The following is a 57,671-nucleotide window of genomic DNA, read 5'->3' on the forward strand; positions in this document are numbered from 1 at the left end:
TGTGCTTACTAACCCCAGCGCACTAAAGTCTGCACTTTGGGTTTTTCTGAATAGCCTTGTTTTTACCTTTGAAAAAGACTGGTTGTTTACATAGTTTTCTCCAATAAGTTGTAGAAAACTATGGCGGGCAAACAAAGGTAAATGTTTGATGCTTTTTCTGCTGTTTAAGCCACTCCATTTTGAATGCTACCATCTTGTTCAAATTGGCTGATATTCGAAAGGGTAGTTTGTGCGATATTGAGCATCGCTTCTTGGGTAAAAAAACCTTGGTGACTGGTAATAATCACATTCGGGAAAGTCGTTAATCTAGCCAGTACATCGTCTTGTATACCTTTTGCAGAAAAGTCTTCAAAAAACAATGCTTCTTCCTCTTCGTAAACATCAAGTCCTAACAAACCTACTTTACCTATTTTAAGGGCATTGATAATAGCTTTAGTATCCACCAATTTACCTCTGCTAGTATTAATAATCGTGACCCCATCGCGCATTGTCGTTAATGCTTTTTGGTTGATTAAGTGATGGGTCTCGGGCGTGAGAGGACAATGCAGAGAAATGACATCTGCTTGACTGAATAGTTGCTCTAAGGTGACATAGTTGACCCCAGACGTAACACAACTTTCGTTTTGGACCACATCATAAGCAATAACCTTGCAGCCAAAACCTAACATAATATTGGCAAAAGCTTGGCCAATTTTCCCCGTTCCTACCACCCCAACTGTTTTGCCGTGTAAGTCAAAGCCCATTAAGTTACGCAGTGAAAAATCGCCTTCGCGAATGCGATTATGGGCGCGGTGTATACCTCGATTTAAACATAACAACAATCCTACTGCATGTTCGGCCACTGCATAAGGGGAGTAGGCGGGAACCCGCACCACAGGCAATGAAAGTTGTTTTGCACAGGCTATGTCCACATGGTTAAAACCGGCGCTGCGCAGGGCAATGAGTTTGATCCCTTGGGTTTTTAGTTTTTGCAACACTTCGGCGTTTAAATTATCGTTAATAAAAGCACAGACCACTTTTTCATCGCTTATTAGTGATGTGGATTCTACATTTAGGTGCGACGAAAAATACCTAATCTGGTGAGCATTATTTTGATTAGCACGATCAAAATATTCTTGATCATATTGTTTACTGTTATAGAACGCTATTTTCATCCTTAGGCCTCATATTAGGTTGGGTGCAGGCAGTATAAAACGTACTCGAACTAGCAAGTTGACCTTGATCAATTAAGTAATTGGGAACAATGATATCCTACACTTGTTACAACCAAGATATCAAAAAAGACCGTTAATGAGACTAAAATATGCATGTTAGACAAGTTCTTCTTATTGAAGGTGGGGTAAATGCCCTGATTACAGTATGCAAAATGACTGTTGGGCTAATGACAGGTTCTGCAGCTGTGATAGCCGATGCGGTGCACTCGCTAACGGATTTGGCAAACAACCTTTTTGCTTGGTTAGCGATAAAAGTGGCAGAATCACCTGCCGATGACTCTCATCCTTACGGCCATCAAAAGTTTGAGCAATTAGCTGTATTTGCTCTGGCGTCAATATTGACCATAGTAGCATTTGAAGTGATAGTGCATGCAGTTGAACGTTATGGAGAGCCTGTTGAACAAAATCTACTGGGCTTGGTCATTTTGAGTTTTTCGCTGCTTATAAATGTTAGCTTGACGCTCTGGGAAGGGTATTGGGCTAAGCGCTTAGACTCAGAAATATTACATGCAGACGCCACACACACCTTAAGTGATGTGTTGACCAGTGTAGTGGTGATTATTGGCTGGCAACTAGCAGCTCTTGGATACTATTGGGTAGACACTATTTTTGCATTGGTTGTATCGAGTATTATCTTTTATCTAGCGTTTAAGCTTTTTCAAAGAGCCATTCCAGTGTTAGTCGATCAGAGTCGCTACCCGCCAGAGCAGTTAAAGGCCGCCGTAGACAGTATTCCTGCTGTAATTACTGTGGGGAATATTCGTTCCAGAGATACAGGGAAAGGGCAGGTAGCTGACGTTTCAGTTACTGTGAGTGCTAACCTTAGTACCGTAGAATCCCATCATATAGCTGACCAAATTGAACGTGTACTAGCAGAAAAATTCGATATTCAAGATGTTGTTGTACATGTTGAGCCTGATGTAGATAAAGAACCAATTGCTAGTGATAGTTAAAATCCCATTTTGCATTTAACAGGACAGTACTATGTTTACCACAGAGATGATGAATTTTTTAGCTTGGTGCACACTGATTAACTATTCGGTGTTAATAATATGGTTTCTAGTCTTTAAATTAGGACATGACTGGCTGCACTTGCTGCATGGAAAATGGTTTGCTCTAAACGAACAACAGTTTGATCTGATCAATTATTGTGGCATGGGACTGTTTAAGTTATTTATCCTTATATTTAATTTGGCGCCCTATTTAGCATTACATATAATCTCATAAATTTATTGGCTGGTTTTGCACTTAAATTGGTCTGTACTTAAGCATTACCACAACAGCAAAATTTCGATAATTTTGCTGTTGGAGTTTCTTAGTTAGAGTGTTGCTATGAGTTCATTAGCAAGATCAATTTTAATGCCTTCTTCTATGGAGTCGACCAGTTGATCGAGTACCTCAATACTGATGGAACGATCTAAAAAGTACTTTTTAGCTTGCAGTAAATCTTTCTTGCAGGCTAAAGGGGCAAAATCCATGGCATCACGTAAATTGGATTTTTTCAAAATTAACTTACCTTTCTCAAAAACGCACTTTTCATAGTTTTTTTTGATTTTAACTAACTCTGCACTATTTAGTGAGCCAGAGGGATTAGCATTTTGATTTGCAGCGCTGCTAAATATCATCAGCGCTGCAATCACTCCTACTATCAGTTTCATTTAGAATTCCTATCCTTTACTAAACCAATGCAATGTAAAACATGCATGAGCGGCATTTAATTAACATTAAATCTATAACGCGCCAATATGTTATCTATGCGTTTTTGAGCTTCAATTGATGTAGGGGATGACGAGATACCTTTGACTTTTTCGTTGAACATCGAATAGGTATATGACTCCACTGCCGCTTCATATTGCATGCGTCGTTCGCTTTCCTTGCCATCATTAAACATAGAGACTTCTAAATTTTCTAGAGGCTGGAGTACCGCCGCCCCCATATGTGCAACAATTTTTTCAGTTAAAGACTGCAAAATTTCAGTATCTGTGGATATTTCCATGGGATCAAATTCAATACCGGCGTCACTTACTCCAGCATTAGCAATGTCACTTTCTTCCAGCTTACGCTCAATGGTGTCCACTAGGGTGTTTTCTCCAGTCTGTGCATCAACCACTCTGAATGTTAATTGTAAGAAGCCTACCTTTTTAGTATCAGTGACATTGTATTCACGTACACCGTACTCTGGCACCATGATCTTTGCTTTAGGAGCGGCTTTTAATTCAGCTGGAGTGGGTTGTGGGTTGACTGCCTTCCAGTTTAAGTAATCGATGTTATCTTCAATTTTCTCACCTACTTGGTAGCGCACGGTTTTGGTACTTGATTCAGTTTTACCATCCACTTTGTATAATAAAACAGATCCCATTATGGCGTAATCGATTCCGTGTACTCGGCCCATTTCTTTAGCAGAGCTTTCGGAAATGACTCCCATTTGCCCCAACTTCATTTCTTCTACAATAGTTTTCAGATTCGCTCGTTCCATTATGCTGATATCATTACTGGCATTGTTGAACATATGAGAAATCAGGTTTTGAGTGATGATGACACCTGAATCACTGCTATCAACAGGACTGGTAAAGTCAAAAATTGCAATTTTTCGTTTTGCGCGGGTGAAAATTGAATCCTCAACTTGTTTTATCTCATTAAACAATTCTGGATAGTTTGCATTGATTGAACCTATTGCCTTAAGCAAATGCCATGCAACTGCATAATTACCCGCTTGTTTATAGGTGCCTGCGCTGAAAAAAGCTTGTTGCGATAAACTGTCTCGAAGTTGGTCTAATCTATTGTCTTTTGTGACGTTATGAGATTGCAACTTTTTGTAAATGTTGACCGCTTCAATAAAACGACCTTCACTCATGGTGTCAATTAGATTTGATGAAAGTTGTTCCGACTCTTTGGTTTTAGCCTCCACTAGCATATCGCTGCAGTTTTGGTTGGGTTGTTGATATTCTGTGAGTCGCTGACATTTGGAAATAACTGTGCCCCATTCCTGCCTATCAAACGCACTTTGTGCTTTATTTAAAAAATACTCAGCATTATCGTTTTTAACCACAGTTTGAAGCAGGTTATTTGCAACGGCGTGATTTGGAGCGATTTTCAGTAAATCCTGTAAATACGCTTTAGCTGACCCAAAATTTTCTTGGGCTATGGCATCGTTTGCTTGTTTTAAAAAGCTGTTACTGGCCTGCGTTTCAACTGTTGTTAATCGGGTCTTGACGTCTTCATAATTACTGGATAATTGAGAGATTTGTGATAATAGTCCATGAGCTTTAACCCAGTTGCTCTGTTGCATTTGGTATTGAGCGTCTTTATATAAAGAAACCACTCGTAAATTTAATGCATCACTGCTCATACTTACCTGTTGTTTTAACGTATTGAGTTCATTAGAGGCTATTTTGCTTTTTTCCAAACTGACTAAAATTTGCTGGGCTTGATCAATATTATTTTGGCTTGAATCACCACTTAGTAACTCACTAATTTTTGCCTTTGAGCTTTGCAAGTATTGGGTGCGTAATTCTGCTAGTTTAGCGGTAAATGTTTTATTTTTAGGATTTTTGGCGATTGCCTGATTAAGATATGAAATTGCTTCTTCATATTGCTGTGTCCCCGCTAATTGATTAGCAGTGTTAAACTCCTGAGTACCATTTGACGTCGTTGAGCCACAACCTGACAGACCAATCACCACTGCCGATGCGAGTAATGCTTTTCTCATGATAAATCCTCTTATTATAATGTGGTTTATTTTGCAGATAAAATAATGCTGTCACCGTGAATTTTTTCAATTGAAAACGGCACTGTGTTCTGCTTTGACATAATGGTTAATTGTTCGAAAAGCTGTTCTGGCCAGCCTTGATATTCAATCACTAATTTGGTTTGTTTTTGATCTTGTAACTCAACAGATGAATCTTCAATGCCTACCAACCAATTGGACATATAAGCAATAATACTATCGCTTTGCGTTTTGTTGCCGGAAATACCAACAATAACAGGTTGTTGGTGGTTACCAGACCAAGCATCATTTGTGTCAATACTAATGCGTTTAGCAATACGTTGAGCCAATTTAGTGGCTAATCCTTTCATGGCATTAATGCTATAGGCCCCAGCCTTTTGGGCTGACTCAACAGAAGTTGAAACCACTATAGCTGTTTGATTTCTCACCAATTCTACATTGGCGAGTAGTTGGTTGTTCTTTATTTTTATGCCTTGATATTCATCACTGATGACACTGCTTTCAAGGTTTGAGGTGAGTATAAAACTTGCGTAAATAGGTGTTTCTACATCACTACTAAGCAAGGTAAAGCCAGATTGTACAAGTTCTTTTTTTAGGGCGGTATCAAAGGCATTTTGTAGATTGGAACGATCACGGCCACTGACTTGTGAGGTACTGAATATGATTCGGGGTTTCTTTAACCAGTTGTATCTTTTTAGTTGAGTGTCCACATGGGAGCGAACTGCCTTTTGATCTATAGTGGCGGCAATATTGACTTTAAAGGTATTATCATCGTATTTGCTTTCATCTATAATAATATATGAGTCTAATTTGCCTTTGGCCGTAGAATAGATTTTTTCAGAGGCAATCTTAAAATTGTTGGTTTCAGTTCTGGCACTGATATAAGTACCAAATAACTGTTCTATCGCCACCCGCTTGGCATCTTCAATGGCAACATTACGGGCATCCGCAATATTATTATTTTCAATGAAACCATAACCAGTAACTTCTACAGATTTCGCCCAAGCAAAAGAAAAATAAATACTGATTAGCAGAACACTCAATAATCGTAAAATCATTTTCAATACTTCCCTTTAAAGTGCACTATAAAACTGAAATGTAGTATTGCTAAAATAACCAAATGTTGCAATGAACATCATTTAATAAAGAGTACTGTTTATTTTTATTTTGAATTAGTGGGGGAGGAATACTTCACCGTCCATAAAATAAAAACACTTAGGTTAAATAGCAAGGGGAATTCAAACACACAATTTTACTTTTGTGGCACTGTTGTAAAACGCAGTTTCAGTTGTTAAAAAGTAAGATTAATTGTGACAGTCCGGTACTTTAACTATAGGTCAAGTAGTACCCACTGTGCCTATTATTAAAGGATGTTGTATGAACAAAAACGCGCCATTTTATGGTGATCAAATCCAAGGTGATCGAAATTATCAGGAGGATTCTTTTAAAATAGAAGTGTTTGGAGAGGAAACATTATTTTTGCTCTGTGATGGTATGGGAGGACATGTAGGAGGAAAACAAGCAAGTTCTTTAGCTGTTGAGGAATTTGTAAAAGGGTTTGGTCATCACAATAACTCTTCAATATATCAACGACTCGAGGCAGGGTTAACAGCCGCTAATGTGGCCATAAAACACAGAGTTTCCCAGTCTAGTGAACTTAGAGGTATGGGGACGACACTGGTGGCAGTGTATATGTGCAAAGAGACAATTCAATGGGTAAGTGTAGGGGATTCACCTCTATGGCTGATTCGAGACAATCAAATACAGCGATTGAATGCCGATCATTCATTGGCTGCAGTGCTCAACAAGTTGGTTAAACTTGGGGAAATTACGGCACAGGATGCTGCGAACGACCCTAAGCGCCACGCATTGCTTTCTTCTGTAAGTGGGGAAGAAATCAAACACATCGATTTACGTGAGTCACCTTTTGAGCTGCAAAACGGTGATTGTTTAATTTTGGCAAGTGATGGCCTTGAAACCTTATCGGAGCAACAGATTATTCGACTCGTCAGTGGCAATGGCAAACCAGAAGAATGTGCTGCGCAATTACTCGGTGCCATCAAAACTTTTCAGAAACCACAACAAGACAACGCAACGGTTATTGTTTATCGACATGGAGAAGCCTCGAAAGAAGAACAGGGTGTGACTTTTTCAAGATCAATGATGTTGTCGCTAGTTTTAATGTCGGTGTTTTTAATGGTGGTGAGCTTAGCTGTGATAATGTTTTGAGCTATGTGGCGGATAGTGATAATGGTATTGGGCAAACTGACTTATCTTACATTTTTTAAGTAGTAGCGGGTTCAGGAAAAATCGCTGTTGAGAGCATTACAACGCCAGTGGCAATTAGCCGAAACTGAAAAGATAAAAGAAATAACCATTGGGAAATAGTGCAACCTTAGGTCTGAGTCACAGCTCAAGATAAATTTCTTTACATTAGATAGGGGGAGCGGCTTAATATAGATGCATAGTTGAAGGGCGTTTTAGCAGAGAGTGGGGAGTCTTTATTCTCATTGAAACATAGCGTGTTTTTATGTGTTTTACGTCTCTTATATTGCCTGAATGGTAATCATTGTATGCTGATAAATGTATTTACAGTATAGGACACGGGCTTAGTGCTCGATAATGACTAGAGTTATAGTTTTAATGGGAATTGTTTAATGGAACTGCACGCACTTCAACCTGGGTACATGTTATATGAATACCAGATTGAAAAAAAACTGGGCGAAGGTGGGTTTGGCATAACCTATTTGGCCATAGATACACACCTCGATATGCGGGTGGCGATTAAAGAGTATCTGCCCAGTGATTTTGCGATGCGCCAAAGTGATGTCACTATCGCACCTAAAAGTACCGCTCTTAAGGAAAGTTTTGATTGGGGATTGAACGCCTTTATCGATGAAGCTAAAACTATTGCCCAATTTGATGCACTTAACATTGTTAAGATCCACCGCTTTTTTAAGGCAAACGGCACCGCATATATTGTTATGGAATATTGTGATGGTGGGAGCCTAAATTTACGAATAATGGCTAAGCCCTATAATGAACGGGAAACCCGGGCGCTGCTTGAAGATTTAGTCAAAGGTTTGATGGTGGTACATAAAAATCACATCTTTCACCGTGATATTAAACCAGATAATATTATGTTTCGTAAAAACGGCACGCCTGTTCTTATCGACTTTGGGGCGGCCAGACAAGCGGTAGAAGGGCAAACCCGAACTGTTACTTCTATGGTTACGCCTGGTTTTGCGCCTCCAGAGCAATACAGTCAAAATACTAAGTTTGGTCCATGGACAGATATTTATGCGCTAGCAGCAGTGGCTTATACTTGCTTAAAAGGGCATAAACCCAGCGATTCAGTACAACGTATGGTTGAGGATGACTATCAACCACTTTGCCATGGGTCACAGGCATCAGGTTTTTTGCGAGGGATTGACTGGGGACTCAAGCTCTCTGCTAATCAACGACCTCAGGATTTAAGGTCATGGCTTGCTAGCTGGGATAGCGGTATTGTTGCTGATTCTATCTCCACTGAGAACACTGTTTTAATAGCCTCTGATGATAATACAGTGCTGCAAACTCAAGGTGTTAACCACTCACCAACTCCCAAGAGTAATACTTCCACATCAGCGGCTTCTAATGGGAGGGGGGGAAAATTCACCTTCATATTAATAATTGTTTTGGTTTTACTGGGGGCAGGGTTTTATGGGTATCAGCATTTTCAACAAGAAAAAGCCGATTTAGAGCCTTCACCAAGTCCAGTGGCAACCGTTTTAGACTCTCCCAGTAAAACCTCAATTCAACAGGTCCCAGAAACAACAGGGCAAATTTGGGTAACGACTTTTCCTAACAATGCGCGAGTAGAGATATTAGATATTGAAACAAAATACTCAGCGGGTATGTCTCTCAAATTGGGGCGTTACGGCTTAAAGGTTAATGCAGAGGGGTATCAAGACAAAATCGAGTTTGTTGATATCCTGAGTGGAAATAATAATGTGACAGTCAATTTAGACCCACAAGAGCAGAAAATACCAGAGGTGACAATACCCCAGCCTGCTGCGTTAGGGCAGCTTTGGATAACCACTCGTCCTAGTAATGCTCAAATAGTGTTATTGGATATTGAGCCAAGCTATTCGGCGGGAATGCAAATCAAGCCTGGACGGTATCGGATTAAATTGGTGGCAGCCGGATATCAGGATAAAATTGAGACTATAGATGTGGTGAGTGGCAATAATAACCTGACTATTTCTTTGGCCCGAGTAGTGGCGAATATTCCCCTACCTAAAATGGTTAGCATTGCCGGCGGTAGCTTCGAAATGGGAACAAATAATGGTGAAAATAATGAAAAACCTGTTCACGCTGTTACGGTAAAAAACTTCAGTTTGAGCCAAACTGAAGTCACTTTTACGCTATGGGATGCCTGTGTCAATGCAGGAGGTTGTAGTTATACGCCTCATGATGAAGGTTGGGGTAGAGATAACCGCCCGGTCATAAATGTGAGTTATCAGGATATAACCGGTGATTTTATTCCTTGGTTGAACAAGTCTACAGGGGATGACTATCGTTTGCCTACTGAAGCAGAATGGGAATATGCAGCAAGGTCAGGCAGAACCTCTAGGTACAGTTGGGGTTACACTATTAACTGTTCACAGGCTCGTTATGGGTATCTCTCCGGTGAATGTAAAAAACGCCAAAATACAGACAGAGTTAAGTCCTTCTTAGCCAATAGTTTTGGTTTACATGACATGCACGGCAATGTTTGGGAATGGACCCAAGATTGTTGGAATGATAACTATAGTTCTGCTCCAACTAACGGAGAAGCTTGGGATAAAGGGGATTGTTCTCAACGGGTATTACGTGGCGGCTCTTGGCTCTCGAGACCTGACGCGTTACGTTCAGCCTACCGTTTCAGAAATTCCATAAACGTGCGCAATAACGATCTAGGGTTTCGCCTCGCCCAAGATCGCTAAGTAAGTGCTTCGAGTTAACTAGATTGCGGCTTTAAGCATAATTATCTAAGTTTAATGAAACGGCGCGTCGAACCCTTTGGGTTTCACAGCCAACAAATCACAGTCAACTGTTTCGATGAGTTTTTGTGCTGTACTGCCCAGTAAACCGGTGCGATAAGTCGTGCCCAGCACCAGAATGCCAGCCTGAAGTTGCTGCAAAGTTGTTGGTAATACTTCATCAATATCACCAGAGATAATGTGCTGATTCGCGCTATTTGGTACATATTCAGTACATTCTTTAGCGAATTTAACGTTATGTTGATAGCGTAATTTTTCAAGCACCATAGATTCATTTTGATGAGGATCATAAGAGAATACATCTGCCCACATGCCACTTTTATCAACTGCTTCGAGCAAAATATCCCAATAGCTAGGGTCAAAGCAATGTATGGCCTGAAGCTCCATATCTAAGGCTGAAGATATACTATAGCCAGTTTTAAGAATGTTTTTGTCCAACTCACTTTTAGCACTTAAATTGTGTTCAGGATCTATGGCTGCAACAACTGTTGAATGTTTAGACCATTTGTGCGTTTTAACCAATAATATTGGCATTGGACATGCTTTTAATAAATACCAATCGGTTGGCGTAAAAAAGGTTTTAGTTAGGGTTTTATGTGGATGCGTTGCCTTTACGACTAAATCAGGTTGAAAGTTATCTACCACCTTTAATACACCTTGATAGACAGGCCAATGCCAAATCACTTCAGTCTCAAAGGTGACATTTTTTTGGGTGTTTTGAGTTATCAAGTCACTCAGTTTAGCTTGGTTGGATTTAATAATTTCAGCCTGCATTTTCTCTTGTTGTTTGCTGCTCAGGAAATTGCTGGCCATCACCGAGGGATAATACAGGCAGCTTAATAGCTTTAAGGTAATTGGTTGTTGTTTAGCAAACAACAATGCTTTATTGAGTGCGGGTTGCACCTGTTTATCAGGATCAATAACGACCAGTATTTTTTTAATCGTTTGCATTATTTTATTCCTTATTTGTGGTTATAAGGTGGGTTTTAGAGTCAAGATGTCGCAGCTCATATTTGCTAAGATATGTTCAGCGGTATTACCTATAAAAGCGCCCAACAATCCTGTTCTACCCACTGTTCCTAATATCAGTAATTGCGCATCAATTTCTTTGGCTTTTTGGGGGATGGCAATGTCAGCACGGCCTTCCATTACGTGATAGGGATGAATAAACAAGTCATGTTCTTTGAGTAAGGTTTCCATTTTGTTTTTATGGATATTACTGGCATCTACTTTGATGCTATCAAAATCGATATTTGCCCAACCCACATCCATGCTTGGTCCCATACTGGGGGTCTCAAATGTATTCACACTGTGTAATGTTGTTTTAGTCACATGGGCAATCATTTTTGAATACTCGAGTATATTGTGATTGAGCTCGATATGTTTGTTATCGTTAGTAGTAGGATCAATGGCCGCCAATATTGGGGTGTCTAGCCAATGTGAGTCTCTAACCAACAAAAGCGGGGCTTTGCAATAACGTAATAAATGCCTATCCACTGGCATCGCAAATGGGTTGATATTTGATGAGTCGGCCGTTATCCGCTTGACTACTAAATCAGGGGTAATTGCATCTACTATTTCTTCTATCGCCTCATGCAACTCTCTATGCCAAGCTACATTTACGCTGCAACTGATCCCTTTTTTTTCTAACGCGTCAGCTAGGGTATTCATATATAAATACCTGTCTGCCATATATTGTTTTTTTAATTCTTTGCGATGGTCACTAGACAACACATCTGTTAATTCCATTACTGGCTCATAAATTGAGTTAAATAAATAGATATGCACTTTAGTAAACTCGGCGAACTTTAACGCCCTTTCTAATGCTGGGTGTTCAGCATGCCTACCACTTATAACCACTAATATTCGTTTAGGTGTGTTCATTAATACCGTCCTAAGTATGTCTTCTAGCCCATCACATAAAAAGCCTGTTGCAAGGGATTGTTATTTGATTCTAATAATTACAACTCTCACTTGCTTGATACAAATCAGCTTCCCTGATTACAGCATTCGATATTGGCCATAATGTGTATAAGTGATAGGTTTCACATCGTACTTAGGTTGTAAAAACGCAACCAAATCAATGAGTTCTTGTACCGTCATTAGATCGTTAAATATTCGCATTTTTGAACTGCCATCTTGGTTGGTCACTTTTTCTTCATTAAAATGGCTTCTAGGTGCTAATTTATGGGAAGGGTTGATGACGGATGTGACTAATTGCGCATAAGTTTTGACAACGGCAGAAGTACCGCCAAGGGGAACAGGGGTGTCAAATTCTTTAATTAAAGAGGAGTCTTCATAACCCTTCATTGCATGACAAGCCAAACACTGATATTTCATAAAAACCTTCTCACCTTTTGCCACATTGCCTTCAGGCAAACTAAACCCTTTGGGGGAGTCAGGGCCATAGCTGCAAGCTGCCAAAACAGAAAATAGTAATATCGAGGTCACCCAAATAAATGTTTTCATATTGTTGCCTTATCATTTGTTATGAGATTAAGCATTAACATAATGGAAAATCAGCTTAAATGGCTAATTGGGAGTCGTGTTTATTGATAGGGATCAAATTAGTGAAGATAAAGTATTAAAATAAGACGTTTTTTTATCAATCAAGATTTACATAAACTAGCCAATCATAATTCATCCCAATTTACATGAAATTGCAAAATCCGTGAAAATAACCAAGGGTATCAGTCATAATCACAAGGCCAAAAGTGAATCTGCGTTTCGGTAAATAATCGACCCAGAGTTGGCGGCACTTAAATAAAAATCAGTGACAATTTGTTTTGACCGATAAGACTCTATTTAAAAAAGGGTGGTCGGCCATAAGGTATTCACTTTGACTGATAAATACATGATTTGAAATGTGGCTAGCCATCGCAATAATCACTAAAACGCCATATAGCTAGCAGCCACAAGAAGTATTTTTCAGCATGTTATGGGGGATTGTCTACTAATCGGCTTTTGGTTTTGTTTGAGGTTCAGTTTTATTTTCAGCATATTTAACTCTGATTTTATTCGCTCCTAACATACTGTCATTTAATGATTTCACAGCAACTTTTGCTTCACCAGGTTTAGGCATTTCAACAAAACCAAAACCTTTAGATAAGCCGTTTGTTTTTTCTTTCACTACATCACAAGACTGTACTTTTCCGTGCGCCTCAAAAGCCGCTTTTAGCTCTTCTTCTGTGGTTTCTCTATGTAGGTTTCTGATTAATATTTTCATTTCGTTTGTCGCTTCTAGGTAATACGCTTTATTAATAACTCATGATAACAGCATACGCTTAGAAAGAGGATCCGATTTTAGTCGCGAGGAGTCTTCTGTAGACTGTGAATACGTATGTAACAGACTGTTAGAAAGTGACATCGAAAGGTATGATTTAGCATGCGTTGTCGATGGAACCTTGTATATGTTTGAAACAAAATTAGCTAAGTGGAATCACACTATTTTGTCTATTGTTATTTTTGCAGCTGCAACTGGCTGTTCACCCCCACCAAAAGAAGCGCTTTCCACCTCAAAATCTCACGCAGGTCACAGCGTTGAGCATTTATTGACTGCCAAGCCACAAGGTAAGCCAGTTGTTTACCAAGTCTTTACTCGGCTTTTTGGAAATACCAATACCAATAATACACCTTGGGGCACGATTGAAGAAAATGGAGTGGGTAAGTTTAGTGATTTTACCGACACTGCATTGCAAGGCATTAAAGAACTGGGTACCACGCATATTTGGTATACAGGTGTGCCTCACCACGATCTGATCACCGATTATTCAGCCTATGGTATTTCTCATGATGACCCTGATGTGGTGAAAGGTCGTGCTGGCTCCCCTTACGCGGTTAAAGACTATTATTCAGTTAATCCGGACTTGGCAGACGATCCTGCAAAGCGTTTACAAGAATTTGAGGCATTAATTGCCAGAACCCATAAAAATGACATGCAGGTCATTATAGATATAGTGCCAAACCATGTGGCGCGAAATTATAAATCATTGGCTAAACCTGAGGGGCAGAGTGATTTTGGCGAACACGACGATACGAGTGTGGAATACGCCAAAGATAACAATTTTTATTACGTTGTGGGGCAGGATTTTCAAGTACCTTTACCTCTTGATGGGTATCAACCTTTAGGGGGAGACGAGCACCCATTGGCCGATGCTAAGTTTATTGAGTCGCCTGCCAAGTGGACGGGAAACGGCTCGCGTAAAGCACAGCCACATTTTCATGACTGGTACGAAACCGTCAAGGTCAATTATGGCGTGAAACCTGATGGCAGTTACGACTTCCCGCGGCTACCCGAGCAATACTTGCAGCTTGGTTTTGAGCAACATGCACAATTTTGGCAAGATAAAGTGGTGCCCGATTCATGGCGTAAGTTTCGTGATATTACTCACTATTGGTTAGATAAAGGAGTCGATGGGTTTCGCTACGATATGGCAGAAATGGTGCCAGTAGAATTTTGGAGTTATTTAAATTCATCTATCAAAATGAAAAACCCCCAGAGCTTTTTATTAGCGGAAGTATACAACCCTGAGTTATACCGCCAGTACATTCAGTTTGGAAAAATGGACTACTTGTACGATAAAGTTGAATTTTACGATAGCTTAAAAGCCATAATGCAAGGCAAAGAAAAAGGCGAAGTGTTACATCAAATTCAATCAGGCCATCAAGATATCGAACGGCATATGCTGCACTTTTTAGAAAATCACGATGAACAACGTATCGCCAGCGACGACTTTGCTGGCAAAGTGGGAGGGGCCGAGATGGGCATGCCTGCTTTAGTGGTGTCTGCATTGATCAGTAAATCACCTACTTTATTGTATTTTGGCCAAGAAGTAGGTGAAGACGGTAGCGAAGACTTAGGGTTTGGCGATCCATCGCGTACAAGCATTTTTGATTATGGTGCTGTGCCAGCTCACCAACGTTGGATGAATAACGGCAAATTCGATGGCGGGCAGTTGACTGGGTCTGAAAAAGCGTTACGCAATTTTTATGCTGATGTGATGAAAATTTCTGCCTTTCACCCAGCCATGTTGGGGGAATATATGGCTGTAGAGATTAAAGCAGATCAAGTGGCTGATATCGGCACAGGTGAAATCCTTAGCAGCCCAGCGAAAGACAAGTTAGTTGCCTTTGTTCGTTATACCGATAAACAGCAGGTGTTAGTGATCAGTCATTTTGAGCAACAGCGCAGTATCAAGTTAGCGGTCGTTTTAGATAATCAACAACTTGAAACATTAGGGCTTAAAACAGACGCCTATGTTGCTGTGGATTTATTAACTGGAGCTGAGCATAGGCTTATTGTTGAAGATCAATTAGGCCTGTTAGAATTGACCTTAGCCCCCATGCAATCTGTAGTGATCCAATTATGAATGACAAATTAACTATTCGAGGAGTATTGTTAATACTCGTGTTGTTATTATCTGCTTGTAGTGAGCCAATAAAAAAACCTAGTGCGACTACCAATGTAGAGGTATTGCCCTATCAATTTGCGATGCCCGAACTCGATAGACAGCGCAGGGTTCGTGTATATTTACCACCCAGTTATCACACTTCTGAAAAATCTTTCCCGGTTATTTATATGCACGATGGGCAAAATCTGTTTGATGACAAAACTGCCTTTGCAGGTGAGTGGGGCGTCGATGAAACTCTCAACGAGCTTGCCGAAAAACAAGGCTTAGAGGTGATAGTTGTAGGCATTGATAACGATGCTGATTTTAGAATGAATGAGTTGTCACCATGGGAAAATAAACGTTTTGGTGCAGCCCAAGGTAAACAATATATGGATTTTATTGTCGAGGTTGTGAAACCCTATATCGACACTAATTTCCGCACTCAATCTGACCGGTTACACACTGCTATTATGGGTAGCTCAATGGGAGCCTTGATTTCCCATTATGCCATACATGCTTATCCTCAGGTGTTCAGTAAAGCCGGTATTTTTTCACCCTCTTATTGGTATTCACAAGATGTGTTTTCTTTTAGCAAACTTAAGAAAGCCCAGTTGGATGCCCGTTTGTACGTAATGTATGGCGACAAAGAAGGGGATGGCATGATAGCCGATACTGATAAAATGCAGCGACAACTTAGGCAACAAGGTCATCCACGCAAAAATACTGTGTTTAAGCGGGTGCCTAATGGCGAACATAATGAGCAATTGTGGCGAACAGAGTTTTCTGACGCCATTCAATGGTTATTTCAACAACAGCCTACTTTCTAAGTACATCCGGTACACATACTTTCACCTAGAAGATAATTCCTATGTTTTTTATTAAAAACTCGATGTTTAACTTTCACCTACTTAAGTCAATCACTGTGTTGGTTTTTGTACTTTCTAGTTCACTTATTCAGGCGGCAGAATACCAAAGTCATAGGCTTGAAGGTAATGCACTGGTTGTTTTAACAGACGAAGGCCAAGTATCTTTGACTGCCTTTTCTGCTAACGCCTTTGAAGTGTTTTATCAACCTACTAATACCAAACAATTACCTTCTTTCGCGCTGGTAGATAATCAAGACACAGTGGACCTCACGCTTAAGAATAACCTCAATACACTAGTAGTAAACACTGGAAAACTTAAGGCCATTATTGATAAGTCACCTTTAAAAATACGTTATTACCAAGGTGATGCGTTATTAGTCGAAGAGGAAATGGGGCTGTTTTTACAGGATACCCAGCGGGGTTTTCGATTTAAGCTACAACAGCATGAAAAGTTAATGGGTGGTGGACAGCGCGTGTTAGGAATGGACAGGCGAGGGCAGCGTTTCCCCCTGTATAACAAAGCCGATTATGGCTACACCACACACTCTACACAAATGTACTTTGGTTTGTCAGCGGTATTGTCGAGTCGTAACTATGCACTAATATTTGATAATTCTGCCTCTGGGTATATGGATTTAGGCCATACCGAGGCAGACATTATGCAATTTGAAGCCGTAGGTGGGCGTACGGCTTATGTAGTCGTCGCTGGCACAGATTACCCAGATATAATTAATAATTTTGTTGCGGTAACAGGTAAACAACCCTTACCACCTCGCTGGGCGCTAGGCAATTTTTCCTCTCGCTTTGGTTACAAAAGTGAGCAGCAAACACGAGAGACAGTACAAAACTTTATCGACCAAGACTTCCCACTCGATGCAGTGGTATTGGATTTATATTGGTTTGGCAATGACATTAAAGGGTTTATGGGGAATTTAGACTGGGACAAAGAGACCTTTCCTACACCAGTAAAAATGATGGCTGACTTTAAAGCTAAGGGCGTAAAAACAATATTGATCACCGAGCCATTTATTTTATCTAGCTCAGACAAGTGGCAAGAGGCAGTCGACAATCAGGTGTTAGCCAAAAACCATGTTGGTGCGCCGCGACGCTTTGATTTTTATTTTGGAAATACCGGGCTGATAGACGTCTTTGATACCCAAGCCAGTGACTGGTTTAACGATATTTATACTGACTTGTTTAAACAAGGCGCCGCAGGCTGGTGGGGAGACTTAGGCGAGCCTGAAGTGCATCCTGCTGACAGTATTCACCATTTTAATGGCTTACAAGTGACAGGAGACGAAATTCACAATGCTTACGGCCATATGTGGGCCAAAAGGGTGTATGACAATCAGTTGGCTATTGCACCTAAGCAACGCCCTTTTATAATGATGCGGTCAGGGTTTGTAGGCTCTCAGCGTTATGGGATGATCCCTTGGACAGGTGATGTCAGCCGCTCTTGGGATGGTTTAAAACCACAAGTTGAGCTGTCATTACAAATGGGCTTATTAGGATTAGGCTATACCCATTCCGATTTGGGTGGTTTTGCAGGTGGTGAAACATTCGATCAAGAACTGTATATTCGCTGGTTACAATACGGGGTCTTTCAGCCGGTATTTCGGCCACACGCCCAAGATAATATTGCACCAGAGCCTATTTTTCATGATAAGCAAACCAAAGATATTTTGCGAAAATATGTAAAACTGCGCTACGCCATGTTGCCCTATAACTATTCTTTGGTATACGAAAACAGCCTCACGGGTATGCCATTAATGCGTCCGGTGTTTTTTGAAGACTCAACTAACCCAGACTTAATAGACGTGAAAGACAGCTATTTCTGGGGCGATGCGTTTTTGGTCAAACCTATTACTGAACCCAATCTCACATCACTATCTATGGACTTACCAAAGGGCGTCTGGTTTGACTATTGGACGGATGAAAAATACCAAGGTAATCAGACTATTGAGTTAGCAACTCAGTTAGATAGATTACCAGTGATGGTGCGTGGTGGGGCGTTTATCCCTATGGTAGAGCCACTGCAATCCACAGATAACTACAGCACTCAAAAATTGAAGTTACATTATTATGCTGACCCGTCCATTAAGTCTACATCAGGCATTATGTATGATGATGACGGGGTGGATCCTAATGCCATTAAAAACAAAACCTTTGAAACACTTATTTTTAATGGGCAGCATACAAGTCAGCAACTCACAATTAGCTTACAGCGCCAAGGTCACTATCAATCCATGCCAGAAACACGGGCAGTAACCTTGTTGGTTCACAATTGGTCAACCGCCGCCAAAGTGGTCTCTATTAATCAAAAATTGCTTGATATAGTGAAAAATAAACAAACCTATGAACATGCATCTGAAGCTGCGTTTTGGGATAAAGAGCGCAAGGTATTGCAGCTTAAATTTGCTTGGTCTGAAAATCTGGAGTTAGTAATAAAATAGGCGCAGTTCATGGTGATATGAATGCGCCTATTTCTTAATGCTTAAGGTTAAGGTGTTTTCTTAGTCTTGAGCACTTTGTTGGATCATATGAATATCCCGTTGTGGGAATGGGATAGTTAAACCTGCTTCTTCAACCGCAGCTTTAAGTGCTGGACGAATGTCAAAGTATAGAGCCCAATAATCATCGGTTTTTGCAAAAGCTCTGACTAAAAAGTCAACTGAGCTGCTGCCTAAATCGACGACTGCCACTACATTGCCTTCATCTTGCAATACTCTTGGATCCGCTTTTAATACGGCTTCCATCGCTGCTTTGCCTTTAGCAATGTCATCTGAGTATGAAATACCTATGGATATTTCCACTGCTCTAACGTCACTCGCAGTGTAATTAATGATGTTGCCGTTTGCTAAAGGTCCATTAGGCACAATAATGATGCGTTTATCGAAGGTCATAAAGGTAGTAACAAAAATACCAATATCCGTCACTACGCCTTCTAAACCTTGTGCGCCTACGTAATCACCTACTTTGAATGGTCGGAATATTAACACCATCACGCCACCAGCAAAATTAGACAGGCTGCCTTGCAGTGCTAAACCTACCGCTAAACCAGCGGCACCTAAAATAGCAATAAATGAAGTGGTTTGAATACCTATCATCGATGCTACGCTTATCACCAATAATACTTTTAGTATGACTTCAAAAATATTGGTTAGAAATTTTGCTAAGGTTTCGTCTGGTAAACCTTTCACTGCGCTACGTCTAACGCCATTACTCAATTTACCAATTACCCACAAGCCCACTACCAGTACAATTAAAGCGAGAATAAATTGGCTGCCGTATTCGGTGCCTAAGGTAATGACTTTGTCATAGAAGGTTTGTAATTGTGTTTCAACTGATTCCATTTTGTTTCCTTATATGTGAAATGAAAATTCCTAGCTACTAGGGTTGGTATAGTAGATTTCAACAAATGTTTTTAAGTTAGATCGTTTTTCTGAAGAATATCCGTCTAATGACTTAGTCATTAGACGGAATAATAAAGCTGAAACTAGTTAATATTATATGGCTAGTTTACTTAAACCCTGCATGAGTTGCTCTTTGATTTTTTTGCCTTCATCCGTGTCCAAATAAGCCTTAGCACTACTGATGACTTGGGTGATCATTTCAGGACTTAAGCCCAATGCTTCGAATTGTTTCTTTAATTCGTTCATTGCCTTTAACGACTCATTGTAGCTCGCGGCTTTGTCCATTAATCCACCTAAATCAGTTCCAGAGGCCATTTCACTGATGTCTGGTACTGAACCCAATAATGAATCAAGACCTGGAAGAGAGTCACTTAAACCGCTGAATTGTTCGGCTGAGATGTTACCTTTGGCATAATTAAAAATTGATGCCAAACTTCCTGTGGCTTGAGATTCATCAATCCCAACTGATTCGCTCACAGAGCTAATCATATCAGCAACATTAGGCATGGCCGCTGTTTCAGCTTCCATTCCAAACATGCTCTTAATAGAATCAAGCCAGCCTTCGGCATGACTCTGTGGTGAAAAGGCAAGGGCGGATACAACAATAAATAAATAAGATACTTTCATAAATAATTTCAACTTGGTTTGTTAATAACAGCGTCAATAGTAAACTTTTTTACACAATCAACCAAGGATTTTGATCTTGTCTCCCACTCTGATTCGTCCATCTGCAATGACTCTACAACACACACCTCCACGCCAATTTGGCTTAAGTGCTTGGGTCAGCCCTTGATGTTGGGCATCCATTCTTGGGCACGGGTCTGTCTCCCGAGTTATGAGTAAAATTAGCTGGCCAATTTTGATTTGTTTTCCTACCATGCTTGCATCAAAACTCACTCCTTCCACCAATAAGTTAGCTCGCCTCATTGTCCATGGAAGTTGGCTACCTACTTCATTGCAGGCAAGTTGCCATTGCTCAAAACTGAGTACTGTCACCTGACGTTTACCTGGTTTACCTCTAAAATCATCTTCAACGCCCGCTACCTTGCTTACCATTGTCTCAACCTTAGTTTGCATGGGGGTTTTTGATTGAGTGCGAAAAGCGATATCCAATAATTGCATGCTGGCTTCCTTTTAGACGCTGACCGTATCGGGCTGTACAATTTTGTTTTGAATATATTTAACTCGCAGTCCTAAAGTAACGGCTGCAGTGCTGAGGCCACAGATAAATCCTGTCCAAAAACCTGCAGCGGCCATTTGCGGCACTATCCAGTCGGTCAATCCTAAAATACAACCTATAGTCATGCCCACCCCCCAATAAGACACAAAACTTAAATAGAACATAGCGGTAGTATCTTTGTAACCGCGTAGGGCGGTGCCTGAGATGACTTGTATGGCGTCTGAAAATTGGAACATTGCGGCCAATAATAAAAGGCTTGAAGCCAACTCAATAACGGGAGGGTCGATGCTATATAACTTAGCAATAAATTCACGGCCCACTATAGTTAAAGTCGCAGTAAAAAAAGCGATGCTGATACCCAAAAAGTAAGCGCATTTTGTGGCGACTCTTGCCTGTTGCGGATCTTGTTCACCAAGCAAATGTCCAATACGAATACTGGTTGCCATACCAATACTTAATGGGATCATAAACATCAAGGCTGAAAAATTCAGTGCCACTTGATGGGATGCCACTACTATAGAGCCAAATGGTGCCAGTAAAATGGCCACAGCAGCAAACAATGTCACCTCAAATAAGATTGTCATTGCGATAGGCAAACCTAACTTCAGACATTCCAGCATATCTTGATAATGGGGGCGATAGAGTTTGCTATACAACTCATACTTAGCCAGCTTTTCGGATTTGAGGGTATACAACCAAGTCGCAATAAACATGGCAACAAACACTAATGCAGTGGCCACACCACAGCCTGCGCCACCCATTTCAGGCAAGCCAAACTTACCGTAAATAAGCACATAGTTTGCTGGAATATTCACCAATAGGCCGATACCCATAATCAACATACTAGGTTTAGTAATAGATAAACCTTCGCAGTAATTTCTGAGTGCTTGATATATAGCGAAAGCGGGCATCGAGTACAAAATATAGCGAATGTAATCGATAGTAATACGCCGCAGCTCTTGTTCCATTTGGATATACTGCATTAAAGGTTCAAATACTAAACCAAGTAACACCGCAAGGAATGAAAATGCCAAAGCTAGCCACACCATTTGCTGTGTATAGTTGGCGACTTTATCAATTTGTTTGGCGCCATTGAAGCGGGAAATGATGGCGGGTAACGCTAAGGTGATCCCTTGCAAAAATACAATAATGGGTATGGTAAAACCAAACCCTATAGCGACAGCTGCCATATCGGTTGCCGAATAGCGACCGGCCATAATAGTATCTGATACCCCCATCAAGGTTTGGGTAATCTGGGCCACCAGTAATGGCCAAGCCAAATGACAAATTGTTTTTAATTCTTTTTTAAAGGCCACAAAAATCTCTTTTTTTAAAAGAAGCTGGGAGTTGCTAGCTTCGAGCTGCGAGCTTCGAGCTGCGAGTTTAAAGATAAGCGCTAAAACTTTATCCAAATCGGCACTCGCACTTTACTTAGGTTTTTTAGTCTTTTATCAGTTGCTAGTTTCTCTTAACTTAAAACGGTTGTATGTTCACACTTTCACCCTCTTGAACATCGGCAGCGTCTTGCTCTAGCACCATATAACAATTCGCATTGGCGATAGAGCTCATAATGCCCGATCCTTGTTTGCCATTGGGTTTTACCCACAGCTCAGCATTTTCATCACGATAATATATGCCTCTTTGATAATCGGCACGTCCAGGTCGTTTACGGATCAGGCAAGCGGCTTTAGCGACAAAGTGTGGAGCAGGCAAATAGGTTTGGCCACTTAATTTTTGCAATACAGGTGTAACAAGTTGTTGAAATGTTACGTAAGACGAAACCGGATTACCGGGTAATCCACAAAACCAAGCATTACTCAGTTTACCAAAAGCAAAAGGTTTACCGGGCTTAATGGCGACTTTCCAAAAATTGATCGTGCCAAGTTCTGACAAAATATCTTTGACGTAGTCAGCTTCGCCCACCGACACTCCACCACAAGAAATCACTAAGTCACAGTTTTTGTCTGCTTGTCTAAAAGCGTCACGTAAACTGGGCTTGTCGTCTTTGACTATGCCTAAGTCAACGACGTCTACAGGGAAATCAGCCAACAAGGCATTTAAGGCAACGCGGTTACTTTCATAAATTGCACCTGATACTAATTTTTGTCCCGGTGGCGTGAGCTCATCCCCCGTGGCAATTAAGCCAACTTTTAACTTAGGTGTAACCCTAATCTGAGCCACACCTACAGATGCAATCAAGGCTAAATGCGCTGCTTTAAGCTGGGTGCCTTTTGTCACGACTATTTGAGAGCGCTGAATATCTTCCCCGGCTTGGCGTACACTGTTGCCTTTTGAAGGGAGTTGTTTGAATTCAATATTATTGCCATCGGCTAGGGTGTTTTCTTGCATGACGACGGCATTTGCACCTTTAGGAATAAGTGCACCCGTCATGATCCTGACACATTGCCCAGGCAAAAGAGTTTGCAAATAAGGTTGGCCAGCCAGAGCAGTACCGACCATTTTAAGACTGCGTTGTTTACTTAACTCTTGGTAATCCAAGGCATAGCCATCCATAGCAGAATTGTCTGCTGGCGGCACATCTATAGGTGAAATTATATCGTCGGCCAATACTCTACCTAGCCCTTCACTCAGGGCTAAGTTGTCTTTACCTTTTACTTGAGTAATTTGAGCCAACATTTTGGCAACGGCTTCTTTTATACTAATAAATGGAGAACCATTTGAGTTTGGACTGTCGCAGGTTTGGATCATTAACTTCAATACTGCCTTTAAAAAATGCGGATAATACTAAGGTGAATTTGATTCACTTACTATCGCAAAAAAGAATTAAAACCGATACCAATAGCTGATAAGTTTTCGCTGTTTTTATCAAATATTAGGTTGTAACTAAGATGTGTATTTTAGTGTGACGATGATCCTAGCTCTGGTACATTTGAATCCAAGTACTCAAGTGATGAATACTTTAAGAAAATAAAGAGCATGGGACAGTCAATTATTACGCTTAACTATCCCAATAGCATCATAATTTTTCGATTTTGTAGCCTTTTTCTTTGAGTTTGGCTAAGACACTATCTGGCCCAGAAAGGTGTAAAGCGCCAACTAAAATGAATTCAATAGGTTGGTCCTGCAACATTTTTACAATTTGTGGTATCCAATTGTTATTGCGTGTTACCAATAAATCTTGATAAATATCGGCATACTCTGCTTTAAAAGGCGTGATGCCTACATCGGCCATGCCTTGCATATCCCCAGACAACCAAGATTTATGTAACTTTCCTAACATCTCGGGCATTTTTTTAATATCTTTTAGGGTGTATTCGATCATCACATTAGGATCGTCACCGCCTAAATTAGCCATAAAAGACAGCTGTTGGTCAGGGGTTTCTAACCAGCCTTGTTGTTTGTTTTCGAGTTTCGCTTTATTCGCAAAAAACATGTCTACACCTTCACTGGTGTATCCCATAGCTTGTAGTTCAATAACCGACAGCGAAATTGCCAGAAAGCTAGGTTTGTGTGAGGCAAAAGCTTGCATAGGAAGATTTCTTGAAGACAAATGTATTGCTAGCGCTTTATAAGTATCGGGCTTTAAGACTTTATTGATAGTAGTGCCGTCACTGTACATCAATTTATTCATCATTTTTTGACCGAACTCTGGCGAACGAACTGTTTGCATATCAGTTTCAAAAATTATCTTATCCGATCCATCAAATGCCAAGTCATACTCTTTTGCCAATGGGTAGTCACTAGGCGTAAGAAAGTGAATAGTGCCACCAATATAAAGACTGTGCTGCTCGTTTGAGACTTTCCACACCGAAGCTGCTTGAAGTCCTAACGTAAATAATAGGCTGGTGCTCAATGAGAGCGCTTTTAGTAAAGTCATTTTGTTACTACTTCCTTTTAAAATATGGCATAGCGATTCTGGAGAATAGCCTTGCACTATCTATGAACGCAACAACATAAGGTTGTTTTTTAATGCCCTAACTTGGTGCTGCTGCATTGAATGGGAGCAATGTTTTTAGAATAGCCCAATTGCTCTATATCTAACTTGTTGAATTATAAGTAATTAATTATTGGCATTATTTATGTATAAGAGTGTGCACTAAGCAATCTTAATGGTTGTTAAATTTATTTCTCACCTTGTATGCAAAAAAGTATACAAGGTGACATGGCAAAGAAGCCCACGTATTCCTGTTTTGGAGTCGTGGGCTTTTTTTTGTGCTCAAGAAAATGCAGAGGTGACACATGTCGAACTTAATTAATGTACACAACGGGAATAACATGCGAATAGTAGTAGTAGGCAATGGCATGGTAGGCCATCATTTTGTTGACCAACTGATACAAGAAAACAATGCAGACAATGACACACAGTTAGATGTTGTGGTGTTGTCAGCAGAGCCAAGGCTGGCCTACGACCGTGTACATTTATCTGAGTACTTTTCTGGCAAAACAGCTGACGAGTTGGCGTTAACTACCCCAGAATATTATCAAGAGCACAATATTAAGTTCGCTTTAAATGCCAAGGTTGTTCATATCAACAAGATGGCCAAAACAGTCACAACCGAAGCAGGTGAAGTCTTTGAATATGACAAACTGGTGTTATCTACCGGTTCTTTTCCTTTTGTACCGCCTATTCCTGGGAACGATCAACCTCATTGTTTGGTATACCGTACCATTGAAGATCTAGAAAATATCAGCGCGTCATCCGCAGTCAGTAAAGTGGGCGTGGTGGTTGGTGGTGGCCTGTTAGGGTTAGAAGCCGCAAATGCGCTTAAAGAAGCTGGCTTACAAACTCATGTAGTTGAGTTTGCCCCGCAGTTAATGGCGGTGCAAGTAGATACCGGTGGTGGCCGGGTATTGCGCAGTAAAATTGAATCTCTTGGTGTACAAGTACATACCCAAAAAGCGACCCAAAGCATTGAGGCCGGTGAAACCTGTCGCTACAAAATGTGCTTTGCCGATGGTGAAGTATTAGAAACCGATATGATTTTGTTCTCGGCCGGCATTCGCCCTCAGGATGCCTTAGCCCGTGAATTTGACCTTGCCATAGGTGAACGTGGCGGCATAGTGGTGAACGATCACTGTTTGACCAGTGATGCTGATATCTACGCTATTGGTGAGTGTGCATTATGGAATAACTTTATTTTTGGTTTAGTAGCGCCTGGTTACACTATGGCCAGAGCCGCCGCCAGTCATATTCTTGGTGGTGATGTGACATTCCAAGGTGCGGATATGAGCACTAAATTAAAACTCATGGGTGTGGAAGTTGGTTCAATTGGTGATGCTCATGCACGAACCACGGGCGCACTATGTTACACCTATGAAAACCAACCACTAGAAGTGTACAAAAAGTTAGTGGTCGACGCAGAGCAGAAAAAATTATTGGGGGCTGTACTCATTGGGGATACCAGTGAGTACGATACTTTATTGCAATACGCACTAAATGATATTGAACTACCAGAACAGCCAGAAAGTTTAATTTTGCCAGCAGGTGCTGACGCAGCCCCTGCACTTGGCGCGGATGCATTGCCTGACACAGCTACCATTTGTTCATGCCATAACGTGTCCAAAGGCGACATCATTACAGCCTTCGACACCGGCAGTTGTAACTTAGCAGATATTAAATCTTGCACTAAAGCCAGCACAGGTTGTGGCGGTTGTACGGCATTGTTAAAAACAGTTGTAGATAGCGAACTAACTAAACGTGGTGTGGAAGTCAAAAAAGATATTTGCGAGCACTTTGCGTATTCACGGCAAGAAATGTTTCATCTTGTCAAAGTAGGCGGCATTAAAACTTTTGATGAATTATTAGAAAAGCATGGTAAAGGATTGGGATGTGAAATATGTAAACCTGTTTCGGCATCCATTTTGGCGTCTGTCTGGAATGACTTTGTACTCAAACCAGATCATGTGAGTTTGCAGGACACCAACGACACTTACCTAGGCAATATGCAAAAAGATGGCACTTATTCAGTCGTTCCTCGTATTGCTGGTGGCGAAATTACCCCAGATAAACTCATAGTCTTAGGGCAAGTAGCTAAAGATTATAAGCTGTATACCAAAATTACCGGTGGCCAGCGTATCGATTTATTTGGTGCTCGTGTTGAACAACTCCCCGCTATTTGGCAAACCCTCATCGAAGCGGGTTTTGAAACTGGACATGCCTATGCCAAGTCACTTAGAACCGTAAAGTCCTGTGTCGGCAGCACTTGGTGCCGTTACGGTGTACAAGATTCAGTCGGTCAGGCCATCGATTTAGAAAACCGCTACAAAGGTTTACGAGCACCACACAAAATCAAATTTGGTGTGTCGGGATGTACCCGTGAATGTGCCGAAGCACAAAGTAAAGACATAGGAATCATAGCAACAGAAAACGGCTGGAACTTATATGTGTGCGGTAATGGCGGCATGAAACCGCGCCACGGTGATTTGTTTGCCACCGACTTAGATACCGAAACTTTAGTTAAATACATTGACCGGGTGTTGATGTTTTATGTGAGAACAGGCGATCGCTTACAACGTACTTCGGTGTGGTTGGAAAATTTAGAAGGTGGCTTAGCCTATTTACAACAAGTCGTTATTGAAGACTCTCTCGGATTGTGTGAGGAGCTCGAAGCGCAAATGCAACATGTAGTAGATACCTATCAGTGCGAATGGAAAACCGCCATTGAAAACGAGCAGTCTCTGAAACGTTTCCGCCAGTTTGTTAATAGTGACAAATCTGATGTGAACATCGTCTTTGTAGAAGAGCGCGAACAAATTCGCCCCGCAACAGAAGTAGAAAGACAGCAATTTAGCCAAATACAAAGCACAGATTCGCAAGAAACTGAACTTGCCATAGAACTTGTTTAAGGAGACATATAATGAGTACTTCAAATAACTGGATAACAGTATGTAACGACACTGATTTAGTCGCCAACTCTGGGGTTTGCGCCCTGTTAAACGAGCGACAAATTGCATTGTTTAAGGTTAAGAGTGTTAATGGTGAACAGATTTTTGCTGTCAGTAACTGGGATCCGATTGGTAAAGCCAATGTGTTGTATCGAGGCTTATTGGGCTCTGTAGAAAATGTGAAAGTGATTATTTCTCCTCTATACAAGCAGCGCTATTGTTTAGATTCAGGCCAGTGTTTAGATGACGATGCCATTAAGTTAGTTGTTTACCCGGTGCGTATCGAGCAAAACCAAGTGCAGTTGCAGTTGGTTGACTAATTGATGCCTTCTAGTCGTCCCATGCATAAAAGTAACACAGGTCTTGCACCTTCTTTGCTTAACACCACTTGTCCATATTGCGGTGTGGGTTGTGGAGTAGAAGTGCAAATTTCTGAGGATAACAAGTTATCGGATTTAAAGGGGTGTAGTGATCATCCTGCTAATTTTGGACGTTTATGTGTAAAAGGTAATAAATTACTAGAGACTAACTCAGCCTCAGGTCGTTTACTTAGTCCCATGATTGCCGGTAAAAAAGCCAGCTGGGATGATGCCATTACTCAAGTGGCCAGTAAATTTAAGCAGCTAATAGCAGATCACGGACCTGATTCAGTGGCGTTTTATGTGTCTGGGCAATTGTTGACCGAAGACTACTACGTCGCCAATAAATTAATGAAGGGATACATAGGCAGTGCCAATATCGATACCAATTCGAGATTGTGCATGTCCTCTGCGGTGGCTGCTTATAAACGAGCCTTTGGAGCCGATGCAGTGCCCTGTTGTTATGAAGATTTAGAACAAACTGAGCTACTGATTTTAGTGGGTTCCAATGCTGCTTGGACACATCCCGTATTGTTTCAAAGAATCGAAAGGGCCAAAAAACTCAACCCCGATATGCAAGTGGTAACCATTGATCCTCGCAGAACCGCTACATCTGAACTTGCAGACATACACCTGGCGATCAAACCGGGTACTGATGTTGTTTTATTTAATGGATTATTGGCTTACCTAGCCAAACACCAGGCTTTAAACTCTGCATATATCACAGCCAATACCCAAGGTTTTGAACAAGTGATTGAGCATTGTGAGTCTTGGACTATAAGTCGCGTGGCTAAACAATGTGACATTAACGAATTAGAGTTACTGAGTTTTTATCGTTTATTTGCTCAAACCGATAAGGTAGTGACTGCTTATTGTATGGGCGTAAATCAGTCTAGTTCTGGTACAGATAAAGCCAATAGTATTATCAACAGTCACCTAGCTACGGGAAAAATAGGCCGTGAAGGGTGTGGGCCATTTTCATTAACGGGACAACCCAATGCTATGGGGGGCCGTGAAGTAGGTGGTTTAGCAAATATTTTGGCTTGCCATATGGATATTGAAAACCCAGAGCATAGGCAAACAGTGCAAACTTATTGGCAATCACCCACTATCGCTGATAAACCAGGCTTTAAAGCTGTGGATTTGTTTGAAAATATCAATTCAGGCAAGGTGAAAGCCGTTTGGGTCATGGCTACTAACCCTATGGTCAGTATGCCCAACAGACAAAAAATTGCTGATGCCCTCAAAAAATGTGAGTTGTTAGTGGTATCTGATTGTGTCGCTAAAAACGATACCCTCGACTATGCACACGTTGCATTACCTGCTACTGGTTGGTCAGAAAAAGATGGCACAGTCACCAATTCTGAGCGGCGCATTTCTCGTCAACGTGGTTTGTTAGCCGCCACGGGTGAAGCTAGACATGATTGGAAAATCATTTGTGACCTTGCCAAAGCGATGGGGTTTACTAGTGGTTTTAACTTTAATTCTCCCAGCGAGATATTTGCCGAGTATGCAGGTTTAACTCAATTTGATAATCATGGTAATCGCGACCTAGATTTGTCAGCACTGAGTGAACTCACAGAAACCCAATACAACCGTTTAAAACCTGTGCAGTGGCCGGTGAACAAATCAGCACCTTATGGTACAAAACGCTTATTTACAGACGGAAAGTTCTATACCCAAAACGGTAAAGCGCAGTTTGTAGTAACTGAGTTTAAAGCGCCACAGCAACTGACTAGCAAGGCATTTCCTTTTGTATTAAACAGTGGTCGAGTTCGCGACCAATGGCATACTATGACCCGCACGGGTAAAACATCTGAGTTAACATCACACGTTAGCCGTCCGTATTTAGCAATACACCCAAAAGACGCTGAATGTTTAAGTTTGCAAGATGAAGATTTAGTGAGTCTTAACGCTGCACATAGTGCTGATACGTCAAAGGTTTGTTTACCTGTTGTCATTGATGATAATCAACGCCAAGGTGAAGTCTTTGCGCCTATTCATTGGAGTGCTAGCAATGCTTCCAGTGCTAATATTACTAGTCTTTATACTGACGCTAACGACCAAATATCGGGCCAGCCTGAATTAAAACATGCAGCAGTTAAGCTTGATAAGATCACTTATCAACATTACGGGCAAATGTTTATCCAGCAAGATCTTAGTGTCGAACTATTAAGACAATATTTTGATTATTTTGTTACCAGCCCAGTAGAAAAAGGCCATTTAGTGTTTTTTGCTACGGATCAAGAACCAGCCAGCATTAAACAAAACCTGCAATTGCAATTACCTTTGTATGAAGAGTGGATTAGTGCTTCAAGTAGCGAGTTAAATAGCATCTGCGCCATGCGCCAAGGTGTGATGTCTTTGATACTGTTTATTTCACCTAGCAAGATCAAGGTTGATCCTAATTGGGTCAATAGTTTGCTTAACAGTGAAAATGTTACTCCTGAACAGCTCCATGGGTTACTCAATATGCAGCCTGATGAGCAGTTCAAACAAGGTAAATTAGTGTGTAGCTGCTTTAAGGTGGGTGAAAATACCATCATTGATGCCATAAAAGCGGGCTGCGATTCAGTAGACGGTTTAGGTCGTGAACTGCAGTGCGGCACTAATTGTGGCTCGTGTAAATCAGAGTTAAGCCAAATGGTTAAGGAATACAAACCGAAAAAACTCAATATTAAACAAGACCAATTAATTGCCTTGGAGGCAGTGTCATGAGTATTGATAAAATGTTCCCATTGGGATTTTCGAGACTACAGCAGTTTTTCTCGAGCCAAAAAAACCATTCAAATCAGCCATTTACGTTTTGGCTAAAGCAGTCTTTCAATGGCAGTTCTAATGCACAGCAGCCGAAGCGTTCTGACAAAGGCCAGGTGTATTTAATTGGCGCTGGGCCTGGTGATGCAGAGCTATTGACCTTAAAAGCACATCGTTTAATTCAACAAGCCGATGTGGTGATGTACGACTGGCTAGTGAATCCAGATATTATCGCTATGATCCCTCGTCATGTGGAACGGGTCTTTGTGGGTAAAAAATGTGGTCAGCACAGTATGCAACAAGCTGATATTTGTGAATTGATGGTAGAAGTGGCATCAAGCGGTAAAAATATCGTGCGTTTAAAAGGTGGTGATCCGGCTATTTTTGCACGAGCTGCTGAAGAATGTGACATTCTAGCCAAGCACCAAATCGACTTCGCCATAGTGCCGGGTATTACTGCTGCTTCTGGTGCGTCAGCTTATGCAGGGATCCCCCTTACGCATCGAGAGTGCGCTCAATCAGTACGATTTATCACTGCACACTTAAAATCAGCCACAGACGAACCTAATTGGCAAGCACTGGTGGCAGGCGCCAGTGCATCCCAGGGTGAAACTTTAGTGTTTTATATGGGATTAAAACGCATTGATACTATTATGCAGCGCCTTAAAACCCATGGTTTGCCTGCAAGTACAGCCGTTGCTGTGATTGACCAAGCGTCAACCACCCAACAACAAGTTTGTATAGGCACCCTAGATACTATTGCGCAACGGGTGACCGAGCAAAACTTCCAAGGCCCAGCAGTGACTATAGTGGGTGAGGTCGTCAATAAGCGCCACAGCGTTAACTTATCGCTGTTATCTCAATCAGTAAATGAATTAAGGGTTATCCCTTAATAGCACTTTACGCTCTTTGTTTTTGTTGGTGGTTTTATTACTCGCTAAAAGTGGTAAACGAATACTTTTACATGGTACTCACGTGCCTGACTCAAAACCCCTGTATTTATAATAAGGTTTATCACAATTAGGTTTTGCTATGGCCGAAAATGCTGAGCAAGCAGGCGTGGCACTAGAGACCTTCTGTTTTGCCTATATGCACTGGAGAATCAGAAGATACTTATGCCAATCATGCTGTTGAAGGTACCCTTAGTCTGCTACTGGTGTTAGTCAATAAAGTTGCTTGGACAGTAGCCTAGCAACAGGCAGACTCAATGTGGCTGGGCGTGATAAAACATGGCCGGTTACCTTACTTCAAGAGGATTTAGGGGCAGAAGTATTTGCAGTATTTGCTACTATCGGCAAACATCGGCAAACATTATGCCCATTAATGATAACAACCTTGTTGCATTTATTTTTAGGCATAGCGTCGCTATTTGGCCAGTATAGCGACGCCCGTCAGAGTGAATACTGCACCCTAATTTATGAAAAACACTGAAGTAACCTTTTCCTAAATACCCATATTACTCAGGGTCAGCATAATATTATTAAGAATTCCTGCTACTTTAGGATGATCTTGCTCAAAGGTTGTGACCATATTGTCCACTTGATCGGCTAAAGTTTGAGGTTTACCTGTCACCAACCTAGGTTCGGACAGTTGTTGCTCTATCTCTGCAATAAGACTTGCTAATCTGCGCTTATCATTATTTGATGCACTAAGATCATCAATCGCAATATTCAGTTCGTCTAAATACTCTCGAAGTTGCTGCCTTTCCACGTTAATCTCCTTAGCAAATTAATAGAATAATCATAACACTTATTAAAACTTTACCAATTATAAGAGATGATAAAGCCCATACCCCACTTAATAAATCTGACCAAAATACCTTTACTTTAATTAGTTTGCCACAAGCCAAAAGTCTGGGCTAATTAAAATGATATTGCCCATAGTGAGTATATTCATGAGGTTGCACTTCATATTGTCCCTGCAAAAAAGTGACCAAATCGACTAATTCAGTGACAGTCATAACATCATTAAATACCAGCATTTTTGATGTGCCATCGGGTTCAGTTACGTTAAGACTATAGCTGCGAGCAATATTGTGAGAGGGATTAATAATAGACGTCACTAAATCAGCATAGGTTTTAACGCGAGTCGCAGTCCCTCCAAGCTGGATTGGAGGTTCCATTTCTTTATTGCTTGAGTCGTATATAAACCCCTCAAGTTTATGGCAGGCTAGGCATTTGTATGACGTAAAAACTTTCTCGCCATTAACTGCATCCCCTTGTGGCAGGCTAAAGCCTCGTGGCGAATCTGCCCCAGAGTCACAGCCAAATAAGCTGAAAGTTAATATGAAGGGTAAAAATAAAATGGCTTTAGGGTTCATTTTTAGATGCTCTTGTTTAGTAAACAATACTGCTTACATTAAGCCGTATTGCCAAAAAATAAAGCGAGATCACCTAGCTTATTGACCCCGATCAAAACATCAGCACTTAGCCAGAAGTGATTAATTAATATATATAGGATTCAAAATTGTTAATAGTCTGGCAATTATTCATTGTGAATAAATGTGTCTAATGGCAAGCCGAAGCTAAAAAGCAAAGTGGCTTTTTAGGTTTATATTTAAACGGTATTTATACCCAACATCAAAAAAGAAAACTTCATCAAGGCGAGAGTCTTGCCTGGTGGTTAAATCCAAGTCAACATGGCCATCATGATTGAGCAACTATAACGCTGAATCGCGGTCAACTGATCGAGATCAATATATTACTTTATGGATTCAGTTAATCTGCAGCATGTTATGTCGATGCATCAAAATTCGCTTTTACAATGACGATATAATTTGTGGTTATCTGTGATTACAATCTGGTCGTTGTCACTTAGGAAATTACTGACAATAGAAAATATTAGTACCGGCTTATTTTTTTCTTCCAGTTCCTCATCATTATTTAAAACAGTTGGAGTTGTTATGTTCTCTCAGTCGCGAATGTTGTGCCCGCAATTGAAATCCAAAATCATGAATGCCAAACAGGCCGCAGAATTAATTCCACCAGGCGCTACTCTGGGAATGAGCGGTTTTACCGGTTCTGGACATCCTAAAGCTTTGCCAACTGAATTGGCCAAACGGATCCGTGAATTTCATCAAGCAGGCAAGGAATTTAAAATCAATCTATGGACGGGAGCTTCAACGGCACCAGAATTGGACGGTTTATTAGCTCAAGCTAAGGGTATCGGTACCCGGTTACCATTTCAGTCTGATCCTGATTGTCGAAAGCAGATTAATGAAGGACATATCAATTATTTGGATCTGCATTTATCGGAAGTGTCCCAATATGCCTGGTCCGGATTTTTAGGAAAGTTAAATATTGCGGTAATTGAAGTAACGGCTATCCATCAAGACGGCAGCTTGGTGCCTTCTTCTTCAATTGGCAATAACAAAACCTGGATTGAGCAAGCTGATAAAATCATTATAGAGCTCAATCATCAGCTTCCCATAGCTATTGAAGGCATGCACGACATTTATTACGGCACTGCTTTACCCCCTGAACGCAAGCCAATTATGATGACCAAAGCAGATGATCGTATTGGCGAAACGTTACTGCGCTGTCCACTAGAAAAAGTTATCGCTATTGTGGAAACCGCGGCGCTTGACCGTAATACTCCATTCAATTCACCGGATGATACTTCCCAGAAAATCGCCGCACACATATTAGATTTTTTTGATCGAGAAATAAAACTGGGGCGACTACCTAAAGAATTGTTACCGATCCAGTCGGGGGTCGGAAATATACCCAATGCGGTTTTGGAAGGGCCAAATGCAGGACCATACAAAAATCTGACCGCCTTTACTGAAGTGATCCAAGATGGCATGTTAACCATGTTGCGCTCAGGTACATTAAAAGCCGCTTCGGCTACGGCTTTTTCTCTTAGCCCGGATGCCATGGACGAATTTAACCGCAATATCGATTTCTATCACGACAAAATAATACTGCGCCAGCAAGATATCAGTAATCATCCTGAGCTGGTGCGCCGCTTAGGCGTGATTGCCATGAATGGCTTATTGGAAGCCGATATTTACGGTAATGTTAATTCTACCCATATTATGGGCACTAAAATGATGAATGGTATTGGTGGTGCGGGAGATTTTGCTCGAAACGGTTATCTATCGATATTTATGACACCCTCTACTGCAAAAAACGGCAGTATATCTGCCATTGTCCCAATGGTGTCACACGTCGATCAAACAGAGCATGACGTAAAAGTGATTGTGACAGAACAAGGTTTAGCCGATTTGCGTGGTTTGTCTCCCAAACAAAGGGCTCAATTGATTATTAAAAATTGTGCCCACCCAGATTATAAAGAAAGGTTAACGGATTATTTCGACCGCGCCTGTACTAGCGGCCGAGGAATGCATACTCCCCACTTATTGGAAGAATCACTTAGTTGGCATTTAAATTATGAAAAAACCGGCCAGATGTGAGTTAAAAAATTTTATCCAGCCAAGTCCGATTAACAGATATTGTGGTGAGTCTGGCCATTTTGGTTCGCAGTAAAAATAACCTTCTGAATAATGTAGCGTTATTTAACCATCAAGGCGGCAGCGTTAAAATGGGAGGGAAGAGTTCCCTCCCCAAATTCAGGGTTAAATAAGAGTATCAGGTTGCAAGTCGATACTGCTATCAGCCAGTTTATTTTGATCAATAACGGCACCGCTTTTAATTAACTTGGTGCCAATCACATAGGCTTTTGCATGGTTAACCGCATCCACTGACAGTAGACGTTCATTTTCAAAATACCAGACCGAGAATTTATGCACTGAATCCGCTTCTTTTCTCACTACAATTTTGTTGTAGCCAGTGGATAAACCCACCATTTGTAATTTGACATCGTATTGATCGGACCAAAACCACGGCAGGGTATCGTAGTTAATGTCTTTACCGCAGATAGAGGCCGCAGCTACTTTTGCTTGGTCAACCGCATTTTGTACCGATTCCAATCGAATAAAACGGTCGTAATGGGGATTGTGATGATAACTGCAATCGCCAATAGCATAGATATTTGCGGCACTGGTAAGGGTCTGGCCGTCTACTACAATACCGTTGTCGATATCGATACCAGCTTTTTCGGCTAATTCGGTATTAACCCGAATACCGACACCGACCACAATAATATCTGCCGGATATTCACTGCCATCTTTACAAATGACCACATTGCTTTGGTTGATTGTTTGAATGCTGGATACGTCTTTACTGGTAAATATATCTACACCATGGTCGCTGTGTAATTGTTGAAAAAACGTTGACATTAACGGTGCTGTAACCCTCGCCAGAATGCGTTCCTCACGTTCTAACACGGTAACGCTAGCGCCTAACTTTTTAAGTGACGCCGCGGTTTCCAGACCAATATAACCCCCACCAATAATCACTACACGTTTAGTTGGACTATTTTCCATGGCAACACGAATATAATTCACATCTGCGGCAGTACGTAAGGGGTAAAGTTGATGGGCGCTGTCGATACCTTCAATAGGTGGAATAAAAGGTCGTGCACCAGTGGCAATAATGAGTTTACTGTAGCTGTAAGTTTGTCCGTCATCTATTTTAATAGTCTGACTATTGGCATCTATGCCATTGACACTGACGCCTAGATATAAATCTATATCGCTTTTTTGATAGCTGATTTGGGCTTTTAGCAGATTTTTGTCAATACCGTCATCACTAGTCAGATAAGCCTTAGACAAAGGTGGTCGGTGATAGGGTAGGGTAGGATCAGCGTCAAACACTTTAATCGCGCCTTGCCAACCCTCCTTACGTAGTGCAAAGGCGGCATTAACACCAGCATGGCTGGCACCGATGATGATGCAACAATCGTTTTGTCTATTCACCTCAGACATGATGTTAACCTCTAGTTGGCAACAGTTAAAATTACGCCATCGAGCTCATCGCTGATCTCGATTTGGCAGCAAAGGCGGCTGTATTCGTTGGCATTGTCATCCAGCTCTAACATGTCTTTTTCGATTTCACTGGCTTCACCGGTTTTGAGCATTTGTTCAGGTTTAACGTGTACATGACATGTGGCGCAGGAGCATACGCCACCACAATCGCCATCGATGCCGGCTACGCCGTTTTCTACAGCCAACGCCATAAGTGAGCCAGACTGGCCTTCGAGTTCAATGGTTTCGTTGTCTTGGGTAATAAAAGTAATTTTTGCCATTATGGTGTGCCTTAATTAGTTCTGATTTAAATAGGGTAAATTATGCGGGATTAAATTTTACATTAAGGCTGTGATAACCAACCTTACGTTTAAAGTCATCCCAATGTTCGATGTTTTCTTCACAATCAATAAAATCGATAGTCGCCACTTTTTCACATAACACCTTGATTAAGGTATTCAGTATTTGCCTAGCATGAGTCGCACCCAAACAATTGTGATGACTGAAACCAAAGCCGACGTGGGGATTCATTTTTCGATCTAGTACCACTTCATTAGGATTTTCAAATACGGTTGCATCACGGTTTGCCGAGGCCCAGCAAAGGGAAATGCGGCTATCCGCTTTCACTGCATGCTCGCAAACTTGGGTATCTTCGGTGGCTACGCGCCCCATATGAGTTAATGGCGAAAAATAACGGATAAATTCTTCAATACTACGACTTCTGATTTCAGGCTCATCCCGTAAACGTTGCAGAGATTCTGGATGTTCAGAGAAATAGGCTATGGTATTTGAAACGGCATTAATCACGGTATCGCGACCACCTGAAAAGGTTAATATTATGACGCCTTTGATTTCTTCTTTAGTGAGCTTTTTACCATTGACTTCTGCAGCTAATAAGGTGGAATACAAATCACCACTAGGGGCGGCTATCGCCTTATCAATCTGTGCATCGATGTAATCATAAAGAATTGCAGCCTTGGCCCCATCTAGCGCTTCACCCTCACTACGAAATACATGGGTACCCCAACTGATCCATAATTCAGATTCTTCTATAGGCGTATTGAGCAATAGTGTTAATGCTCGAGACTGTAACACTAAGGCAAAATCTTCGATGATTTCTACTATGTTGTTGCCATTCAGTGCCGAATCAACCAAACAACTGATTTGCTCATTAAGCTGTTGCTGATATTCAGGTTGCAAAGGGCGTTTAAACCAAGGGTCCAATAAAGAGCGGAAATCCTTATGTAGAGGGGGATCAACTTCAAAAGGAATTTGACGGGTGCTGCGAATATTCACCTCTGAAGGCACTACAATACGTCCAGGTACCGCACCCGACTGGAAGGTTTGCCAATTGTGGGCGCATTTACGCACATCTTTTAAGCCTAAAATCATGGTCACAGGATCATCTTGATCACTGACTTGGGCATAACCGTGTTTTGTTCTGGCTTGCTCAAAGGGATCGTTCATTGTGCTCTTTTTCATATCTGCCTCAGAAAAATTTCAATGCGTTTAGATTTAATGATATTTTATTGCACTTTTTACTCTAATAATTACAGTTTTAGTGGTAAAAATATCAAAAATACGCTCTATATTTTGTGTTTCTCAATATTGTTAAAAAACGTTAATGTGGTTCGTAAATTTTCATGCCAATAGGGCCACTCGTGACTACCTTGTAATTCTTGATAGTGATGGGCAATGTTTGCCTCGTTTAACGCTTTGTCCAGTGCTTGATTACTGACTAATAGTTGGTCTTGTTTGCCACAGTCTAAACGTATAGGTGGTAGCTGTTCTCTGTGCTTTTTACACCAATAAAGTATGTCGGTTTCATGCTCATCTTGCGTCTGGTAATGACTTAAAGGCGTGTCGGTAAATAGTGCCATATCACTAATTTTGGTGATGGCTGAATGAGCTGCAATGCCCTTGAATTGTTCGGCAAATTTAGCACCAAGTCGCAACGCGCCGTAACCGCCCATGGACAAACCTGTGATATACCAATTGCTGGCCGTACTGACGGCATCCACGTTATCCGTTACGGCTGTGATCACATCATCCATAATCCATTGTTCAAAATTGCCTTGCTGCAAGGGCAGGTAGGCCGAACCTTCCCATATACCCCCATCGGATGGCATTACTAAAACAAATTCAGATAACCCTTGCTGGCGCAGTTGTTCGTAAACTAGGTGAGCGCCTCCTAAGTCCATCCACACCCAGTTATTGCCATATACGCCATGTAGTAAGATCACCACTGGCAAGTTTTTGCTCTGGCTATATGGGTTGTAAATGCTGACATCCTGGCGTCTATCTAAGTGGCTAGAATGCAACGTTAGAGTTAAGGTATTGTCACGGGCATATTCTGGATTTGAACGTTCGGTTCTTTTAACAGTCATGGTTTAACACTCGCTGTCGTCGAGGATCACTACACCTTTGGCGATACGGCCGTTTAACAAGTCATCAAAACCTTGGTGGATATCTTCGAGGTGATAGGTTTTACTTACCAGCTCTTCTAGTTTCAATTTACCTTGTTGGTATAAATCGAGAACACGTGGGAAGTCACGTTCTGGATTACACATGCCATATAGCGGATTAATATAGATTTTGTCCCATTCAAACAATTCGCAATCAAAATCGATGCGTTGTTCAATGCCGCTAACTTGCACTGCTGTTCCGGCACTTCTGATTAATGCCAGAGGAGCTGAGCCTAATGCCGGAATAGCCGTACATTCAAATGCATAGTCGGCACCGCGACCATGGGTTAACGCTCTGACTTGTTCACGTACTTGGATAAAATCAATGTCTTCCTTGGTGGCGATAATTCCGTGGGTGGCTCCAAATTCTTTGGCTTGAGTCAGGCGGTTTTCAGCAATATCGATGGCAATAATCTTCGCAGCGCCCGAATTTTTAGCGCCTTGTATGGCATTGAGACCCACACCACCACAACCTATTACACAAACCGATGATCCGGCTTTAACATTGGCAGCATTGACCACCGAACCCCAACCGGTCATCACGCCACAACCAATAATGGAAGCGGCGGCAAAAGGGATGTCATGATTTAATTTCACTACCGCCGCCTGTTTGACCATGGCATATTCACTCATGGAGCCTAAATGGAAAGAGCGCTCTATTGGCTGAGCATTATGAGTAGAGGATTCAATCTGGGCATGACCGGCTAACCCACAGCCACATACCGGCGAGTTGGTCTCGCAGATGTGCACATTTCCTTCTCGGCATTGAAAACATTCACCACAAGGAATGGCCCAATTTAAAATAACTTTGTCACCTACGGCCACTTTAGTAACCTTGCTGCCTACTGCCTGGACGCGCCCTGCGCCTTCGTGACCAACGATAAAGTGTTTGTTCCAGTTTTGGATGGAGTCCCAATCTGTGTGACAAATGCCTGCAGCAACAATTTTTACCAATACTTCGTCTTCGCCGCATTCGCCTACTTCAATGCGGCTAACTTGGTAATGCCCGTTTCCATCGGAAATAACTGCCTTGGATGTGATCATAATATTCATTCTAATTAGGCCAAAAGATTAGTTATTTGAACATGTATCAAATTTAAGAACTGTCAATTTTAGTGTTAAAAATATCGTTAACTTGATATTTAAAGGGTTATATTTAAGGCTCAATGCTTTTATATGTCATAAATATGATTAATGACAGTAAGGGAAATTCTGTAAAAAAGGGCCAATAAATTAAACGCCTGACAATTATTTAATGTTAATAATAGTGATTCTAAACCTTTGAGAATTGTGCAGTGATAAATGGCTGAGGAATAGTAGTAACGAATTATTATGCTGCTGGTACATAATAAGTTGGGCATTCTAACTAATTTAGAAAGCCCAACTTAGGGACAAGTTTTACTACCACCAAATGGTATAAAGTAAGACTAAAATTATCACCACACAAATCGCCGAAATATTAAAACTGCGTTCGGTTTCAAAGGTAATTTCATCTAGACTTATTGAGGTATTCAATTGAGTTTTCTTCCCCTGTAGCGATACCAGAACAGATAACGCAATACACAGTAAAAAGACTAAACCGATCCTGTCCATAAAGGGTAATTCAGGCCATAAAAATTTAAAGGCCACTGAAAATACCGCTGAACCAATTGCAGCTGAAAGGGCGCCACTAGAAGTGGTGCGTTTCCAAAACATCCCCATTAGGAATATTGCGGTAATACCAGGCGAAAATAATCCAGTGAATTCTTGAATATATTGAAAGGCTTGGTCAAATTTACCCAACAATGGTTCAGCGGTTAGCAGCGCTATACCGAGTGAAATAAGAGTGGCAATGCGGCCTATATGCACGTAATGACGTTGGCTCTTACTAGGCTGAAGGTTTTTATAAATATCCATAGTGAAAATGGTAGAAATACTATTAGTCATGGACGCAAGAGAGGAAACAATAGCCGCTACCAGAGCCGCGAATACTAAGCCTTTAATGCCTGTGGGCATGAGTCCCATCATAGAAGGGTAGGCTTGATCTGGAGAGGTTAAATTGGGATATAAAATAAGCGCGGCAATACCAGGTAATACCACGATAATGGGCATTAATAGTTTTAAAAAAGCCGCAAAAACAATGCCTTTTTGCGCCTCTTGAATATTTTTAGCCGCTAATGCCCGTTGAATAATATATTGGTTAAAACCCCAATAGCCGATATTCATCACCCATAAGCCACCAATCAGCACTGAAATACCCGGTAAACTCATGTAGTTAGCATTGTCACTGCTTAATATCATATTAAAATGGTCTGGCGCTTTTTCTGTAAGGGTGTGAAACCCGGCGACAAAACCAGCGCCATCAGCAATGCTTTCTAAGGCGAGATAACTTAACAACAAACCACCAAAAACCAACAGAACCACTTGAATGATATCTGTATACGCTACTGCCTTTAAGCCACCATAAAGGGAATAGGCAACCGAGAGGACGGCAAGAAAAATCATACCAAACATCCAATCTACGCCGGCTACTGATTGAATGGCTAAACCGCCTAACCACAATACAGAGGTTAAATTAACAAAAATAAATACCACTAACCAAAATAAAGCAAGGGTGGTTTTTACGCGACTATCAAAGCGTTGCTCAAGGTATTGAGGCATAGTAAATATTTTGTTTTTCAAGAATATTGGCAGTAAATATTTGCCCACTAAAATAAGTGTAATGGCCGCCATCCATTCATAAGACGCTATAGCTAAACCTATGGCATAGCCAGAGCCAGACATACCAATAATTTGTTCTGCGGAAATATTAGCAGCGATAAGCGAAGCGCCTATCGCCCACCAAGGTAAAGATTTGCTAGCGAGAAAATAATCTTCAGTATTGCGATCCCCTTTGTGATTATTGCGTGAGATCCATAATGCTATGCATAAGAGGCCAATCACGTAGGCAATAAAAACAGTAATATCGAGTTGTTCCAATTTCATTTAGTACACCCAGGTTATAGTTATTTGTAAATATTCAATTAGGCTGTGTATTCTTTTTAAGTCATTTTATTGTTTGAAAACGAACTTATTTCGGCAATTTTTCGGACTCAAAAATTGAATATTTCATCATCAATTTTTTTGAGCCCTATTAACGCAATGTTAATTTGACCACTATTCTAAAGCTAGAACTGTTAATAAACTTCCATAAAATATTAAGAATATGCTTTTTATTGTAGATAGTACGTGATAATTGTATGTTTAATGTTAGATATATGTGGTGTGTGGTCATGGCTAAAGTTCAAGTATATTGCGAACCTTTTTGTATCGAAGAGGGGTATCAGTTTGAAATCCATCATGTTCAATATCAGGAAGATGATCCTTATTCGTGCTTTTTACACTTCCACGAAGTACATGAATTTATTATTTTTGAACAAATAGATGGTTGTTATTATTACAATCGAGGGGAATCAACATTGTTAGACAATGATATTGTCTTTACTCCTGCCTTGGAAACACACAATTTTGAATTAAGCGAACGACCAAAATCCTGGTATATCATTCAATTTTTACCTGAATTATTTAATGAACCGGAAATGCAAAAAGTCAGTTCAGTACTGCAGCAAAGCCAACATTTGCGGCTGCAACAAAAAGATATCGAAATAGTGCAACAGATGGTGAAATGGTTGCATGGATGTTATCAATCCAATCCCTTGAGCGGTGAAGCTTTAATGTTATTACGCCTGTTGATCCTATGGATCGCTGAGCATTCGGAAGCTGTGAAATCGCCTAATACTATGACTATTACCTCCAGTGTCGGATACGAAAAATTGTCGCCGGTTATTGACCTATTTCGTCAAAATAAATCGGTTGAGTTGACCTTAATCGATGCGGCTAAATTGTGTCATATCTCGCCTTCCCATTTTTCGCGAATGTTTAAATCTATTTTCCGTTGTAATTTCTCTAAATACAGTCTGCAACACAAACTTTATAGTGCGGCGAGGCTGATGAGCCAAACAGATCGCTCGATAACCAGTATTAGTTATGAGCTAAATTTTTCGAGTCCGTCACACTTTATTGCGCAATTCAAAAAGCAATTTAATACCACACCCTATAAATATAGGTTGAATGTCAAAAATAGAGCTTAGAATTGTTATTTTTAGACTTTGGGTTATCTATTCAAATTGTTGTTTATTTGTTATCTAATGTCACTTTGATGTTGTTTTAGATTTTTATATTTGACTTTTACTTCTTGTTTTTGTTTTTAAACTCTTTGCAAAACAATTGCTTATGATGTTTTTAAGTTGATGTTTTATTCTGTGTTTTTGTGTTTGTATTTTTCCTTACACGCCATAAGGCGCAACATTTTATTAACAGCTTTATTTCGTTAAATGATTGTTAAATGATGTTTGTTGCTGAGATCTTGTTAGTTTTTAACTGGTTTGTTCAATAAAGTAACTGCTCGTGCCACGGAATAATCGCGGGTGGCATTACTCAAAATCTAAAATCAAAACCAGTGGGACACATATGAAAATTAGAAACAAGTTTGAAATGTTAGCTATTAGCTTGGCTGTTTCAACGGCATTGGGTTCAAATTTTGCTATTGCACAAGAAGCACAAGAAGCACAAGAACAACAGGCTAGTGATGATATAAGTAATGTTGAAGTTATCCAGGTTAGAGGTATCCGTAGCAGTTTAAAAGAATCGATGGAGTTAAAGAAAGACTCGGCCTCTATTCAAGATAGTATTGTAGCCGAAGATATCGGTAAATTTCCCGATCAAAATGTTGCCGAATCTTTGCAGCGTATCAGCGGAGTCATGATTTCACGGACTAACGGTGAAGGCACTGCAATAACGGTACGTGGTTTAGGGCCTAAATTTAATGCGGTAAAATTAAATAATCGCACTTTGGCCACATCTGAACGTGGCAGAGAGTTTGATTTTCAAGTTTTACCGTCGGAACTTATTTCTGGAGCTGATGTAATCAAAGCATCAAGGGCTAATATTGCAGAGGGCGGAATTGGTTCTTATGTTACAGTCAATACCGCACGACCACTTACCAGCCCAGGTGAACACATTGCTGGTTCATTGAATTTCAAATATAACGATCTCGCTGAAAAATTTACTCCTAAGGTATCGGGTATTTATAGTAATACCTACCAAGACAATTCTGTGGGTTTTCTGATTGGATTTTCACATATCAAAACTGAAAACCGGATTGATGCCCATGAAACTGCGTTTTGGGACAACGTACAAGCAGATGATGTACAAAGGGCACCTGGCCCTATTGTTAATGAAAGCGGCAATGCAGTCACCTCTGGTACGTTATGGTATCCGGGGCGTGCACAGTATATGTCGGATAGCGAAGATCGCAGCAGAACCAGTGCTAATGTCACCCTTCAATATGCGCCCACTGAAGATTTAACCCATACACTAGACGTTTTTTATACTGACTTTGATAGGGATGCTTTTAGTAATGGTATGCAGGCACCTTTGCATAGAGATGGTTTTGAAGATGTCGTTGTTTCAGAAAATAGTACTATTTTAGCAGCTCGAAAAAATGCTGACCCATTAGATGGTTTGTTTCAAACGCGAGCCGAAGCCTCTAAAACTTATGCTGTGGGTTATAACCTCTTCGCTTACAGTGGCGATTGGACTTATGAAGCTGATGTCTCTTATTCAAAAGCAGAGTCTGAACCTCGCTTAGAGCAATATGTGCCGAATATTATTAATGCGTCGGGATTAATTGACTCAGATTACATTGCTTTTGATAGCCGTGGAGTGGATGTTATTAATATTGATTCTAGTATTAAGTGGGATGATCCTGCAGGTGTTAAAGCCCACTGGAATCGTCTTTCTCGTGATGAACTCGAAGATAAAGTCATGGAAGCCAAGTTCAACGCCAGTTACGAATTAAACTCTGGCATGATGCATAGCGTTGATATGGGGGTGTCATACACAGATCGTAAGAAATCTTTAGATCAATATAACTCAGACAATTCCCAGTGCGGTTCTGCGGCCGTTAATACCTGTGGTGCGCTGATCGATATGGATGACAGCTTATTTTCGATTAATTCTGACGGCAACTTTTTATCTGATGTCAGTGGTGATTTTCCACGAAACTTCATAAATATCAATAATTTGGCAGATTATACCGCCGCCATGCGAAGCATCACCCAAGATAATGCCTGGGGTACCAATGAATTAGTGGCCAATGCATCGGTGGAAAATACTGAGGAAATCTTGGCCTTATATACCCAGCTAAACCTTGAAGGTGAGTATGATAGCTTCAGCTGGAAAGGTAATGTGGGTGTGCGGTATGTGGACTCCCAAAATAAATCAGAAGGTTATGCCATACAGGTACTTGATATCCGCATGGATGAGGTAGGGAGAGATGACGGTGAAAAAATTATAGTGACCACATCTGATCCGGTTTATACCGATGCAGAAACATCTTCAAGCGAGTTTTTACCCAGCGCTAATATCAACTTGGATTTTGCTAACGGATTTTATATTAAAGGGTCTGCTGCAAAAGTTATGACTCGCGCAGCACTGGAAGATATAGGTGTGAATATGTCAGTTTCTGGTGTTCGATTAACGGAATACAGCCGAAATCAGGGAAATCCTTTTTTAGAACCTTACCTGGCCACCCAATTTGATCTGGCGTTTGAGTATTATCAAGACAACGGTAATAGCTATAGCCTTAACCTTTTTACAAAAGACTTTAGTAGCTGGATTTCCACCCAAACCTTTGTTCAGGACTCTGGCTTTGATGTAGATAGGGATTTTGACGGTACTGATGATTGGGACGTGAGAGAAACTGTTACCCAAAAGAGTAATCGTAGCGGGGTTAAATTGAATGGGGTGGAGTTAGCAGCTCTTTATTATTTTGATTACTTACCCGGTTGGTTGGATGGATTCGGTGTGCAAGCTAATTACACCTATACCGATAGTTCTGATAGTGATGCAGATGTGTTTGAACAGGAAGGAGTAGTGTCTCCTGGCAGTGGAGTAGAGGGCTTTTCGCCCAATGCCTACAACATCATTGCGTTCTACGATAAAGATGGATTCCAAGCACGTTTAGCCTATAACTGGCGCGAATCCTTCCTGATCCAACGTCAAAGTGAAGTAGGTGGTGGATTACCTAATCATGCGGATGATTATGGTCAATTTGACTTTAGTACTTCCTGGGATATTGATGACCATTTCACAGTGAATGCTGAAGTGATTAATTTAACCGATGAAAACATTCTTGAATTTGCAGACGTTCGCGAACGTGTGACTAAAGTACAGTATTCAGGTAGACGATTCCAAATTGGCGTTTCGGCCAAATTTTAAATACATACCACCATTAACAAGCTGAAATCTAAAGCGTACTATTTTGGAAATAGTGCGCTTTTTTTTATCCAAACATGAGCTGTCAATTATTACGAATACGGATAGGAGTGAAATAGAGTAGGGTTTGTTGTAAGGTAAGACGTTATCGTTACCAACTAATTTATAAATATTTCTAATGACCTTGAACTACGACAACATTTTCAATGAGGTATCAGAATCACCTGAGCAAGATTTGCTTGATAAAGAATGTTCAGACTTAATGATCGAAATTCACAAAACATTGGATTTGAGAAATGCACCGATTAAAACAATTGTTCAGGCATTAGGTGTAACTCCCGCACAAGCAAGAAACCTTGCAAATGGTATCACTGAAAAATTTACATCTTACGAACTTCAAACATTTTTACAGCGGCTTTCGCCTGATATTAATTAAATGAAAAAATAAAATTTCGTTATTCGCTTATTTTTAGCTGTCATATTTAATTGTGCATCAGTTGGGTCAGCTTTTTGGCCGAATGAGACATCTATAATGATACTTTATTGATCTTTTAATGGTTGAAATAACTGTATGAGTGCCAGCTTAGGTGGGGCTCACTAAAACTATGTCTAAAATATCGTTAAACCTTGTTTTGGTCACAAAATGGTCACACATTGCGATTACTCAATGATAACCACCGAAACGGTCACAAAAGTATGATGTAAAAATTTGATTTAAAAAGAGAAAATTGGTACAACCGAGTGGACTCGAACCACCGACCCCCACCATGTCAAGGTAAAAAATTTGAGTTCACAATGATCTCTCTAGTTATCTTGGATTATCAGGTATGATAGTAAATCCATTGATATATATATGTTTCAACCTTGTTGAGACGTCTTTTGAAATAACTCATGATAACTTTTTGTATTTTTTGTTTGGTGTCTATATGGTGTCTGGTAAGATATGGGAATTAGTTCTAGTATTTAAGATTATACTTTATGAATAAGAGAGTCCTTGCTCAATGGGTTGCCAATGATACGAGCCTAAGATTGTGGGATAACAAAGTTATCGGTCTCTTTCTTAAGCGAAACTCGAAAAGTTTTAGTTGGAATGTATCCTATCGAAATGATTCAGGTAATAAACACTCTATTAAAATTGGCTTGTATCCAAGTGTTACTTTAGATGCAGCAAGAGAAGCAGCAAGACAACACCTTATCGGTCTTGCTCAGGGCAAAGATCCTTTAAGCCAGAGAAAAGAGAAAAAATTTGCCTCTAAAGACACAATTCAAGCTTACTTCGACTCTACTTATTCCAATGTTCTAAAAGGCAAAAAGTCTGGCAATGAAACTGCGGCTTATTTTAAGCGACACTGTGCAGAACTCATGAAACTAACTTTTCTTCAAATCAATGCCAAGCATATTCATAAATGGCATATGGATATGATTGCTAAGAACTTAAGAGATTCTACGATACAAAGGGCTTACGGGGCTTTTAAGACCTTAATTAATGATGCTGTAAAAAAACAGCACATCACAGACTCACCACTCCAAAGTATTAACTTAGATAAATATCATCGCCCTGAACAAGGTGTAAAAAAGGTAAATGATCGTAAATACTTAAGTAAAGAACAAATTTTTAGCTTAATAAATGCGTTAGACCTTTATCAAGATAAAAGACGATTAGAGCGCAGCAATAGTCGTTCTCATGGAAAATCTCAACTACAAAGTTTGTCTGATTTAGAGTATGTAGATTTTGTAAAACCAGCCATTTTAGTTATGTTTTACACAGGATTTCGGCCTAGTGACATTCGTACTTTAAAATGGGAAGAGCTTAATCTAAATTCACCTTCTCCAACCATTAGAAAAGCACTTGAGAAGAATAAGCATAAAAACAGTGAACCTCAGACTTTTCCTTTAACTCCTGAAGCTACTCAAACCTTGCAGAAATGGAAAAAACAGAGTGCAAATACTCAAAATGGTTTAGTTTTTCCAAGCAGCAACGGAACTGAACGCACAAAACGTTTTATTTCTGACCCTTGGAAAAAGCACATACGACCATTAGCAGGGTTGCCTGAAGACTTTGACCTATATAATCTTAGACACAACTTTGCAAGTTGGCTTATTATGAGCGGTACAGACCTCCTAACAGTAGCAAAACTCATGGGGCACGCTGATACTAAAATGGTTGAAAAACACTATGGTCACCTTGCCCCTGAACACAAACAATATGCTTTAACGAAAGCTTTTAATATGATGCTTCACACCAATGACTGAAAACAAATACCCTGACTACATTGAGCTTCTTAAGCTAAAAAGAGCGCATTCGATTTACATCATGGCGGCTTTAACACTCGGCATAGATCCCAGATATTTAAAAATTGAACCTAGTGTTAATAATATTCATGGTGAAGAAGTGTTTACTTATGAGCATTCTGGCAGCTCCAGTCAATGTTGGTATTACCCTATGAAAGCTGATGGTTGCCAGATTGAAGATTACCTCAACCAAGAATCTAATATCCATCCATTAGCTCCCATAGAAGGAAGTAGTTCATTAGGTATCTATAACAAAGGGGTTCAAGATGAGCTATATCAAGAATTAAAAAAACTCTTGTTAGAAGCAGTAAAAAATGAAGACATTCAATGTGTTGTGCCTGAAGAATATAAATCACTTGATGCTGAAAAGTTAGATCAACAAATAAAACAGAAAGCATTGATAATAAAGCCAACGGAAGGAAGTTTAGTCTATACAGATTCCGTCAAAAGATGGTTTAAGCAAAATAATCTTAGCACTCCATTCTTTGGCAAACCCAATGAACTAGAAGGTATACCTAGTGTAATAGATAAAAATCACCCTGAGCACTCACTTGAACTTGGAATAGCCATAGAGGCATGGCAACGATTTTCAGACCTAGATATTTCACATCCTAAAGAATATATACAAAATTGGCTGAATGAGTTTCATAGTAGTGTAGATACAAAGGCAAAAGAACGCATCTGTACGCTTGTTAATTGGAGGAAACAGGGAGGCGCTAAAACTCAAAGTTTACAAACAAACATCTACCAACAAGCTATTGCCAAAAATTTACCGCAAAAATTATAACGCCTTCCCTCCTGTGAAATTTAGAACCTAGGCTAGGGTTTGGATGGAAACCAAGCCCTCTAGTTAACTAACTGATATATATACATATAAAAGTATCTAACACGCTTGTTGTACTTATATAAACAGCACAAATTCAAACCAATAGGGGCTTAGGTTTTGTAAACCTAGGCCTCTAATAAAACGTTTTCTCATCTATTACTCTCCAGCCTATCAAGGGCAGTGGGCTCTTGAACTTTCAAACTAATAGGAAAGAAAAATGAGAATAGAAAAACTCAATTGTACAAATCAAGAAGCGGCTGAACTACTAACAGTTTCCGCAAACACACTGCGCAATTCACGCTCTACAGGAAAGTTATGTGGAAGAGGAGCGCCTCCATTTATCAAAATGGGTAGAAAGATCATCTACCTTAAGGCTGACCTTTTACAGTGGCTAGAGAGCTTTCCAAAATACAGTAATACATCTGAAGCACAATTATCAGAGGTAGCATAATGGAGTTCGGTATGGAAATCCTAAGCGGGAAATCAGGCTTAAGGGGAAAAATCAATGCGAATTGCATTGCTTGTGTCTATGACCCTATTGAAGCTGGCTCATGGCGAAAGCAAATCGAAAACTACTGTGGGTACTCATGCTCTTTGTACTCAGTACGTCCAACAACATTAACAAACACAAAATAAAAAGTCCGTCACTGAATAAACAGAAGCGGACTTGATAGGTTCTTCGCAAAACCAATATATCAAACTTTTGTTGTTTAGTGATGGATTTCTTTTACCTAAGGAATCTTAAATGATATTTTTTAACATTATAGATAATACGTTAAGTATTATTGAATCAACTACAACTCGACTTCAACCTAATGAAGTTAGAGCTATACAGCTGTTAGTTCAGAATTCTAACAAAGAAATTAATACTCTCGATTTACTCGAAAAAGGCATATCAAGTCCAAATCAATGCATTGGGAGGTTAAAACAAAAAGGAGCATTGTTTGATGTAACCTACAGAAAAGTAGTAGATATCTTTGGGAATGTTCGACATGGCATTGCTTGTTATAGACTAGTGGGGTGGAAATAATGACTTATACATTAACTCCTATATGCAAGTTAACATCGAAGCAACCGAAAAACATTTGGCTAATCAAAGGTATTATTGAGCGAGCTACTACGGGCATGCTCTTTGGATCTCCAGCAAGTGGTAAGTCATTTATCGCTATGGATATGGCATTTTGCATAGCAATTGGTCATGACTTTGCAAATTGTGTTGTAAACCAAGGACAAGTAGTTTATTTAGCTGGTGAAGGCTTTAATGGCATCTCCAAGCGCTTTAAAGCGCTAGAAGAAAAGTATCAGACACAAACTAGTGATATTTTCATAATCAATAAGCCAGCATCATTACTATGTAAAGATAGTACCGAAGAAGTTACTGAGGTAGTAGATAATATTTGCCCTAAACCTTCATTAATTATCGTTGACACCCTTCATCGCAACTTCGGTGGTGGAGATGAAAACAGTGCTAAAGATGTTGGTAAGTTAATGGAAGCAATAACAGCAATCATAAATCATACAGGTGCCGCTGTTTTGCTAGTACATCATTCTGGTCACAACTCAGGTGAAAGAGCTAGAGGTTCAAGCGCACTAAAAGCCGCTTTAGATGTTGAATATAGAATATCTAAAAGTGGCAGTGTTGTTACAATGAAAAATACCAAGGTTAAGGATTTTGATAAACCTGCGCCTATTTCATTTAACCTTGTATCTCACGCTATTTCAGATTGGCAAGATGATGCAGGAAAGCCAATTGAATCAGCTATTTTAGAGCTAAATAATGATACAGCACCCAAACGTAAGGTTTTACTTACCCAGCGTGACAGAAGCATTCTAAATACGCTAAAAGCACTGATTGATGATAAAGGAAAACCAATACCGCAATCAGCAATAGATGCAAATCCTCTGCTATTAGATAAAAGTTGTATTCATGTAGAAGATTGGCGTACTGAAGCATATCAATTACTTGATAATGAAAAGTTAGACCAACAAGCCAAACAAAAAGCGTTCAAACGCGCTAGGGAAAAACTTGAAGAAGAAAAACTAATAATAGTTACTGACGATTTCTATTGCTTAAGTTAGTGGTTTATTAGCCGGACAATCAAGTACCGCCTCTAGGGATGTGTACTTGTATGTCCGGCATAATCTAAAGTGTAAATACCAGAAAGCATCACTCGTTACGTTTGGTGTTTTTTTTGTTTCTGCTACTTAGTAGTTATGTGTAGTGTGGTGTACTTAAATAAGCTAGTGGATATGATTGCTAGGTGTACTTAACACAGAATACTTGCTATTTAATATAAGAAAAATAAACCAAGCCGAAGCTTGGTCTAGTTGTTACATCAATCCACGATTAGCAAAAGAACACACATCTTCTTTTGTCACTATTAGATGGTCTAATACATTGATGTCAAATACCTTCAACGCGTCTTTTATCTTAACAGTAATGTCTTGGTCAGCAGAACTAGGCTCCGCTATGCTACTGGGATGATTGTGCGCTAATATAACGGCTGCTGCGTTCAACTCAAGGGCCTTTCTTGCTATGACTCTGATATGGACGTAAGAGGCGTTTACAGTGCCTCTGAACAGTTTCTCAAAGCGTATAAGACGATGCTGACTAGTTAAGAACATGACCCCAAACCACTCATCAGGCTCATTTGCTAATTGGAGTTTGAGGTAATTCTCTACTTGCACTACAGACGACAAGACATTGTCTGTAACTAAGGTTTGTTGTATTGCTGTTAGTGCCACTTTTATGGCTGTTTGCTCATACTCTGAATATGTAATCATGGGTTAGGTTTCCTATTGGTTAAAATGCCCATTCCATGAGAATTAGGCTTTTAAACAGCACAAGGTGGAACAACCTAGGGGGGGGTAGCAATTGACCTCAATTGCGTATAGCAAGTACTTGTGCGATTAAATCTGCAGACATTTTTCAACATAGCGGACTGTGTACTTTCATGTACTTAATTGGGAATGAGCCTAATTAACGGTTATTTTTCAATAAAAAACTTGATGATATGACTAGTATCCGCCACCCCGTAAAACCTTAACACTGACCGTCTCACCATGAGCAGAAATTGAGCAAACGAAGCTACGAATGAATGAGCTTGCGAAGCAAGTGAATGAAATGAGTAGTAAGTGAAGCGAAATGTTCTGTGAAATGAGTGAGTAAGGTTCAGTGTTTGAAAGCCTAATGCTAATGACAAAAAATACAATATACACGTTAACTGTTAGCGGATCTCTTAACTACGGGTACTTATGGCGTTATGGATTACAAGACCCATAACTACGGGTACAGGTGAAGTCATGCTTGTACTAAAAGTTACCACCACCTTACCCAGTAGATATGAAAGCCGTTATTAATACTAGCGATTGAATTTTCACACAGCCTGAGCGATCAAAAGACGTTCGACCTACCTCAGCCGAACGGCTGCTATGCCCAAGAAAGCGGACGTAGCTATTTATTGTGTATTGGTTACTTTATCGAATTTCAATTCGTCGAGCCTGTACCATTATGAAACCGTTGGCAAACTTTAAACCACAGGATTTATAGTTATGAATGTCACTCTTCAAGCATCTGCAACACACCACATTCTTTGATTTTCCGGTTGTCAGAGCACGCTAGTGCCATGTCTGATAGGGATAGCTTCAGCTCTTTTAGCTCTGCAATGCGATTTGTGACGTCAATCATGTGTTGATGAATCAAATTGTTCACACTAGAACAGCTTTTGTCTGGGTTCTTTTTTGTGTCTAGTAATTGTTTGATTTCCTTAATAGTCAACCCTAAAGAGCGACACTGCTTAATGAAACGTAATGTACTCAACGACGAACCGTCGTAAATTCTGTAGTTGCCTTCAGTGCGTTTGCAGGCCTCGAATAGATGCTGCTTTTCATAAAATCGGATCGTTTGAATAGAACACCCACTTTTTTTAGCTAAATCCCCAATCTTCATAAAAATTTCACTTCTACGTTGACTCTATACTAAGTATAGACTTTACACTGTACCTAAAGTATTTGGAATAAAAGTTAAATAATGAGTGGTTGCGGCTGCGAAGTGGAAATCAAAGATGCCTCACAAAAACGTGTTTTATACTGGCTGACCTGACTTATCATTGGGGTTATCGTCTATCTCATCGTTCTACGTGGCGCAATCTTTATCTTAAAAGGTGTTAAGAAAGAACTTCGTAATAACAGCACATCTAATGGAGAAATATCATGAATTTTACTCAAGCAGCAAAGCCTTATGTAACCCAGAAATTAAACGAAGCACATAAATCATTTACTGACAAAGACGATGTATCAGGATTTAAAGCCTTGGAAAATGCACATGTCATTGGGCAGCATTCAACTTATCACCATACCCGAGTGCATTATGAAATGCTCAAATTTGGATTAAAACGCAAGAATGTTAAAGAAGTGTTCGGGCAACTTTTCAGGCTCATAGGTGCAGTCTCCAAAACGTCTATCGGTTTGTTGCCGGAGGGTAATACTGGCGGCGCAAATGTAAGTCCATTCAAACCCATGCCTATTTCACCTGCAAACAAAGCAATCTTGGATAAGGTTAGACATGCACAATCATAACCACTCACATAGCCATTCGCACTCAGATGGAAATTCAGACGGTGCATCAAAGCGCATTGGCTGGGCGTTCTTTTTAAATGTGGTATTCACCATCATCGAATTTATTGGTGGTTGGCTAACCAATAGTACCGCCATTATGGCCGACGCAGTGCATGATTTGGGCGATAGCTTATCCATTGGCACTGCTTGGGGCTTAAATAAACTCAGTGATAAACAAGCAACCAATACATTTTCCTATGGCTATAAACGCTTTTCACTTCTTGGTGCATTGATCAACGGGTTAGTGTTAACGACTGGCTCAATATGGATCTTATTCGAAGCTATACCAAGGCTTTCAGCACCCGAAATGCCACAAGTCGAAGGCATGTTACTCCTATCAATTTTTGGCATCGCCGTTAATGGATTTGCTGCTTATAAACTTAGCGAAGGGAATTCCTTAAACGAGCGTATCTTAAACTGGCATTTGCTTGAAGATGTATTGGGTTGGGTGGCCGTACTTATCGTATCGATAGTGCTGATGTTTAAGCCATGGCCAATTTTAGATCCCATCTTATCTATTGGCTTTACATTATTCATTTTGTTTAATGTCGTGAGGAACCTAAAAGAAACCTTATTGTTATTCTTGCAAGCCACGCCCGATGCTAAGCAGATGGAGGAAGTGCGTAAAGTACTCATGTCAAACGATGATGTGGCGGATATACATCATTTTCATATCTGGTCTTTGGACGGTGAACATAGCGTCATGACGGCACATGTGGAGTTGAAACAGGATGTGTCGGTATCTCAATTGAGAACACTTAAAGACGAACTTCGCCTAGGTCTTGATGAGTTTGATTTTGTGCACACTACCATTGAAATTGAATTTGCCAATGAAGATTGTCGTGATGAGTAATGTAATGATTGAAATACTTTGTTTAGGTTGGTCGATTGGTCTTAGTTCGATTACCTGTTAACATAAAAAAGATGAGAGTAGATAGATATGTTTAGTGTAAGGGTGACAAGTTACCTGCTGATTTCGCTGATTTTGTTTCAGTCGTTTTCTGCTGTCGCCAAGTCCTTGGATTTTCATGCTATCGACTCGCAACATCTCAGCGAAATACACGAGCATCAGTTGGGCGATAATATCGCTTCTGAAAAGCCGCAGGTGCAACTAAAATCTATCGAACATCCCGATACTGATAACGCCCCCGTAGATATTTCTCACAATCCTGCTGATTGCCACCATTGTGGTCACTGTCATGGAACCCATGCCCAATGGCTTGGAAATAACACCGCAATTGAACTGGCTTCTGTTGCCACCCATCACGGTTTCTATTACTTATCAAAAGTAATAGATGCACCGATCACGCAATTACTACGCCCACCTAAAGCATAACCCTGAACTAATCAAACACCGTTCGCCAACAGTTTGGCGATATATATATTTTTGATAATTTAGGAATAAAACAATGATGTATTTTTCATTGAGTCGCCCTGTGCGTGTGCACGCTTGGGTGATTTCCACGATGCTTGTCCTTTTGACAACACACACCGTGGTAGTAGCACAAACAAACAGTATCACCAGTCGCGAAATGACCTTGCAAAGCGCCATACAGCGAACATTAGCGAATTCACCCGAGTTGCATGAATTCACATATAGGCAACAAGCGATTGAGGGAGAAATTAAAACTGCTTCCCTCAAACCAGCCCTCAACGTAGGCATTGAAGTGGAAAACGTCTTAGGAACAGGCGAGGCCTCTGGCATTAAGGACACCGAGCTGACTCTCACATTGTCGTCGGTCATTGAGTTGGGCAATAAACTCCACTCACGTAAGGCGTTTGCTAAGGCGCAATCCACCTTAGTCGAAGCGCAAAAACAAGTGCACACCTTGGATGTACTGGCTGAAGTGACACGTCGCTACATCGATGTACTGGCGCAACAAGCGTTAATTGACGCGCAAAAAGATGCAGAAACACTTGCTCGATATACCTATCAAGCAGTAACAAAACGCGTGGATGCTGGTGCTTCCCCTGCATTTGAACAGAAACGCGCTGAAGCAGCTTTAGCAAGAGCTAGATTGGATGTGGTGACGGCACAGCAAACTAAGCAAGCCATGATAAATAGTCTGGCTATTTTGTGGGGGGAAAAAGCTCCCACTTTTACCGATGTTGAGGGTGACTTATTTGCATTGCATTCGTCTCCTTCGTTAACCGAGCTTTTTACCACCTTATTGGACAGTCCCAATCTTGAGGTCTATGCACAAGGATCGAGATTGCAGGCTTCTCAAGTCCGTCTTACTCAAGCAGCTAATCAATCGGATTTAAGCTGGACAGCTGGTATCAGGCGCATGAATGGCATAGATGAAACAGCCTTTGTAGCAGGCGTGAGTATGCCTCTGTTTGCCGGTGACCGAAATCTTGGCGAGTACCAAAAGCAGCGGGCAATTCAGGCACAGCTGGAACAACAAAAAGAGGCAGCGACGCAAAACCTATACCATCAGCTAAATATGGCCTTGATGGTCAGAAACAATGCGCTGCTCAATGTACAGACACTGCAAAACTCTATTATCCCACCCTTAGTTCAAGCGCTGGAATTAGTAGAACAAGCCTATATCAACGGTCGATTCAGCTACCTAGAATGGGTGAGTACACGTCAAGAACTACTCAATGCCAAACAAGCCTTAATTCAATCAGCGAAGCAAGCTCATCAGCGTGGTGCAGATATCGAATCACTGACTGCACAGCCTCTTGTGGATACGATCAACACCTCTTTTTCGAGAAAATCAAAATGAACAAAAATATATTAATTAAGAAGCTAAACACTCTGTTAGTTTTCATTGTTTGCAGTGCGTTGGGATTGTTTTCAAGCACCACAATACAAGCATCAGAAGGCGAGCATGGTAAAAAGGAAGCCCTTAAGGATGAACGCGTATTCATGTCAGATAGCATGGCGCAAAAAATGGGCGTAATGACGCAAAGTGTGCAAACGGGGAGTCTCAATATCACCACCACTGTTTACGGAAATATCGTGACCGACCCTGCTTCACTGAGTCATGTGCGTGCACGATTCGACGGTATGGTGACCAAGGTCAATGCAAATTTAGGTAACAAAGTTAAAAAAGGCGAGACACTGGCAGTCGTTGAATCTAATGAAAGCCTGAAAAGTTATCCCGTTGCCGCGCCGTTTTCAGGCACAGTGATTGCCAGACATGCCAATGAAGGCGAGTTATCTAATGGCCAAGTGTTATTTTCAATCGCAAACTATGATGACGTGTGGGCACAGCTTAAAGTCTTCCCACAACAGCTATCAGATATAGCAGAGAAGCAACCCGTTCAGCTTAGCCTGTCAGGGGCAGCGTTAGACACCACTATCCAACATATCTTACCCTCACCCGATGAAAAGCCTTATGTCTTGGCGTATGCCAAAATAGCTAATACCTCAGGTCAGTGGCCGGTTGGCGCGGCTATCAAAGGGCTTGTCACAATCAACAAACTTGATGTCGCCATGATGGTGCCTAAAACCTCGATTCAAGAGTTTGAGGGGGCTTCTGTTGTGTTTGTCAAAGAAGGTGACGAATACCGTCCCGTGCCCG

General features: G+C 40.6%; 48 protein-coding genes and 1 pseudogene (1 of these 49 only partly in view). 25 read left to right on the top strand and 24 right to left on the bottom strand.

Going from position 1 to position 57,671, the window contains the following annotated elements; genetic code table 11:
• Nucleotides 1-164 precede the first annotated feature (164 nt).
• Nucleotides 165-1,154, bottom strand: a complete 990-nt coding sequence (locus AAC000_RS13120) for a 2-hydroxyacid dehydrogenase (protein ID WP_339723242.1) — start codon at nucleotides 1,152-1,154, stop codon at nucleotides 165-167.
• A gap of 149 nt (nucleotides 1,155-1,303) precedes the next feature.
• Here AAC000_RS13120 and AAC000_RS13125 point away from each other — a divergent pair, with 149 nt between their 5' ends.
• A complete protein-coding gene (locus AAC000_RS13125) occupies nucleotides 1,304-2,167 on the top strand; it encodes a cation diffusion facilitator family transporter (protein WP_339723243.1) in 864 nt (287 codons plus the stop codon).
• Between the two features lie 366 nt (nucleotides 2,168-2,533).
• Here AAC000_RS13125 and AAC000_RS13130 read toward each other — a convergent pair whose 3' ends face one another.
• The 3 genes from AAC000_RS13130 to AAC000_RS13140 are packed head-to-tail and all read right to left on the bottom strand — an operon-like array spanning nucleotide 2,534 to nucleotide 5,999.
• Nucleotides 2,534-2,872 carry a hypothetical protein gene (locus AAC000_RS13130; protein WP_339723244.1) on the bottom strand — a complete coding sequence of 113 codons (339 nt, stop codon included), beginning with the start codon at nucleotides 2,870-2,872 and terminating at the stop codon, nucleotides 2,534-2,536.
• Nucleotides 2,873-2,928: 56 nt separating this feature from the next.
• Nucleotides 2,929-4,923 (bottom strand): CsgG/HfaB family protein, encoded by a 1,995-nt coding sequence (locus AAC000_RS13135; protein ID WP_339723245.1) that lies wholly within the window; start codon nucleotides 4,921-4,923, stop codon nucleotides 2,929-2,931.
• Nucleotides 4,924-4,949: 26 nt separating this feature from the next.
• Complete coding sequence (locus tag AAC000_RS13140) at nucleotides 4,950-5,999, bottom strand: hypothetical protein (RefSeq protein WP_339723246.1); 1,050 nt, start codon at nucleotides 5,997-5,999, stop codon at nucleotides 4,950-4,952.
• A gap of 319 nt (nucleotides 6,000-6,318) precedes the next feature.
• Here AAC000_RS13140 and AAC000_RS13145 point away from each other — a divergent pair, with 319 nt between their 5' ends.
• On the top strand, nucleotides 6,319-7,170 hold the full coding sequence (locus AAC000_RS13145; protein WP_339723247.1) for a protein phosphatase 2C domain-containing protein: 852 nt from the start codon (nucleotides 6,319-6,321) through the stop codon (nucleotides 7,168-7,170).
• A 428-nt stretch (nucleotides 7,171-7,598) separates the two neighbouring features.
• Complete coding sequence (locus tag AAC000_RS13150; RefSeq protein ID WP_339723248.1) at nucleotides 7,599-9,908, top strand: SUMF1/EgtB/PvdO family nonheme iron enzyme; 2,310 nt, start codon at nucleotides 7,599-7,601, stop codon at nucleotides 9,906-9,908.
• Nucleotides 9,909-9,959: 51 nt separating this feature from the next.
• Here the strand turns inward: AAC000_RS13150 and AAC000_RS13155 are convergent, their stop codons facing one another.
• From AAC000_RS13155 to AAC000_RS13170, 4 genes are all read right to left on the bottom strand, one after another.
• Nucleotides 9,960-10,916, bottom strand: a complete 957-nt coding sequence (locus AAC000_RS13155; RefSeq protein WP_339723249.1) for a universal stress protein — start codon at nucleotides 10,914-10,916, stop codon at nucleotides 9,960-9,962.
• Nucleotides 10,917-10,937: 21 nt separating this feature from the next.
• Nucleotides 10,938-11,849 carry a universal stress protein gene (locus tag AAC000_RS13160; RefSeq protein WP_339723250.1) on the bottom strand — a complete coding sequence of 304 codons (912 nt, stop codon included), beginning with the start codon at nucleotides 11,847-11,849 and terminating at the stop codon, nucleotides 10,938-10,940.
• A gap of 117 nt (nucleotides 11,850-11,966) precedes the next feature.
• Nucleotides 11,967-12,434, bottom strand: a complete 468-nt coding sequence (locus AAC000_RS13165) for a c-type cytochrome (RefSeq protein ID WP_339723251.1) — start codon at nucleotides 12,432-12,434, stop codon at nucleotides 11,967-11,969.
• A gap of 484 nt (nucleotides 12,435-12,918) precedes the next feature.
• Nucleotides 12,919-13,191, bottom strand: coding sequence for an RNA-binding protein (locus AAC000_RS13170; protein ID WP_339723252.1), 273 nt, complete (start codon nucleotides 13,189-13,191; stop codon nucleotides 12,919-12,921).
• 184 nt (nucleotides 13,192-13,375) lie between these two features.
• Here AAC000_RS13170 and AAC000_RS13175 point away from each other — a divergent pair, with 184 nt between their 5' ends.
• From AAC000_RS13175 to AAC000_RS13185, 3 genes are read left to right on the top strand one after another with little or no spacing between them, the layout of a single operon-like run.
• On the top strand, nucleotides 13,376-15,334 hold the full coding sequence (locus tag AAC000_RS13175; protein ID WP_339723253.1) for an alpha-amylase family protein: 1,959 nt from the start codon (nucleotides 13,376-13,378) through the stop codon (nucleotides 15,332-15,334).
• Nucleotides 15,331-16,182: an alpha/beta hydrolase-fold protein gene (locus AAC000_RS13180; protein WP_339723254.1), complete on the top strand. Its 852-nt coding sequence runs from the start codon at nucleotides 15,331-15,333 to the stop codon at nucleotides 16,180-16,182. Before AAC000_RS13175 ends, AAC000_RS13180 begins: the two co-directional genes overlap by 4 nt.
• A gap of 41 nt (nucleotides 16,183-16,223) precedes the next feature.
• Nucleotides 16,224-18,674, top strand: coding sequence for a TIM-barrel domain-containing protein (locus tag AAC000_RS13185; protein ID WP_339723255.1), 2,451 nt, complete (start codon nucleotides 16,224-16,226; stop codon nucleotides 18,672-18,674).
• Nucleotides 18,675-18,734: 60 nt separating this feature from the next.
• On the opposite strand, the gene AAC000_RS13190 is transcribed toward AAC000_RS13185, so the two are convergent.
• The 6 genes from AAC000_RS13190 to AAC000_RS13215 all read right to left on the bottom strand — a co-directional run bounded on the left by AAC000_RS13190 (nucleotide 18,735) and on the right by AAC000_RS13215 (nucleotide 24,652).
• Nucleotides 18,735-19,574, bottom strand: a complete 840-nt coding sequence (locus tag AAC000_RS13190; protein WP_339723256.1) for a mechanosensitive ion channel domain-containing protein — start codon at nucleotides 19,572-19,574, stop codon at nucleotides 18,735-18,737.
• A 153-nt stretch (nucleotides 19,575-19,727) separates the two neighbouring features.
• Entirely contained in the window at nucleotides 19,728-20,261 is a 534-nt protein-coding gene (locus AAC000_RS13195; protein WP_339723257.1) for a DUF2780 domain-containing protein, read from the bottom strand.
• Nucleotides 20,262-20,318: 57 nt separating this feature from the next.
• Nucleotides 20,319-20,756, bottom strand: coding sequence for an MOSC domain-containing protein (locus tag AAC000_RS13200; protein WP_339723258.1), 438 nt, complete (start codon nucleotides 20,754-20,756; stop codon nucleotides 20,319-20,321).
• Nucleotides 20,757-20,768: 12 nt separating this feature from the next.
• A complete protein-coding gene (locus AAC000_RS13205) occupies nucleotides 20,769-22,130 on the bottom strand; it encodes an MATE family efflux transporter (protein WP_339723259.1) in 1,362 nt (453 codons plus the stop codon).
• Between the two features lie 157 nt (nucleotides 22,131-22,287).
• The gene (gene moeA / locus AAC000_RS13210; protein ID WP_339723260.1) at nucleotides 22,288-23,523 is read right to left on the bottom strand and encodes a molybdopterin molybdotransferase MoeA; all 1,236 of its coding nucleotides are present in this window, start codon (nucleotides 23,521-23,523) and stop codon (nucleotides 22,288-22,290) included.
• A gap of 268 nt (nucleotides 23,524-23,791) precedes the next feature.
• A complete protein-coding gene (locus tag AAC000_RS13215) occupies nucleotides 23,792-24,652 on the bottom strand; it encodes a TraB/GumN family protein (RefSeq protein WP_339723261.1) in 861 nt (286 codons plus the stop codon).
• 398 nt (nucleotides 24,653-25,050) lie between these two features.
• On the opposite strand from AAC000_RS13215, the gene nirB reads away from it, so the two are divergent.
• From nirB to AAC000_RS13240, 5 genes are all read left to right on the top strand, one after another.
• A complete protein-coding gene (nirB, locus tag AAC000_RS13220; protein ID WP_339723262.1) occupies nucleotides 25,051-27,621 on the top strand; it encodes a nitrite reductase large subunit NirB in 2,571 nt (856 codons plus the stop codon).
• 11 nt (nucleotides 27,622-27,632) lie between these two features.
• Nucleotides 27,633-27,980, top strand: coding sequence for a nitrite reductase small subunit NirD (nirD, locus tag AAC000_RS13225; RefSeq protein WP_339723263.1), 348 nt, complete (start codon nucleotides 27,633-27,635; stop codon nucleotides 27,978-27,980).
• Between the two features lie 21 nt (nucleotides 27,981-28,001).
• Nucleotides 28,002-30,737, top strand: coding sequence for a nitrate reductase (locus tag AAC000_RS13230; RefSeq protein WP_339723264.1), 2,736 nt, complete (start codon nucleotides 28,002-28,004; stop codon nucleotides 30,735-30,737).
• Nucleotides 30,734-31,669: a uroporphyrinogen-III C-methyltransferase gene (gene cobA, locus AAC000_RS13235; protein ID WP_339723265.1), complete on the top strand. Its 936-nt coding sequence runs from the start codon at nucleotides 30,734-30,736 to the stop codon at nucleotides 31,667-31,669. The genes AAC000_RS13230 and cobA overlap by 4 nt, the downstream gene beginning before the upstream one ends.
• A 283-nt stretch (nucleotides 31,670-31,952) precedes the next feature.
• Nucleotides 31,953-32,207, top strand: coding sequence for a hypothetical protein (locus tag AAC000_RS13240; RefSeq protein ID WP_339723266.1), 255 nt, complete (start codon nucleotides 31,953-31,955; stop codon nucleotides 32,205-32,207).
• Nucleotides 32,208-32,219: 12 nt separating this feature from the next.
• On the opposite strand, the gene AAC000_RS13245 is transcribed toward AAC000_RS13240, so the two are convergent.
• Nucleotides 32,220-32,486 carry a DUF4404 family protein gene (locus AAC000_RS13245; RefSeq protein ID WP_339723267.1) on the bottom strand — a complete coding sequence of 89 codons (267 nt, stop codon included), beginning with the start codon at nucleotides 32,484-32,486 and terminating at the stop codon, nucleotides 32,220-32,222.
• 148 nt (nucleotides 32,487-32,634) lie between these two features.
• Nucleotides 32,635-33,096, bottom strand: coding sequence for a cytochrome C (locus AAC000_RS13250; protein WP_339723268.1), 462 nt, complete (start codon nucleotides 33,094-33,096; stop codon nucleotides 32,635-32,637).
• 582 nt (nucleotides 33,097-33,678) lie between these two features.
• On the opposite strand from AAC000_RS13250, the gene AAC000_RS13255 reads away from it, so the two are divergent.
• On the top strand, nucleotides 33,679-35,190 hold the full coding sequence (locus AAC000_RS13255) for an acetyl-CoA hydrolase/transferase family protein (RefSeq protein ID WP_339723269.1): 1,512 nt from the start codon (nucleotides 33,679-33,681) through the stop codon (nucleotides 35,188-35,190).
• A 162-nt stretch (nucleotides 35,191-35,352) separates the two neighbouring features.
• On the opposite strand, the gene AAC000_RS13260 is transcribed toward AAC000_RS13255, so the two are convergent.
• From AAC000_RS13260 to AAC000_RS13285, 6 genes are all read right to left on the bottom strand, one after another.
• Entirely contained in the window at nucleotides 35,353-36,603 is a 1,251-nt protein-coding gene (locus tag AAC000_RS13260; protein ID WP_339723270.1) for an FAD-dependent oxidoreductase, read from the bottom strand.
• Nucleotides 36,604-36,614: 11 nt separating this feature from the next.
• The gene (locus tag AAC000_RS13265) at nucleotides 36,615-36,923 is read right to left on the bottom strand and encodes a 2Fe-2S iron-sulfur cluster-binding protein (RefSeq protein ID WP_339723271.1); all 309 of its coding nucleotides are present in this window, start codon (nucleotides 36,921-36,923) and stop codon (nucleotides 36,615-36,617) included.
• Nucleotides 36,924-36,963: 40 nt separating this feature from the next.
• Nucleotides 36,964-38,124 (bottom strand): cytochrome P450, encoded by a 1,161-nt coding sequence (locus tag AAC000_RS13270; RefSeq protein ID WP_339723272.1) that lies wholly within the window; start codon nucleotides 38,122-38,124, stop codon nucleotides 36,964-36,966.
• Nucleotides 38,125-38,228: 104 nt separating this feature from the next.
• Nucleotides 38,229-39,029, bottom strand: a complete 801-nt coding sequence (locus AAC000_RS13275) for an alpha/beta hydrolase-fold protein (RefSeq protein ID WP_339723273.1) — start codon at nucleotides 39,027-39,029, stop codon at nucleotides 38,229-38,231.
• 3 nt (nucleotides 39,030-39,032) lie between these two features.
• Nucleotides 39,033-40,151 carry a Zn-dependent alcohol dehydrogenase gene (locus AAC000_RS13280; RefSeq protein ID WP_339723274.1) on the bottom strand — a complete coding sequence of 373 codons (1,119 nt, stop codon included), beginning with the start codon at nucleotides 40,149-40,151 and terminating at the stop codon, nucleotides 39,033-39,035.
• A 357-nt stretch (nucleotides 40,152-40,508) separates the two neighbouring features.
• Nucleotides 40,509-42,071, bottom strand: a complete 1,563-nt coding sequence (locus tag AAC000_RS13285) for a sodium/sugar symporter (RefSeq protein WP_339723275.1) — start codon at nucleotides 42,069-42,071, stop codon at nucleotides 40,509-40,511.
• A 287-nt stretch (nucleotides 42,072-42,358) separates the two neighbouring features.
• On the opposite strand from AAC000_RS13285, the gene AAC000_RS13290 reads away from it, so the two are divergent.
• The 7 genes from AAC000_RS13290 (at nucleotide 42,359) to AAC000_RS13320 (ending at nucleotide 51,600) form a co-directional block, all read left to right on the top strand.
• The gene (locus AAC000_RS13290) at nucleotides 42,359-43,216 is read left to right on the top strand and encodes an AraC family transcriptional regulator (RefSeq protein ID WP_339723276.1); all 858 of its coding nucleotides are present in this window, start codon (nucleotides 42,359-42,361) and stop codon (nucleotides 43,214-43,216) included.
• Between the two features lie 379 nt (nucleotides 43,217-43,595).
• Nucleotides 43,596-46,406, top strand: a complete 2,811-nt coding sequence (locus tag AAC000_RS13295; RefSeq protein WP_339723277.1) for a TonB-dependent receptor — start codon at nucleotides 43,596-43,598, stop codon at nucleotides 46,404-46,406.
• Nucleotides 46,407-46,581: 175 nt separating this feature from the next.
• Nucleotides 46,582-46,839 carry a hypothetical protein gene (locus AAC000_RS13300; RefSeq protein WP_339723278.1) on the top strand — a complete coding sequence of 86 codons (258 nt, stop codon included), beginning with the start codon at nucleotides 46,582-46,584 and terminating at the stop codon, nucleotides 46,837-46,839.
• Between the two features lie 542 nt (nucleotides 46,840-47,381).
• Complete coding sequence (locus tag AAC000_RS13305) at nucleotides 47,382-48,656, top strand: site-specific integrase (RefSeq protein ID WP_339723279.1); 1,275 nt, start codon at nucleotides 47,382-47,384, stop codon at nucleotides 48,654-48,656.
• A complete protein-coding gene (locus AAC000_RS13310; protein WP_339723280.1) occupies nucleotides 48,649-49,482 on the top strand; it encodes a hypothetical protein in 834 nt (277 codons plus the stop codon). Before AAC000_RS13305 ends, AAC000_RS13310 begins: the two co-directional genes overlap by 8 nt.
• A gap of 256 nt (nucleotides 49,483-49,738) precedes the next feature.
• Nucleotides 49,739-49,972: a helix-turn-helix domain-containing protein gene (locus AAC000_RS13315; protein WP_339723281.1), complete on the top strand. Its 234-nt coding sequence runs from the start codon at nucleotides 49,739-49,741 to the stop codon at nucleotides 49,970-49,972.
• 578 nt (nucleotides 49,973-50,550) lie between these two features.
• Entirely contained in the window at nucleotides 50,551-51,600 is a 1,050-nt protein-coding gene (locus tag AAC000_RS13320; RefSeq protein ID WP_339723282.1) for a helicase RepA family protein, read from the top strand.
• A 252-nt stretch (nucleotides 51,601-51,852) separates the two neighbouring features.
• Here AAC000_RS13320 and AAC000_RS13325 read toward each other — a convergent pair whose 3' ends face one another.
• Together AAC000_RS13325 and AAC000_RS13330 are read right to left on the bottom strand one after the other, a co-directional pair.
• Complete coding sequence (locus tag AAC000_RS13325) at nucleotides 51,853-52,305, bottom strand: JAB domain-containing protein (RefSeq protein ID WP_339723283.1); 453 nt, start codon at nucleotides 52,303-52,305, stop codon at nucleotides 51,853-51,855.
• 775 nt (nucleotides 52,306-53,080) lie between these two features.
• A complete protein-coding gene (locus AAC000_RS13330; protein ID WP_339723284.1) occupies nucleotides 53,081-53,470 on the bottom strand; it encodes a Cd(II)/Pb(II)-responsive transcriptional regulator in 390 nt (129 codons plus the stop codon).
• An 81-nt stretch (nucleotides 53,471-53,551) separates the two neighbouring features.
• Here AAC000_RS13330 and AAC000_RS13335 point away from each other — a divergent pair.
• The 6 genes and pseudogenes from AAC000_RS13335 to AAC000_RS13360 all read left to right on the top strand — a co-directional run.
• Nucleotides 53,552-53,617: pseudogene (locus AAC000_RS13335) on the top strand (cation transporter); the annotation flags it as partial.
• Nucleotides 53,618-53,733: 116 nt separating this feature from the next.
• Nucleotides 53,734-54,099: a DUF3703 domain-containing protein gene (locus AAC000_RS13340; RefSeq protein WP_339723285.1), complete on the top strand. Its 366-nt coding sequence runs from the start codon at nucleotides 53,734-53,736 to the stop codon at nucleotides 54,097-54,099.
• Entirely contained in the window at nucleotides 54,086-54,991 is a 906-nt protein-coding gene (locus tag AAC000_RS13345; RefSeq protein WP_339723286.1) for a cation diffusion facilitator family transporter, read from the top strand. Before AAC000_RS13340 ends, AAC000_RS13345 begins: the two co-directional genes overlap by 14 nt.
• Nucleotides 54,992-55,078: 87 nt before the next feature.
• A complete protein-coding gene (locus AAC000_RS13350) occupies nucleotides 55,079-55,474 on the top strand; it encodes a hypothetical protein (RefSeq protein WP_339723287.1) in 396 nt (131 codons plus the stop codon).
• A gap of 73 nt (nucleotides 55,475-55,547) precedes the next feature.
• Nucleotides 55,548-56,870, top strand: coding sequence for a TolC family protein (locus AAC000_RS13355; RefSeq protein ID WP_339723288.1), 1,323 nt, complete (start codon nucleotides 55,548-55,550; stop codon nucleotides 56,868-56,870).
• Nucleotides 56,867-57,671, top strand: the 5' portion of a protein-coding gene (locus AAC000_RS13360; RefSeq protein ID WP_339723289.1) for an efflux RND transporter periplasmic adaptor subunit. Its footprint extends 134 nt past the window's final position; the window shows 805 of its 939 coding nt (coding positions 1-805); it begins with the start codon at nucleotides 56,867-56,869; its stop codon lies beyond the right edge, outside the window. Before AAC000_RS13355 ends, AAC000_RS13360 begins: the two co-directional genes overlap by 4 nt.

Source organism: uncultured Paraglaciecola sp. (assembly GCF_963977085.1).
GTDB lineage: Bacteria > Pseudomonadota > Gammaproteobacteria > Enterobacterales > Alteromonadaceae > Paraglaciecola.

Bases quoted from the DNA above. Each gene is read 5' to 3' on its own strand.
- AAC000_RS13120 (WP_339723242.1), bottom strand. From the start codon at position 1,154: ATGAAAATAGCGTTCTATAACAGTAAACAATATGATCAAGAATATTTT.
- AAC000_RS13125 (WP_339723243.1), top strand. From the start codon at position 1,304: ATGCATGTTAGACAAGTTCTTCTTATTGAAGGTGGGGTAAATGCCCTG.
- AAC000_RS13130 (WP_339723244.1), bottom strand. From the start codon at position 2,872: ATGAAACTGATAGTAGGAGTGATTGCAGCGCTGATGATATTTAGCAGC.
- AAC000_RS13135 (WP_339723245.1), bottom strand. From the start codon at position 4,923: ATGAGAAAAGCATTACTCGCATCGGCAGTGGTGATTGGTCTGTCAGGT.
- AAC000_RS13140 (WP_339723246.1), bottom strand. From the start codon at position 5,999: ATGATTTTACGATTATTGAGTGTTCTGCTAATCAGTATTTATTTTTCT.
- AAC000_RS13145 (WP_339723247.1), top strand. From the start codon at position 6,319: ATGAACAAAAACGCGCCATTTTATGGTGATCAAATCCAAGGTGATCGA.
- AAC000_RS13150 (WP_339723248.1), top strand. From the start codon at position 7,599: ATGGAACTGCACGCACTTCAACCTGGGTACATGTTATATGAATACCAG.
- AAC000_RS13155 (WP_339723249.1), bottom strand. From the start codon at position 10,916: ATGCAAACGATTAAAAAAATACTGGTCGTTATTGATCCTGATAAACAG.
- AAC000_RS13160 (WP_339723250.1), bottom strand. From the start codon at position 11,849: ATGAACACACCTAAACGAATATTAGTGGTTATAAGTGGTAGGCATGCT.
- AAC000_RS13165 (WP_339723251.1), bottom strand. From the start codon at position 12,434: ATGAAAACATTTATTTGGGTGACCTCGATATTACTATTTTCTGTTTTG.
- AAC000_RS13170 (WP_339723252.1), bottom strand. From the start codon at position 13,191: ATGAAAATATTAATCAGAAACCTACATAGAGAAACCACAGAAGAAGAG.
- AAC000_RS13175 (WP_339723253.1), top strand. From the start codon at position 13,376: ATGTTTGAAACAAAATTAGCTAAGTGGAATCACACTATTTTGTCTATT.
- AAC000_RS13180 (WP_339723254.1), top strand. From the start codon at position 15,331: ATGAATGACAAATTAACTATTCGAGGAGTATTGTTAATACTCGTGTTG.
- AAC000_RS13185 (WP_339723255.1), top strand. From the start codon at position 16,224: ATGTTTTTTATTAAAAACTCGATGTTTAACTTTCACCTACTTAAGTCA.
- AAC000_RS13190 (WP_339723256.1), bottom strand. From the start codon at position 19,574: ATGGAATCAGTTGAAACACAATTACAAACCTTCTATGACAAAGTCATT.
- AAC000_RS13195 (WP_339723257.1), bottom strand. From the start codon at position 20,261: ATGAAAGTATCTTATTTATTTATTGTTGTATCCGCCCTTGCCTTTTCA.
- AAC000_RS13200 (WP_339723258.1), bottom strand. From the start codon at position 20,756: ATGCAATTATTGGATATCGCTTTTCGCACTCAATCAAAAACCCCCATG.
- moeA (WP_339723260.1), bottom strand. From the start codon at position 23,523: ATGATCCAAACCTGCGACAGTCCAAACTCAAATGGTTCTCCATTTATT.
- AAC000_RS13215 (WP_339723261.1), bottom strand. From the start codon at position 24,652: ATGACTTTACTAAAAGCGCTCTCATTGAGCACCAGCCTATTATTTACG.
- nirB (WP_339723262.1), top strand. From the start codon at position 25,051: ATGCGAATAGTAGTAGTAGGCAATGGCATGGTAGGCCATCATTTTGTT.
- nirD (WP_339723263.1), top strand. From the start codon at position 27,633: ATGAGTACTTCAAATAACTGGATAACAGTATGTAACGACACTGATTTA.
- AAC000_RS13230 (WP_339723264.1), top strand. From the start codon at position 28,002: ATGCATAAAAGTAACACAGGTCTTGCACCTTCTTTGCTTAACACCACT.
- cobA (WP_339723265.1), top strand. From the start codon at position 30,734: ATGAGTATTGATAAAATGTTCCCATTGGGATTTTCGAGACTACAGCAG.
- AAC000_RS13250 (WP_339723268.1), bottom strand. From the start codon at position 33,096: ATGAACCCTAAAGCCATTTTATTTTTACCCTTCATATTAACTTTCAGC.
- AAC000_RS13255 (WP_339723269.1), top strand. From the start codon at position 33,679: ATGTTCTCTCAGTCGCGAATGTTGTGCCCGCAATTGAAATCCAAAATC.
- AAC000_RS13260 (WP_339723270.1), bottom strand. From the start codon at position 36,603: ATGTCTGAGGTGAATAGACAAAACGATTGTTGCATCATCATCGGTGCC.
- AAC000_RS13265 (WP_339723271.1), bottom strand. From the start codon at position 36,923: ATGGCAAAAATTACTTTTATTACCCAAGACAACGAAACCATTGAACTC.
- AAC000_RS13270 (WP_339723272.1), bottom strand. From the start codon at position 38,124: ATGAAAAAGAGCACAATGAACGATCCCTTTGAGCAAGCCAGAACAAAA.
- AAC000_RS13275 (WP_339723273.1), bottom strand. From the start codon at position 39,029: ATGACTGTTAAAAGAACCGAACGTTCAAATCCAGAATATGCCCGTGAC.
- AAC000_RS13280 (WP_339723274.1), bottom strand. From the start codon at position 40,151: ATGATCACATCCAAGGCAGTTATTTCCGATGGAAACGGGCATTACCAA.
- AAC000_RS13285 (WP_339723275.1), bottom strand. From the start codon at position 42,071: ATGAAATTGGAACAACTCGATATTACTGTTTTTATTGCCTACGTGATT.
- AAC000_RS13290 (WP_339723276.1), top strand. From the start codon at position 42,359: ATGGCTAAAGTTCAAGTATATTGCGAACCTTTTTGTATCGAAGAGGGG.
- AAC000_RS13295 (WP_339723277.1), top strand. From the start codon at position 43,596: ATGAAAATTAGAAACAAGTTTGAAATGTTAGCTATTAGCTTGGCTGTT.
- AAC000_RS13300 (WP_339723278.1), top strand. From the start codon at position 46,582: ATGACCTTGAACTACGACAACATTTTCAATGAGGTATCAGAATCACCT.
- AAC000_RS13305 (WP_339723279.1), top strand. From the start codon at position 47,382: ATGAATAAGAGAGTCCTTGCTCAATGGGTTGCCAATGATACGAGCCTA.
- AAC000_RS13310 (WP_339723280.1), top strand. From the start codon at position 48,649: ATGACTGAAAACAAATACCCTGACTACATTGAGCTTCTTAAGCTAAAA.
- AAC000_RS13315 (WP_339723281.1), top strand. From the start codon at position 49,739: ATGAGAATAGAAAAACTCAATTGTACAAATCAAGAAGCGGCTGAACTA.
- AAC000_RS13320 (WP_339723282.1), top strand. From the start codon at position 50,551: ATGACTTATACATTAACTCCTATATGCAAGTTAACATCGAAGCAACCG.
- AAC000_RS13325 (WP_339723283.1), bottom strand. From the start codon at position 52,305: ATGATTACATATTCAGAGTATGAGCAAACAGCCATAAAAGTGGCACTA.
- AAC000_RS13330 (WP_339723284.1), bottom strand. From the start codon at position 53,470: ATGAAGATTGGGGATTTAGCTAAAAAAAGTGGGTGTTCTATTCAAACG.
- AAC000_RS13340 (WP_339723285.1), top strand. From the start codon at position 53,734: ATGAATTTTACTCAAGCAGCAAAGCCTTATGTAACCCAGAAATTAAAC.
- AAC000_RS13345 (WP_339723286.1), top strand. From the start codon at position 54,086: ATGCACAATCATAACCACTCACATAGCCATTCGCACTCAGATGGAAAT.
- AAC000_RS13350 (WP_339723287.1), top strand. From the start codon at position 55,079: ATGTTTAGTGTAAGGGTGACAAGTTACCTGCTGATTTCGCTGATTTTG.
- AAC000_RS13355 (WP_339723288.1), top strand. From the start codon at position 55,548: ATGATGTATTTTTCATTGAGTCGCCCTGTGCGTGTGCACGCTTGGGTG.